Source organism: Mesorhizobium sp. M0292, from assembly GCF_040321695.1.
GTDB lineage: Bacteria > Pseudomonadota > Alphaproteobacteria > Rhizobiales > Rhizobiaceae > Mesorhizobium.
In genome coordinates, this window is the sequence record NZ_JAMYSB010000007.1 from 1 (window position 1) to 53,197 (window position 53,197).

Below are 53,197 nucleotides of genomic sequence, written 5' to 3' on the forward strand. Positions count from 1 at the left end.
GCGGGTTTCTAACACTACACATCGCGGGGGGGGGGGTGGGGGGTTTTTTTGCCGGGTCCTGGCAAAACCCCCTGACTGTTACACCCCCCCGGCGGGGGGGGTTTCCGCGCCCGCCGCCACACGTGAAAGTTCAATTGCCCGGTGCGGTCCACACGGCGTCGGAGATGCGCACCGCGTTCGGGATCAGCTTGAGCTTGTAGAAGCGATCGGCTGTCGCCTGCTGGCCGGCGATGATCTCGTCGGTGATCGGGAAGATGCCGAATTTGGTGCGGTTGGCCGCGATCGTCTGTGCATCGAGCGGCACGCCGGTCACCTCATGCAGCGCCGCGGCGACCTTGTCGCGGTTCGCGTCCGCCCATTTCGCCGCCACGCCGAGCGCCGATATCGTCGTGGCGATCGTCTCCGGATGCGCCTTGGCGAAATCCTTGTTGGCGAGGAAATAGGTGTTCACCTTCAGCACCTCGCTGGAGCGCGCCAGCACGCGCGGCTGGTAGCGTGTCTCGGCGATGGCGTAGAACGGATCCCAGACCGCCCAGGCATCGATCTGGTCGCTGGCGAAAGCCGCCGCGGCATCGGCCGGGCTGAGATAGACCGGGGTGATCTGGTCGAAGGGGATGTTTGCTTTTTCGAGTGCCGCGACCAGCAGATTGTGCGCGCTGGTGCCTTTGCCGACGCCGATGCGCTTTCCCTTGAGGTCGGCGAGCGACTGGATCGGCGATGCCGGCTTGACGAAGATCGCTTCGCCGTCGCCATTGGCCGGCAGTGCCGCCGCATAGACGATGTTGGCGCCGGCCGACTGGCCGAAGATTGGCGGTGCGTCGCCGGTCCAGCCGACATCGATGGCGCCGACATTGAGCGCCTCGACCAGCGGCGGGCCGGCGGTGAATTCGACCCATTTCACCGCGACACCCTTGTCGCTCAGCGCCTTCTCGATCACCTGCTGCTGCCGGGCGATGACCGGCAGGCCGGTCTTCTGATAGCCGATGTTGAGCTGCTTCAACTCCTGCCCCGAGGCACTGAGCGAGGCGGAAATGCCCGCCGCCAACAGGCCGATGCCGAAGATGCGTCTGGTCAGGCTGAACATGATCCCTCTTCCTTCGCTGCGAACCGGCGCCGGGAAGGGCTGCCTGCCGTGGATGAGAGACAAGGCTAGGTAGGTCTATAAATTTAGTAGAGAAACGATTTTGCGAGTTGGCTGCTTGACGTGGAAATATTTTCTTCAGAACCCAGCGCTCGTCATCCTAGGGCGAAGCAAGGAGCGAAGCGACGCGGCGCAGACCTAGGATCCATGCCGTGACGTTTGGCGTAGAGTGAAACGGATCAGAATGTCGCTTGTGCGCGAACCGAGGCTCGATACCCTGAAACCATGACCGGCTACGTCTACATGACTGCAAGCCAAAAACGCGGCACGATCTACATCGGCGTCACCAACGATCTCGCCCGCCGCATGCCTGAACACAAATCCGGCCAGGGCGCAGGCTTCACCAGCCGCTACGGTGTTCAACGGCTGGTCTGGTATGAGGAATTCTTCGACATCACCGATGCCATTCAACGCGAGAAGTCGCTGAAGCGATGGCCGAGACAGTGGAAGATCGAACTGATAGAGAAGGCCAATCCGGAGTGGTTTGAGCTGTTTCGCGGAACCGGGTGGTAGGCGCCCGGTTTGTTGCTCCCCTGGAGCGTAGCATCAGCGTCTCGGCATGGATCCTAGGGTCTGCGCCGCGTCGCTTCGCTCCTTGCTTCGCCCTAGGATGACGAAATCGCGAAGGCTGGCGCTAATCACCATCACCTCACTGCGACCAATACTGCCAGGCCCAGTAAAATCCCTCGTCGCGTGGCGGCAGGCGGTCGCGTTCGGCGTCGAGTTGCACCGGGGCCGGCGATTTCGGTTGCGGCTGTGACGACGAGTTCTCCCGCCAGGCGAGCAGCCAGTTGCCGAGATGGGCGAACAGCACCGCGGTGGACTGGGTCATGACATCACTCCTTCTGTTCCGGGGTCGGCGGTCGCCGTGCTGCGAAGGGAAGCAGCCGGTCAAACCGGCAGAAACTTGTTGTCATTCCTTTCCCGCCCACGGAACCAGCTGACGCTCGATCCGGCGGATGATGAATTCCAGCACGAAGGCTATTGTCGCGATCACCACTATTCCCATCACCACGACATCGGTGACCAGGAACTGGGCGGCCGACTGGATCATGAAGCCGAGGCCGCGCGTTGCCGCCACCAGCTCGGCTGCAACCAGCGTCGACCAGCCGGCGCCGAGCGCGATGCGCAGGCCGGTGAGGATCGACGGCAGCGCGCTGGGCAGGATGACATGGCGCACCACTTGGCGCTGCGTCGCACCAAGCGAACGGGCCGCATCGATGCGCTCCTTTGAGACACCGCGCACGCCCGAGGCCGTCGACAGCGCCACCGGCGCCAGCATGGCAATGGCGATCACCAGGATCTTTGACGGCTCGCCGATGCCGAACCAGATGATGACCAGCGGCAGATAGGCGAGCGGCGGGATGGGCCGCAAAAATTCGAGCAACGGATCGAAGATGCCGCGCCCGACCGTCGAAATGCCGATAGCCAGCCCAACCGGAACGCCGATGACGATGGCCGCGAGCAGCGCCGCGAACACGCGGCCGAGGCTGGCGACGATATGCTGGAGCAAAGTCGCGTCGACGAAGCCGTCCTTGATCACCACGATGAACTTGGTCCACACGGCGGCGGGCGACGGCAGGAACACCGGCGACACCAGTTGCAGGCGCGCAGACAGCGCCCATGCCGCCAGCGCGGCCAGGATGGTGACGGCGCTGATCGCCCGCGAGGAAACCCCGCGCCGCTTCCGCACCGGCCGCGACCACGGCACCGAAATGGCATCGGCCTCGCCGGTCCCGGTGGCCGGCCGCTCGCTGTAGGAGGTGACGCTCATGCCGCCTCTCCTTCGAAGATCGCATCGGTCAGCTCGCCGCGCGCCGCGGCAAAGACTGGATCGGCCTTGATGGCGCGGATCGGCTCGCCTGCGGCATAGCGCCGGCTGAAACCGGTCTCGAATGTCCGCACCACGCGGCCCGGTCCGGGCGCCAAAACGACGATGCTTGTGGCCAGCACCAGCGCCTCCTCGATGCCGTGCGTGACCATCAGCACGCCGACCCGGCTTGCGGTCCACAGGTCGAGCAGTGTCGTCTGCATGCGCTCGCGCGTCAGCGCATCGAGTGCGCCGAGCGGTTCGTCGAGCAGCAGGAATTCCGGCTCGGCCGCGAGCGCTCGGGCGAGGCCGACGCGCTGGCGCATGCCGCCGGACAATTCCCAGATGCGTTTGTCGCCGACGCCGTCAAGCTTGACCAGCGCCAGCAACTGGTCGGCGCGGCGCGCCCGCTCGGCTTGCGGCACGCCGCGCAGCCTGAGCGCAAAGGCGACGTTTTCACGGGCCGTCAGCCAGGGAAACAGCGCATCGTTCTGGAACACGACCGCCCGGTCGGAGCCTGGGCCGGTGATCGGCCGGCCGCCGATCGTGGCGACCCCGCGCGCAGGCTCGACCAGGCCGGCGGCGACATTGAGCAGCGAGGTCTTGCCGCAGCCGGAGCGGCCGACCAGCACGACGAAATCGCCCTTGGCGACATCGATGGAAACTCGGTCGACCGCCGGCGCTGCCTGGCCGTCATAGTGAACCGAGACCTTGTCGAGTACGAGATGCGGGTGGAGTACGAGATGCGGCATGAAAAGGGGCTCCGGAAGAAAATCAGCCTGCCCCGGCCCTCGTTGAGCGGATCCGGGACAGGCAGCACGCGGCGTCAGGGAAGAGGAAACCGCGCGTGTTCAGAGCAATTCCAGGAAAAGTGTGAAGCGGTTTTCCGTCCGGAATTGCGTAAAACTGAAGATCAGTTCGAGGCCAGAGCCTCGGTCACGTATTTCGACGACACGTATTTCGAATAGTCGGGCAGCACGGCGTCGATCTTGCCCTGCTCCTTGAGGAAGGCCGAAGCTGCCTCGATCGCCTTGACCGTGCCGCCGCCGAGGAATTTGTCGGAAGCCTGCTCTTCCAATGTCGGGAAGACGTAACCCTTGAGGAGCTGCGGCACCTCTTCCAGTTTGGCGCCGGTGATCTTGGCGATCTTGGCCGCTTCCGGCGACGAAACCGACCATGCCTCGGGCTTGGCCAGGAACTGGGCATAGGATTCGCCGGTCACCTTGACGAAATCGCGCACGGCGTCCGGGTTCTTTTCGGCGAAGTCGGTGCGCACGATCCAGGCGTCGAAGGTCGGCGCGCCCCAGGCGGCAACCTGCGAGGAATCCAGCACCACCTTGCCTGTCGTCTTGATCTGGCCGAGCGCCGGATCCCAGACATAGGCCGCGTCTATGTCGCCGCGGGCGAAGGCGGCGGCTATTTCCGGTGGCCTGAGATTAAGGATTTCGACCGACTTCGGGTCGACGTTTTCGTGCTTCAGCGCGGCAAGCAGGCTGTAATGCGTGGTCGACACAAACGGCACCGCCACCTTCTTGCCGGCGAGGTCGGCGATCTTCTCGATGCCGGATCCATTGCGGGCGACCAGCGCCTCGGACTGGCCGATCAGGCCGACGACAAAGATGGTCTGGATCGGCAGTTCGCGGCTGGCGGCCGCGGCCAGCGGACTCGAGCCGACATAGCCGATATCGACCGAACCGGATGCGACGGCGGCGATGACATCGGCACCGGAATCGAACTTACGCCAGTCGATCGTTGCCTTGGTCGCCTTTTCATAGGCGCCGTCGGCCTGTGCTACTTTCGAAGGTTCGACCACCGTTTGGTAGCCAATGGTGATGTTGAGGTCCTGCGCCTGGGCCGGGCCGAGGAAGGCCGCACCCGCCAAAGCTGCCGACGACAGGAGGACAATGCGTCGCGAAATGCTGGACATGAAAGGCTCCATGAAAAATGAGAAAAACCGGATGCCTGTTCATAGTCAGCTAATTCTATCATTCTTGTAGAGTTAAATCGTTCCAAGGAAAAAGCACTTGTTAGAAAAAAACCAACGGCTGATGCGGGCGCGGTGACCGGCCCGTGTCGGACCGTGCACAAACGCAAACGGCGCCCCAAAGGTGCTGAAGAGTTGGTGGTCCTGCCAACCCTCGCTACGGAAGAGGCCTGATTTGGTGCTCGGCGCGCCGCTTGCGGCCTGCCGCAGGATCGATGTCGAGCCGTTGAGCCTCACCGACTTCCGCAGCGACGGCCACCGCTGGATGCTGCGGTCAAGCGGCGTGCCGGTGGCCGCCAAGGCCGCCCGGTCTCAGAGCGGCAAGGCGGCGTCCTGATATCGGGCGCAGGGCGGCGCCCGAGTTGTCGGGAGTCATGTTCGCCGATCCGCGGGCTGCGACCCAAAATTCCCGGCAAAGCCCCAAATGGCGCAAATCCATGCTGTAAAAGACGGTTGATTTGAAAACACGTTCCGCGTGTTCGAGGGTAAGTATAGTAATCTTATCGACATTGGGAGCAGGAGCCGCCGTTCATCGCCGCAATCGCTCGCGGCTGGCTGTGACCGTAACGGCACAAAGCCTTGCCAAAGTGGCCCCTGCGGCGTGAAAACGAAGCAAAATCAAGGTTTCTCGGCTTGTATATCATGTCAGTAGAATTTATGTGTCGAAGCAGCTTGCACGCGGCGGGGAGGCACGTCAGGCGTTTCGCAACCGATGGTTTGGGCCATCGCCTGACAGAGAAACATTCGGTCTATGCTCACCAAAAAAGGCAAGTACGGCCTCAAGGCGCTGGTCCATCTGGCGCATCTGCCGGTGGGACAGCTCGCCTTCGTCGGCGACATCGCCAGCGGCAACAACATCCCGAAGAAATTCCTCGACGCCATTCTGGGCGAATTGCGCAATGCCGGTTTCGTCCAGAGCCGCAAGGGCAAGGATGGCGGCTATCGCCTGGCGCGCCCGGCCGACGAGATCAAGGTCGGCCATGTCGTGCGCGTCCTCGACGGACCGCTGGCGCCCATCCCCTGCGCCAGCCGCACCCAGTATCAGCGCTGTGAAGACTGCAATGAGGCGACATGCCAAGTCCGACATCTGATGCTCGAGGTCCGGCAGGCGATCGCCGAGGTGCTCGACCAGCGCACGCTGGCCGAGATGCGCGACATCGTCCTCGACGACCTTCCGGTCGCGAGGGACATCGACGAGCTTGCGCCGGCGCAAAAGGTCCCCGCCTGATCCTGAGCGTGCTCGCATGAGCGTCGCGCGCGCCAATTCGATCATCCGCAGCTCGATCATCATCGTCGGCGGCGGCGCCAGCGGCGTCGTGCTTGCCGCGCATCTGCTGAAGTCGCCCAACCCGGACCTTCGCGTCACGCTGATCGAAAAGCGTCCGCATTTCGGCCAGGGCATCGCCTATTCGACGCTCTTATCGGCGCACGTGCTGAATGTCAGCGCCGCGGGGATGAGCGCCTATGCCGACGATCCCCTGAATTTCTGGCGCTGGTTGCAGGGGCGCGGCCTGATAAGCCAGGAACAGACGCCGCAGACACCCTTCTATGCACCGCGCAGCGTCTATGCCCGCTACCTCAAGGAAGTGCTCGACGAACTCGAAGCGCGCGAAAAGGAAACCGGCCGTCTCAGGCTGATTCGCGAGGAAAGCCTGTCGATCTCGCCGACATCGTCCGGTGTCGAAGTGGTGCTGGCCAACGGCACCAGCGTCGTCGCGCATCTGGCGGTGCTTGCCACCGGCCACGACGAGCAGCCCGGCGCCGGCCAAGGTCATGCCATCCGCATGGGCACCGAGGCCGACACAGCGCTCGATCCTGAAGCCCGCGTGCTGGTGCTGGGCACCGGGCTCAGCATGGTCGATGCCTTCCTGTCGCTCGAGCAGCGCGGCCATCGCGGCGAGATCGTCGCCGTGTCGCGGCGCGGCCTGCTGCCGTCGCCGCACCGCAAGGGCAACCCGATCAAGCTCGACGTCGCCGACATTCCGCTCGGCACGCAGCTCTCCTATTTCGTCGGCTGGTTCCGCGACCTGATCCGAGAAAACCAGAAGGCCGGCATCGACTGGCGCGACGTCGTCGATGGGCTGCGACCCTTCAACCAGAAGATCTGGCAGAACTGGCCGTCCTCGGCCAAGCGCCGCTTCGTCGAGCACACCAAGGCCTGGTGGGACATCCATCGCCATCGGCTGGCGCCCGAGGTGCATGCCCGCGTCACCGAGGCGGTGCGCACCGGCCGCATCCGCCCGGTCGCCGGCCGTGTCGTCGGCATCGAGGCCGGCGATGGATTCACCGTCGGCATCCAGTCCCGCCACACAAAGGCGCTGGAAACGCTGCAGGTCGCCCGCATCTATGATTGCACCGGCATCGCCCGCGATATCTCGACGACGTCGAACAGCGTCGTGCGCTCGCTGGTCGACCGCGGCCTGGCGCGGCCCGACCCGCTGCGGCTTGGTCTCGATGTCACAGCCAAATGCGAAATCATCGCCGGCGACGGCACCGCATCGGCCAAGATCCTCGCCGTCGGGCCGCTGACCCGCGGCACCTTCTTCGAGATCGACGCCATCCCCGATATCCGAGTCCAGTGTGCGCGGCTGAGCAAGCAGCTGCTGGGGTAAAGCTGTTGACGTCGGTGGGATAGCACGCCCCTCAGAGGGGGGTGGGAAGGATCGCTACGGAGGGTGTTGGGCTTGAGTCCAAAGCCGGCCTAAAACTGGAATTCCATTCCCCCTCTCGCCGGTTGATTGGCACGATCTACCTTCTTTCCGACTGCAAACGGCCGGAAAAGAAGCTACGCTGCCGCTCTGCCCCCGAGGCGGTCGCTTGTTCAAGGGAGCACATCGATATGAGCGAGCACGGAAAAGCTGCGCCAGGCAGTTCGGACGGCGCGTTATCCCGCCTGCGTCCGCCCTACGCCTCGGTGCTCGACCTCATCGGCCAGACGCCGGTGGTCGAACTGACCAAATTCGACACCGGCAAGTGCCGGCTGTTCATCAAGCTCGAAAGCCAGAATCCAGGCGGCTCGATCAAGGACCGCATTGCGCTGTCTATGATTTCCGCGGCCGAGAAGGAAGGCAAGCTCAAGCGCGGCGGCACCATCGTCGAGGCGACCGCCGGGAATACCGGCCTCGGCCTCGCCCAGGTCGGCATCCCCAAGGGCTACCGCATCATCCTCGTCGTGCCCGACAAGATGTCGCGCGAAAAGATCCAGCATCTGCGCGCGCTCGGCGCCGAAGTGCGCATGACGCGCTCCGATGTCGGCAAGGGCCATGCCGAATATTACCAGGACATGGCCGAGAAGATCGCATCGGAAACGCCCGGCGCCTTCTACGCCAACCAGTTCGCCAACCCGGCCAACCCCGAGGCGCATGAGACCACCACCGGACCGGAAATCCTTGCCCAGCTCGATGGCGACCTCGACGCCGTGGTCGTCGGCGTCGGCTCCGGCGGTACGCTGACCGGGCTTGGCCGCTACTTCGCCAGAACATCGCCGAAGACCGAAATGGTGCTGGCCGATCCCGTCGGATCGGTGCTGGCGCCGCTGATCAAGACCGGCAAGATGGAAGAGGCCGGCAGCTGGACCGTCGAAGGCATCGGCGAGGATTTTGTGCCGCCCAATGCCGATCTGTCGCTGGTCAGGAAAGCCTATTCCATCCCAGACAAGCAGAGCATGCTGGCCGTGCGGGACCTGCTTTCGAAGGAAGGCATTCTCGCCGGCTCGTCTTCCGGCACGCTGCTGTCGGCCGCGCTTCGCTATTGCCGCGAGCAGACGACAGCAAAACGCGTCGTCACCTTCGTCTGCGACAGCGGCAACAAATACCTGTCCAAGGTGTTCGACGATTTCTGGCTGGCCGAGCAGGGGCTGGCCGAACAGGAACAGCATGGCGATCTGCGCGACCTTGTCGTGCGCTCGCACCGCACCGGCGACACCGTCTATGTCGGCCCCGACGAAAGCCTGCTCAACGCCTATGGCCGCATGCGCCGCTCCGATGTCTCGCAGCTGCCGGTGCTGGACAACGGCAAGCTGGTCGGCATTATCGATGAGGGCGATATATTGGCCAAGGTCGACGGCCCCTATGACGGCCGCTGGGACCGCTTCAACGCTCCGGTGTGCACCGCCATGACCTCCAATCTGCACACGCTGCAGGCCAGCCAGACGCTGGATGCGCTGCTGCCGGTGTTCGACCGCAACGAGGTCGCCATCATCTTCGATGGCGACGAGTTCGTCGGCCTGATAACCCGTATCGACCTGATCAACCATTTAAGGCGCGCACGATGACTGCTGAAACACCCCCATCGGGCAAGAACCGCCTGGCTTTTTCCACGCGCACCATCCATGGCGGCCAGAGCCATGACCCGCTGACCGGCGCGGTGATGGTGCCGATCTACGCGACCTCGACCTATGGCCAGCAGTCGCCCGGCGTGCACAAGGGGTTTGAGTACGCCCGCAGCCAGAACCCGACCCGCTTCGCCTTCGAGCGCGCGGTGGCCGATCTCGAAAGCGGCTCGGCCGCCTTTGCATTCGCGTCCGGCCTGGCGGCGATCTCGACCGTGCTCGAGCTGCTCGACAGCGGCGCCCATATCGTTGCAACCGACGACATCTATGGCGGCTCGTTCCGGCTGATGGAGCGGGTGCGCAAGCGCTCGGCCAATCTGCAGGTCTCCTTCGTCGATTTTACCGACCTCGCCGCTGTCGAAGCCGCTATCCGTCCGGAGACGAAACTGCTCTGGGTCGAAACGCCCACCAATCCGCTGCTGCGCATCGTCGACCTCGAAGGCGTTGCGGCACTCGCCAGGCGCAAAGGGGTTTTGACGGTCGCCGACAACACGTTCTGCAGCCCCTACATCCAGCGGCCGCTTGAACTCGGCATCGACATCGTCGTCCATTCGACGACAAAATATCTCAACGGCCATTCCGACATGGTCGGCGGCGTCGCCATCGTCGGCGACAACAAGGATCTCGCCGCCCAGCTGAAATTCCTGCAGAACGCCATCGGCGCCATCTCCGGTCCCTTCGACAGTTTTCTCGCGCTGCGCGGCATCAAGACACTGGCGCTCAGGATGGAGCGGCATTCCACGAACGGCCTGAAGATTGCGCAGTGGCTGGAGGCGCGAAAAGATGTGCGCCGCGTCGTCTATCCCGGCCTGGCCAGCCATCCGCAGCACGCCATCGCCGTCCAACAGATGCATGCCTTCGGCGGCATGATCTCGGTCGACCTCGACCGCGACCTCGCCGGCACCAAACGCTTCCTCGAACGGACGCAATTGTTCACGCTGGCTGAAAGCCTCGGCGGCGTCGAAAGCCTGATCGAACACCCGGCGCTGATGACGCACGGCTCGATCCCGGCGGAAAAGCGCGCGGAAATCGGCATTTCGGATTCGCTGGTGCGGTTGTCGTCGGGGATAGAGGATGGCGATGATCTGATCGCCGACCTGGACCAGGCGCTGCGGGGGTAGGCGTACCAGATGCGTACCGATGACAATGAGGGGCGGCGCTGACCGTCGAGATTAAATCCCAATCCGCCGCGCGTTAACACATTCAGCAGCCTTTGCTTAACCCTTCGCCGCTATGTCCCGCCTGGGGAGGCATGGCGAGAGTGAGTATGATGGACAACAACCCGGAAAAGCGCAGCGAATGGCGCGCCATTTTTTATGTGCAGGCCCGCGTGGCCATCCTGTTCGTCCCGGTCGTCGCCAGTCTTCTGATCATTGCCGCACTTGCCGGCAACGACCACAATCCCAATGCCATAGACCGCACGGTTACTGGCTCGGTGAAATAGGCGCAGCGGTCGGCCGACAGTCGGCCGCCTCAGAAAAACTTCGGGATCGGGCCGTTCTGAGGCGTCACGTCGCCTTCCAGGTCGATGAACGCCTCGTCGACAAAGCACCATGCCCAGCCTTCCGGCGGGTCGTAGCCTTCGATGATCGGGTGCTTTGTGGCGTGGAAATGCTTGGTGGCGTGGCGGTTGGGCGAGTCGTCGCAGCAGCCGACATGGCCGCAGGTGCGGCACAGCCTGAGATGCACCCACATGGAGCCGCTCTTCAGGCACTCCTCGCAGCCGAGCGCGCTCGGCGTCACCGTCTTGATGTCGCGCGTGTGTTTGCATTCATCCATTATGCTCTCCTGGCCAGTTCGGGCGCTGCTGCGTTGGGTCGCGCGAGATACGCGTGCAAGGCAGCCACCACCTGGGCGCCTTCGCCGACGGCGGCGGCGACCCGCTTGACCGAGCCGGAGCGCACGTCGCCGATGGCGAACACGCCGCTGCGGCTGGTCTCCATCTGGCCCGCCCCTATGTCGGCGCCGGTGCGCACGAAGCCCCTGGCGTCGAGCGCGATATCGCACCCAGCCAGCCAATCGGTGTTGGGGTCGGCGCCGATGAACAGGAAGAGATGCTGGATCGGGCGCGTCTCGACGCCGCCGGGGTTGCGCCAGCGCAACTGGGTGAGATTGCCGCCTTCGCCTTCCAGCGCCTCGATCTCTGTCTCGCCAAGCACCTCGATGTTGGGTTGCGCCTCGATACGCTCGACCAGATAGCGCGACATGGTTTCCCTGAGGCGGCCGCGGCGCGCCAGCATCGTCACCTTGCGGACCTGGCTGGCGAGATAGACGGCCGCCTGCCCCGCCGAATTGCCGGCGCCGACCAGCGCCACTTCTTGCCCTGTGCATAGCCGCGCCTCGATCGGCGAGGCCCAGTAATGCACCGACGTGCCCTCGAACTCGGCCAGCTTGGCGATGTCGAGGCGGCGGTAGCGGGCGCCGCTGGCGATCACCACCGTGCGTGCGCGCAGGCTTTCACCGTCGCCGACGGTAAGCGTGTAGCCCTCGCCTGCTGCACCGAGCAGCTTGGCCTCGTCGGGGATGACTATTTCGACGCCGAATTTCTGCGCCTGGTTGTAGGCGCGCGCCATCAGCGCCATGCCGGAAATGCCGGTGGGGAAACCCAGATAGTTCTCGATGCGCGCGGAGGCGCCGGCCTGGCCGCCGAAGGCGCGGCAATCGAGCACGATGGTCGACAGCCCTTCGGATGCCGCATAGACCGCGGCCGCCAGCCCCGCCGGCCCGGCGCCGACAATGGCGACGTCATAGACCATGTCGGGATCGATCGGCCGCAGCAGGCCGATGCAGCGGGCAAGTTCGGTTTCGCTGGGATTGTGCATCAGCTTGCCGTTGGGGCAGAGCACGATCGGCAGATGGTGCGGGTCAACATGAAAATGCTCAATCAGCGTCTTGGCGCACGGGTCGCTGTCGGAATCGAGCGCGCGGTGCGGCTGGCCGCTGCGGCGCAGAAATCCCTGCAGCCGCAGCGTGTCGCCATTGCCGGCCGGGCCGATGACGACCGGCCCGCTCGAGCCGCTTTCCAGAAGCCCGACGCGGCGCAGGATCAGCGCCCGCATGATCCGCTCGCCAAGGCTTGCCTCCTGCACCATCAGGTCGCGCAGCCGCTGCGAGGGGATGACGAAGGCCTCGACCGGCTCGGCCGCCTCCGCATTGACCAGCGACGGCCGGCTGGAAAGCTGCGCCAGCTCGCCGATGAAATTGCCGGGACCATGAGTGACGATGGTCTCGCGCCGGCCAGGCCTGACATCCTGGGTGATATCGACCGTGCCCGACAGGATGACGATCAGCCCCGGCGCTACGGTGCCGGCGGTGACGATATGCTCGCCGGCGGCATAGGAACTCGCCTCGCCGAACCGGCGCATGCGCTCGATATCGGCGTCGCCCAGGATGGGAAACATCTGGTCGCGGCGGGTGACGGTGATCGGCTGGGTGGGTGGGGCCATAGGTGCGAGCGTAGCGCCGAGACGGCCGGGTTTGAAGTGGTTTGTTAAGCGCCTGGCCGGGAGGGCAGGTTGGTTCCCGCACCAACTCGTGCGGATGCCTCACATGGCCCCGCGCTGCAAGGCAAACAGCGCGCCGACCAGTGCGACCTTTGTAAGGGCGAGCCCGAGCAGTACCGTCGGCAGTCCTCGCTCACCGGTGTGTTGCAGGAGCAGCGCGCCGACGAACGGCGCCGCGGCTATCGCGTTACGCCAAGCGCCTGGGGTGCGGTGGTATCCTCGGGCTCCCCGAAGGCAGATCCCGGCGAAAGCCCATTCGTCACATCTTTGTAGAGCGCTATCGGATGCGGGCGCCCCACCAGATATCCTTGGATTTCGGGACATCCTTCCCTCATCAGGAAGGCACGCTCGTCCTCTGTTTCGACACCCTCCGCGATGACAGGCAAGGCCAGCGCATTCCCCAGGCTGAGTATCGTGCGCACGATGGCGGCCGATTGGACATTCGAACCGACACCCGAAACAAAACTGCGATCGATCTTGATCTTGTCGAATGGAAACGCCTGCAGCGAGGACAGCGAGGCATACCCGGTGCCAAAATCATCCATCGAGACCCTGACGCCCAACGCCTTCAACCTCCGCAAAACCGACAAGGCGGTTGCCCGGTCGCGGATGAGAACCCCTTCCGTGATTTCCAGTTCCAGCCGCCCCGGAGCAAGGCCGGTCTCGTAGAGGATAGAATGAACGAGGCCTACCAGGTCCCCGAAACGGAACTGCACGGGAGAGAGGTTGACGGCGATCTGCAGCGGTGAGGGCCAGGAGGCCGCGTCTCTGCACGCCTGCCTGAGCGTCCATTCACCTATCTCAACGATCGTGCCATCCTGTTCGGCAAGCGAGACAAACGCGTTTGGGGAGATGAGCCCATGTTTTGGATGGTGCCATCGGGCGAGTGCCTCGAAACCGAAGATTTCGCCGTCTATCCTGGCTTGCGGCTGGTAATGAAGCACAAGTTCGCCATGGCCGACCGCAGAGCGCAAATCTCGCTGCAAGGCGTAGCGCTCTCTTAGCCGCTTATCCATCTCAGGATCGAAGAATTGCACCATTCGACGGCCGTCCGCCTTGGCCCGGTAGAGCGCTGCGTCGGCATTTGCCATCAGCGCCGCTGCATTCTCTCCGTCTTTCGGATAGATCGCCGCCCCGATGCTCACCCCGATCGAAATGTGCTGGCCCCGGATTTCGAATTTGCCTGCCGCCGATTCGAACAGACGGTCCGCAACGTCCTTGGCACTCGCGGACCGGTCATCCATGGCCAGGACAACCGTGAATTCGTCGCCACCCATGCGCGCGATAAAGGCCTCAGGCGCCGCGGTTTGGAGACGCCGGGAAATGGTGCAAAGCAGATCGTCGCCGGCGGCGTGCCCGAAAACGTCGTTCGCCTCTTTAAAATGGTCAAGGTCGATGCTGAAGACGGCAAAGCTGGCGTGCGTTGCTTTTGCGCGCTCGAGCGTCGTGGCCAGGTGTGCTGCAAGCGCGGCTCGGTTCGCCAGGCCGGTAAGCGGATCGTGGTGCGCGAGATGCGCGATTTCCTCGTGCCGTGCCATCAGTTCGGTGCGCGCTACGTTCATGTTCTCGCGCGCGTCGTCCAGGCCGTGGGCGGCTTCCCTCACCTTGTCCTGGAGCAGGTTGAAGCTTTCGGCCATCTCTCCAAGTTCGTCACGAGAGTTTACCGTAACCGGCATGATGTTCACGGAGGCATGCGCCGCAGCGAGGTCTCCCCGCCCCAGGGCGACCATGGCGAGAGAGAAATCCTTCAGCGTTCCGGATGTCAGACGCTTTGCCGCGTTGCTCACCTCGGTCGCCGAATGGGTGATCATTCCCGGCAAGATCAGGCCAACGCTGATGGTCAGCAGCGCGACAACGACAAAAATGTCCTCCAGCGCGGCGACCAATGAAGTGTCGCCTTGGGGAACGCTGCCGATCGCCAGGAAATAGCCGGCACCGTCAAGCACGAGCACAAAAAGCATGGCTCCGGTAAGCTTCAGGTGAAGCGTATGTGGCAGCAAGGGTAGACCGAGTGCGTATCGATCCTCCATCGTGCGCCAGGCGTAGAGCGCAGCACCCGAATATGCCAAAGCCAGACCGAACAGGACGGTAGGAAGGCCAAATTGCTGAAATCCCAGTATGGCGGTCAACAGCCATATTGCAGCCGCGCCTACGCCAAGGATGATCGTTCCCCTGGGAGCCCGGAAGGGTCGCTCGGCTTCGGGACTGTCACGGCGCAAGAGCCAGACTGCGATGTTTGGCATGCAGATGCTGATCAGGTACGTAAAATTGGCCGCGGCGATCATCCAGAGCGGATACCCGCACAGCATGAAGCCGATTGCCGCGGCAGCTGTGAGCAGCGTTGCCGCCCAGGGACAATCTGTTGAGGTGCGCCTGGCCAGGAAGCTCGGCAGCAGGCCGTCTTCGCTCAGCTGCGCAAGGGTCCGCGCGGCGCCTGCCAATGGCTGCAACGTTCCATGGAACATGTTCAGCATGATGAGCCAGATGGCGGCCGCCTTGCCGAAACTCCCCAACAAGGGCGCAAAGGTGGGCCCGAGAGCTATGGCGAGGTCGGTGCCGAGCGGCTCCGGCCCGAGCACACCCAGCCAGACAACCGGCAGGACCAGGAAATAGACGCCGGCCATTGCGGCGCTGGCCCACATCGCCAGAGGAATGTTGCGGTTGGGATCGATGGTTTCGCCAACATGGCAGGCTGCAGCCTCAAATGCCGGTGCGGCAAACCCGATCAGGTACAGTCCCGCCATCACCGACGTGATATCGCCGAACAGGCCGGTAAACGGGCTGGTCAGGGCAAAATCCGTCGCCTGCCGCCAGTCGACCGAGCCACTGATGACCGGGACGAGGGATGAGAGAAACGCAAGCGTCGCGGAGGCAGTGGCGATCGGGATCGCCAGTTGGACCACCCACTTGATTCCACACAGGTTGACCGCCGTAAAGAATGCGATGAGCCCGCAGGCGACCGCCTCCACGGGGAGGCCCGGCAGGTACCATTGCTGGATTGCAGACGCTGAAAGAACCGCTGTCAGTCCGCAGGTCGGCACCCAACCCCACCAATAGCAGGTGCCCGTCAGAGCCGAGAGAACGGGACTGTAAGGTCGGAAGGCTTCGGCGCACGCTGCAGAGATACCGCCGACGCGGTTTGGCCACATGAGAACCAATTCGGTCCACGCAGGCGCGGCGGCCCAGCCTAGAAGCAGACCAACAACGAGCAAAGGAACCGCAGCGCTTCCTTGACCGGGAATATTCCCCTGACCGACAAAAAGGGCGGCAATCAGAAACAGGCTTTGATTGCTGCCACCCATGGCGAGCGCTGTCGTGCCCATCCATCCCAAGGTTCTCGGGTGCGGTCGTGAAGGCGTGAGGCCCGGCATTCAGAGACATCCATTCGAGTGCGGAGCGCTGTCTGACTGGCGAATGTAACCTGCGGAGATATGTCTGTCGAACGTCGCGCTCCCGAAGTCAAAGTTGGACCTTAGGTGAGACGTATTAAGACTTCGTACCAAACCAGATCCGCCCGATGATGCTGTCAACTTGCGGTAGCTGCGGTTCAATCATGCTGATGCCGGCCCGAATGGATCGATCTCCTCCGACCTGGGATATCATATCAATTTTATCTAATCGCCCACTATGAGAATAGTCGCGAATACAGCCTAATATCGATTATTATCGACAAATCTCGTGATTGCGGGGCGCCATCATTCGAAACGGCGGCTGAAGTCGACTGTAAATCGCTAAACACATTGACCGCTTTTGACTTCGTACCTCGCCATCGTGGGGGCAAGCACCGAGACTTCACGCCGTGCCTCAAGTTGGAGCTAACTTGTGCGAGCACGCCGCATAGCCCCGCGTTGCAGGGCAAACAGCGCGCCGACCAGGCTGGGCGCGGCGGTCGGCCTTGGCGCGCTGGTGGGTCCTTCCCAGGCCGGCGCCCGTACGGTCGATATGGCGATCGCTCGCTACCATCATCCGATCTGCACCAAACTGGCCTCGGTGACATTTCTGACCATAGGCGTGGCGACGCTCTGGACCGGCCTGCCCGGTTCTGCCGGCCGCGGTGATTTTCTATGGCGCCCGCATCGGCTAGCATGGCCGAGTATCGTCACATGCGGCGACATGGTGTTCTGGACGATGCTTGAGCGCGACGCGACCTCGCCAGCGGGCACGCCTTCGACGCCGGCCCGTAGCAGGAATGTGTTCAGCACCAGAACACTTGGGATCAGCGTTGCGGGAGCCTGCACACGTGAGTACTCCGCCTCACAAGCCTTCCGGCTGGTCCTCGAGGACGAACGACGCTGCAATCAGGTCATCGCCGCTGATGCGGCCACTGCCGCCAACCATGATGGATGCGACTTTCTGAAAGGTCTTCATGTCGGCCTCTGTTATGCGCGCATCGCGCATTCTCGCCCTGAGAGAACCCAAGCGGGTATCAAGGGCTGGCGATGTCTCGACGTCATCGATCATCTTCGATCATCCTGGAGCGCAATGTGAAATCCGCTGCCCGCCGCCATGGCCGGCGGCGGGCGGCAGCTATTCGATCAGTCGTAGACCTTCACAATTTTCCGGGTGCTGGGATCGACCAGGACGGTGCGGTTGTCGACCACGACGTAGCGGTATTTGACGTTGGGAACTTCGTGCAGCTCGACCGTATCAGGCAAGGCACTGCCGACGTTCAGCTCCACGCCCGGGACCTTCACCGAAGCCAGCGGCTGCTTTTTTACGTATTCGCGGACGACCGTATCCTGCTCCGGTGTGATGACGACATCCTGAGCTGCGGCGGCGCCGACCCCAGCCAAAAGCAACAAGCCTGCAGCGGCACTTGCAAAGTGGATTTTCATGGTTTTCTCCTCGCGTAATCCGGCGACGGCACCACGCCTGTTCGCCGAGGGACCGAACTTGAGATCAGCCAGATTGTTCCTGTGACTTCAGTCCGCGGCGAACCAGACCAAAGTCGGATATCAGCTAAGACCCAAGTCCCGAGGCGGAACGTTCAAGCGGGGCAGGCGTTTCCCAAATGCAACTAAATAAAACAGGAGAGGAACACATGGCCGACGGCCCAACTGTTGTTAATTCTGGGGGTGGCGGCGGCACTGCGATTGCTGTTGTTCTTGCACTTATTGCGGTCGTAGTGTTGCTTATTTTTACCGGCGTCATCAATATCCGCGGCGACGGCGGCAAGGATATCGACGTCAAGGTTGAAGCGCCAAAGGTGGAAGCTCCGGCTGCACCCGCAAAGCCTGCGGCACCTGCCCCAGCCCCTGCGAGTGGCGGCTGATCTGCTCGTATCCACGCTTCCGAACTGCCTATGAAAGGAAATTCCCATGACCAGATATTTCGTCAGCGCCGCCGGCGCCCTCGTCCTTATGGCGGGCATCGGCACCTCGTTTGCCGAGGATGTTATTGTTCTCAAGCCCGAACAACAGACGGTCATTCGCGAATATATCCATAAGCAGAAGCTGGCCTCAGTCAGTTTGCTCGGCGTCGAACTCAATGTCGGCACGGCACTTCCAGACACTGTCGAGCTCCACGCAATCGACGTTCCGGATGTCCGCTACAAGTATACGGTTGTCGGAGATCATGCGGTTCTCGTCGATCCCGACACGCGCAAGGTCGTGCAGATCATCGAGTAACGCGCGAGCCCGCCGCTCCGGTCTGGAGCGGCGGGCTGTGGCTGCCCTGTGAAAGTCTACGGGCAGCCTTTTCTCAACGGGAGGATGTCTGATGTTTAGCGACAAGGAAACTTGGGTCCTGGAAGCTGCCTTACTCGCGGCAATTCCAATTTGCGTAGCCGTCACCGCACTCGTGGCATTTTTGACCGCGGCCTGGATATGAATCGCTTCCTGTTTGTGATGGGCGACTTTCTATCCCGGCCACCGGGCTTCTATGTCCTTCTTGTAGCCATGCTGCTCTGTACTGCGTTGGTGCCATTCGGCCTGACCAATGTGGTCACCTACGCATTGTCGGTAGCGGCCATCGTGATCACCGGCGTTGTGCTGATCCAGGGTTACCGCGACACGGCCGCCATTCACGCCAAGCTTGATGAGATTATCGTTTCGCTGAATGAGACCAGAAACGATGTCGTCGGCTTGGAGCATGCCGAGCCGGAGGAGATTCGGGAGAAGCTCCAGACACTCGAAGAAGAAGCAATGAAAGCGGTTCGCCCGCCGCATTGACCCTCCGCCGGACTATCTGTCATCCATCAGCAAAAAAGCCCGGGAAACCGGGCTTTTTTGCTTCGCGTCTAAATCATTTCGGACTTATCCGAAACGGGAATTTGGTGCCCAGAAGAGGACTCGAACCTCCACTCCTTGCGGAACACGGACCTGAACCGTGCGCGTCTACCAATTCCGCCATCTGGGCTGGTGCGGGCTCATGTAAGCGGGCAAACGATATGTGTCAACGCGCTTTTTCGAGGGCCGCTGCCTGCCGGCTTAGTTTCCCGGGGGTCAGCGCCGCCCCTCACCTGCCTGCCGGCATCCTCTCCCCGTACAGTGACGGGGAGAGGGGCGCTCTCATCGATGATTTTCGCCGGTCACCTGCGTCACAAGAAGAGCGCCGAGGCTGCGGCCAGCCCTTTCTCCCCGTCACTATACGGGGAGAAATGCCCGGCAGGGCAATGAGGGGCAGCGCCGACTTGGCGAATGCGTTGGCCGAAAACCTCACCCCTCCAGCACGTCCTTCGACGCCACGGTGGAATCGGCGTTGAGCTTGTAGATCACCGGCACGCCGGTGCCGAGCTCAAGCTTGACGATCTCCTCGCCGCTCTTGCCGTCCAGCGCCATGATCAGTGCGCGCAGCGAATTGCCATGCGCGGCGACCAGCACGGTGCCGCCTTTCAGAACATGCGACTGCATGTCGTGCAGGTAATAGGGCCAGACGCGGGCGCCGGTGTCCTTCAGGCTTTCGCCGCCGGGCGGCGGCACGTCGTAGGAGCGGCGCCAGATATGCACCTGCTCCTCGCCCCACTTCTGGCGCGCGTCGTCCTTGTTGAGGCCGGAGAGGTCGCCATAGTCGCGCTCGTTCAGCGCCTGATCGCGGATCGTCTTCAAATCGCTCTGGCCGACGGCGTCTAGAATGTGCTGGCAGGTCTTCTGCGCCCGGATCAGCGCCGAGGTGAAGGCGATGTCGAACTTCAAGCCGCGCGCCTTGAGCTTCTGGCCGGCTTCCTTGGCCTCCTTGTGGCCCTGCTCGGTAAGGTCGACATCGCGCCAGCCGGTGAACAGGTTCTTCAGGTTCCATTCGCTCTGGCCGTGGCGCACGAGCACGAGAGTTCCCGACATGTTTGCTCCTTCAAAATTATGGATGGTTTAGCTCAAGCCGAGCACGTCCCGCATGGAATAAAGTCCGGGCTTCTTGCCGCGCGCCCAGAGCGCGGCCTTGACCGCGCCGCGGGCAAAGATGGCGCGGTCCTCGGCATGGTGCGACAGCGTGATGCGCTCGCCGGTTCCGGCCAGGATGACGCTGTGGTCGCCGACCACCGAGCCGCCGCGCAAGCTGGCAAAGCCGATCGTTCCTGGCTTGCGCACGCCGGTATGGCCGTCGCGTGACCGCACATCGTTGCCGGCAAGGGAAATGCCGCGTCCCGCCGCCGCCGCTTCGCCGAGCAGCAAGGCGGTGCCCGAGGGCGCGTCGACCTTGTGCTTGTGATGCATTTCGAGGATCTCGATGTCGAAATCCTCTGGACCGAGCGCGCGCGCGGCCTGCCCGACCAGCACCGCCAGAAGATTGACGCCGAGGCTCATATTGCCGGATTTGACGATCGTCGCGTGGCGCGCCGCGGCCTCGATCCTGGCGTCGTCTTCCGCCGAGCAGCCGGTGGTGCCGATGACATGGGCAATGCGTGCCTGCGCGGCATAGCCTGCGAATTCGACGGTGGCTGCCGGCATGGTGAAATCGAGCACGCCGTCGGCCTTGGCGAACACCGGCAGCGGATCGTCGCCGATCGTCACATTGATGATGCCGATGCCGGCAAGCTCGCCCGCATCCCTGCCGAGATAGGGCGATCCGGTTCGTTCGACCGCGCCGACGACGCGGGCGCCGGGGATCGAATGGATGGCGCGGATCAGCGTCTGGCCCATGCGGCCGGCCGCCCCCACCACCACCAGGCCCATTTCGCTGGATTCGCTCATGCTGTTCTCCCCACCGCCTTCTTGGCGCGGCTGCGCCGGACCGGAGTTTGGACGGGCTTCGAGTCGTCGACAAGCCCCAGTCCGTTCTTGCCTTGAATGCGGTGGAAGCGGGCGTAGACACTGTTTGGATCGGCCATCAGTGCGGCATGGGTGCCTTCCTCGACCAGGCGCCCCTCTTCAAGCACGATAATGTGGTCGGCGTTGACGACCGTCGACAGGCGATGCGCTATCACGATGGTGGTGCGCCCTTCCATCACGTGGGTCAGGGCCTCCTGGACGCGCGCCTCGGCCTCGTTGTCGAGCGCCGAGGTCGCTTCGTCGAGCAAAAGGATCGGCGCGTTGCGCACGATCGCCCGCGCAATCGAGACGCGCTGGCGCTGGCCGCCGGAAAGGGTCGAGCCGCCCTCGCCGACGGGCGTGTCGTAGCCCTGCGGCTGCTGACGGATGAACTCGTCGGCCGCCGCCAGCACCGCCGCCCGCTCGATCTCGGCGTCGGTCGCCGAAAGTCGGCCAAAACGGATGTTGTCGCGTATGCTGCCTTCGAACAGATAGGGCGCCTGCGAGACATAGGCGATCGAGCCGCGCAGCGAGTGCTTGGTGACTTTGGAAATGTCCTGGCCATCGATCTCGATCGAACCCTTGTCGACATCGTAGAAGCGCTGCAGCAGCGCCACGAGCGTCGTCTTGCCGGCACCCGAGGCCCCGACCACCGCCGTAACCTTGCCGGCCGCGGCGGTGAAACTCAGGTTCCTGATCACCGGCATGTCGGCGCTGTAGCCGAACGTCACATTGTCGAAGCGAACCTCGCCGGTGGTGATCCTGGCTTCGACCGCGTCGGGCGCATCGCCCTGTTTAGGCTCCAGGTCGAGCAGCTCGTAAATCATCCGGGCGTTGACCAGGGCACGTTCCATACCGACCTGCGTACGAGCCAGGCGCCGTGCCGGATCGTAGGCCATGATCAGCGCGGTGATGAAGGAAAACACAGCGCCTGGTGGTTGTCCGAGCACCAGCGCCCGGTAGCCGGAATAGGCAAGGACGGAGGTAATGGCGAGACCGCCCAAAATCTCGGAAATCGGCGACAGCCGCTCCGCGACCCGGGCGATCTTGTTGTTACGCTGCTCGGCCGTATCGGCCATGATGCCGATCCGGCGCGCCAGCTCGGCTTCCAGGGTGAAGGCCTTGACGATGGCGATGCCTTGCGTGGCCTCCTGTACGGACCCGTTCAGCCGCGAGTTGATCAGCACCGATTCACGGTTGATGCGCCGCAATCGGCGGGTGATGTAGACGACGGCCCAGATCAGCGGCGGCCCGATCAGCAGCGAGCTGAGCGACAACACCGGATCCTGGTAGATCATGACGCCAACGAGGGCGATCAGCGAGACCGCGTCGCGGCTGATGGAGGTCAGCGTCAGCGACAGCAGATCGCGAACGCCGCCGACATTCTCGTTGACCTGTGCCGCCAGCCGACCGGAACGCGTATCGTTGAAGAAGTCGACGCCGAGCTTCATCAGATGGTCGAAGCTGCGCTTCTGGTAGCGGGCGACCAGATTGTTGCCGATCTTGGCCAACGCGACCGCCTGGCCGTAACCGGCGAAGCCGCGCAGCACGGAGGCGGCCATGAACCCGGCGCAGATCCAGACGATCATGTCGCCGCGTCGTTCGTAGAAGATCTCGTTGATCATCGGGGCCATGATCCACGCCGTGAAGGCGGTGGTGGCGGAAACAATCAGCAGGCAGCCGACGGCAACGACATAGGTCCAGCGATATTCACTACCGTTTTCGGCCAGGATGCGGCGCAGCACCGCAGTGACCTCAGCTGGCTGGACTTTCAGTTTGAGTGGACTTTGAGCGGTCAAATCGCGGGCGCTTCGTGGTTTGCTAGAGCATGATGCCGAAAAGTGTGAAGCGGTTTTCGGACGACATCATGCTCTATCTCTTTGATTTAGAGCCGGATGATTTCAGGTCGATTCGATCTGAAATCAACCGGCATCTAGGGATGCCAGGCTGGAATTCGGCCCCCTCTTAGCGCCCCGGCTACGGCTTGCCTATGGCGAAACTTCGTCGCGGCTCGAGGTCAGGGTCACGAAAGCTGCAGCCATTTCCAGGAACAGACCCATGTTCGGGACGAAATGGATTACGTGCGCCAGCGCCGCCCCGCGGTCTGGACGCCGAACAGCGACGGGTTGCGGGCATAGGCGGCAAGGCCCAGAAGCGCTGCCAGCGGGTGGGTGATGACATAGACCGGCATCGAGGCCATCAGCGCGCTGTGCGGCGCCTTGTCCTCGAAGGCGGCGCGGAAATTGCCTTCCTTCAGCGCGGGCACGATCTTTTGCGCGATGCCGCCGGTCAAGAACACGCCGCCGCGGCTCATGAACACCAGCGCGAGGTCGCCGGCGGTGCGGCCGAGGCAGGTGACGAACAGCGCCAGCGCTTCCTCGGCGACCGCATCGGTCTTGGCCAGGGCCGCCCCGGTGATTTCGGCCGGCGTGGTGAACGGCGCCGGCTTGCCGTCGGCCTTGGCGACCGCCCGGTAGACATTGACCAGACCGCGCCCGCACAGGATCTGCTCGCCCGAAATGCGGCCGTCCAGCTTTTCGATATGCGGGAACACCTCGAAATCGCGCGGCGTCCGCGGACCGATATCCATATGGCCGCCTTCGCCAGGCACCGGGATCCAGTGGTGGAGGGCATGAACCAACCCGGCGACGCCGAGGCCGGTGCCGGGGCCGAGCACGACACGCCCGGCATTCTCCTCCGGCGCGCCGCCGCCGATCTTTTCCATATGCTCTTCGCCGAGCGCCACGACGGCCAGCGCCTGCGCCTCGAAATCGTTGAGCACGACGATGTCGCCCAGGCCCAGATTGGCAAACATCTGCTTCGGCTTCACCACCCAGGGACAGTTGGTAAGCGGGATCTCGTCGCCATCGACTGGTCCGGCGATCGCCAGCACTGCCGAATTCGGCCGGATGGACGACCGGTCGAGCACCGCCGCCTGGATCGCCTCGTCTATGGTGGCGAAATTGGCGGTTTGCACGATATGCGGCTCACCGGCTTCCGAATTTGCGTCGAGCACGATCGAAAAGCGCGCATTGGTGCCGCCGATGTCGCCGATCAGCACTGGAAACCGCAACGCGGTGTCGTCGTCGCCTGACATGCTCTTGCTCGTCCCCTTTGCGGCGCCGTTGCGACCGTTTCAATCGCCCGGTTTTTCAATCGCCCGGTGTTCAATCGCCCGGTGTTCAATCGATTGACTAGCGCATGGCCCCGGAAAGGGAAAGCGTCAGTTCGCCATCACTGTCCGACGTTTGCCGGCGGCCGTCGCCTTGGCAGGGGAATGCCGATCTCCGGCGTGGCGGTGAAGGCGTTGGCTGCGTTTGGCAACCCGCCCGCATTGCCCGCAATAGGCGGAGGCGCGTCGGGTTCCGGCGCCCTGGCGGCGATCGGCACGCCGCCGCCGCGATAGGTGACGGCTTCGGCCGAGTCGGCATCGGGCTGGTCGAGCACGAACTGGCATTGTTTCGGCAGGTTCGCCATCGTCATCAGGTCGCGCGCCTTGGGCGCGTCCGGGTTCTTGTTGGGCCGCCACGGCTCCTCGGTAAACCACCAGGCCAGCGGCTTGCCGCAGCCGTCATCGTCGGGCGTCGCTTCCTGTCCCTTGCAGTTGGGCGAACCCGGCTGGCAGCCGATGCGGATGTGGAAATGATAGTCATGGCCCCAGAACGGCCGGATTTTTCTCAGCCAGGTACGGTCGCCGGTGACGGTGTCGCACAGCTTCTTCTTGATGCCTGGATTGACCAGGATGCGCTCGACTTCCGGATAGCTCGCCGCGCGCTTCAACAGCTTGGTATGTATCGGCTTCCACAGCCTGTCCTTCACCAGATGCGTCTTGTCGTCGACCATCAGCGTGGCGCTGATGTTTTCGCGCTCCTGGGTCGTAAGCTTGCGGTCGGGCATCGGCGTCAGCCAGATGTCGGCGTCGAGGCCGATCTGGTGCGAGGCGTGCCCGGTCAGCATCGGGCCGCCGCGCGGCTGCGAAATGTCGCCGATCAGAAGCCCCGGCCAGCCGTCGGCGGCGGCATCGCGCGACAGCTTCTCGATCAGCGCAATCATCGTTGGATGACCCCAGCGCCGGTTGCGCGAGGGACGCATCACCTCCCAGTTCTGGCCGTCCATCGGAATGGCGACGCCGCCGGTGAAGCAGCCCTTTGAATAGAAGCCGAAGGATTGCGCCGCAGCCACCGCCGGTAGCTTCTTGGCGCCGAACAGGTCTTTTGCCCGTGGCTCGGCCGTGATTGCGCCCGCCACCAGCCCGGCCAGCGCCACGATCGCCAGCGCCGCCGTCAGGAACGGCCGTCTGCCGGTCAAGGATCGCATCGAAATCGTCATGAACCCCACTGCAAAAGTCCGCAACACAATCGAATCATATCACCCTCGGGCTCGCGTTTCGATTATCTACCTTCATCGGGCTGCGCGGCTCGCCGTCGCGCCAGCTGCCGTCGGCCCACATCCGATCGAACGCCTGGCGGTAGTCCGGATAGCGGAACCGGTAGCCCGCTGCCTTGATCGCGGCGTTGGCGACGCGCTTGTTCTCGCCATAGAAGGACCGCGCCATGGGCGAAAGTTGGGCGGTCTCGAAAGGAATCTCCGGCGGCGGCTCGACGCCCATCAGCGAAGCGGCATAGGTGACGACATCCTGCGGCGGCGCCGGCTCGTCATCGGTGATGTTGAAAATGCCGCCTCTATTGCCACCGATGAGGTGCCAGAGCGCGCCGGCGATGTCGTCGCAATGGATGCGGTTGAACACCTGGTCGGGCTTGACCAGCCGCCTGGCCGTGCCGTTTTCCAGATTGACCAGCGCGTTGCGACCCGGCCCGTAAATGCCGGAAAGCCGCAGGATGGCCACCGGCTTGCCGGTCTCGAGTCCAAGCTGCAGCCAGCCCCGCTCGGCCGCCACTCGCATCGACGAGCGTTTCGACACCGGCCGGCATTCGGCCGTTTCATCGACCCAGGCACCGTCATAATTGCCATAGACGCCGACGGTCGAGAGATAGCCGATCCAGCGAAGCGCCGGCATCGCCTCGATCGCCTTGCGCGCGGCGAGAAGCACAGGGTCGCCGGCCTCCTCCGGTGCCACCGAGACGACGAGATGGGTGGTCTTTTCCAGCGCATCGCCGATTTCAGGGGTCAGGGCGCCGTCGAACAGCAGCGGCGCGATGCCGACCTGCCGCAGCGCGTCGAATTTTTCCAATGAGCGCGTGGTGCCAAAAATGAGATTCTTGTGAAGAGGGGCGCCCACACTACCCCTCCCCACAAGGGGGAGGGAACGCTGCCGCGCGCTCTTACCGATCCCAGTCGCTGGGTCTGCGAAGGTAGGCGCTTCCGCGAGTTCCCCTCCCCCTTGTGGGGAGGGGTTAGGGGTGGGGGTATTCGTAGTGCGCAAACCGTGCCAGCCCGCATTGGCCCGTGCAAAGGCTTTGCCCGAATAGCCGGCGCCGAAGATAAAAACCTGTTTTTCGCTCATGCGTGCGCCTCAATTGGCAATACGGACAGCCATTCGCCCCGCACTGTCGTGTCGGTTTCAGTGTTCGAGTAGATCGCCGCCTGCCTGTTGAATTCGGCGGCCGGCACCAGCCGCGCCAGCGCCCAGATCGCCGCGCCGCGCACCAGCGGCGAGGCATCGCCAAGCAGATCGCGCACCGGGCCGGCCAGCGAAACATCGCCGGAATTGCCGGCGGCAACCAGCACATTGCGGACAAAGCGGTCGCGGCCGATGCGCTTGATCGGCGAGCCGGAGAAAAAGGTCCGGAACGCCGTGTCGTCCAGCTGCAACAGCTCGCCCAGCGGCGGCTCGCGCAGTTCGTCGCGGGCAGCAAGCTTGGCTTCCGAAGCGGCGCGGGCAAACTTGTTCCACGGGCAGGCGGCAAGGCAATCGTCGCAGCCATAGATGCGGTTGCCGATCTTTTCGCGGAATTCTTGCGGGATCGGCCCCTTGTTCTCGATGGTCAGGTAGGAGATGCAGCGCCTGGCATCGAGCCGGTAGGGCGCCGGAAAGGCATCGGTCGGGCAGGCGTCGAGGCAGGCGCGGCAGGAACCGCAATGGTCTACCTCGGTCGCATCTGGCGTGAGCTCCGCCGTGGTGAAGATGGTGCCGAGAAACAGCCAGGAGCCGTGCTCGCGGCTGACCAGATTGGTGTGCTTGCCTTGCCAGCCGAGCCCGGCGGCCTCAGCCAGCGGCTTTTCCATAACCGGGGCCGTATCGACGAAAACCTTCACGTCGCCGCCGGCCCGCGCGACGATCTTGCCGGCGATCTCCTTCAGCCGGCCCTTCATCACTTCGTGATAGTCGCGGTTTTGCGCATAGACCGAGATCGCGCCGCGATCGCGCCTTGCCTGCAGCGCACGCGGATCGTGGTCGGGGCCGTAATTCATTGCCAGCACGATGATCGAGCGCACCTCGGGCCACAGCGTCGAAGGCTCGCTGCGGCGTTGGAGCGTCTCCGCAATCCAAGCCATCGAACCGTGAAAACCATCGGCGACGAATTCTGCCAATCTGGCCGGCGCCAGCGGGATCGCGTCAGGCGTGGTGACGGCAACCGCATCGAAGCCGGCGCGCCGCGCCTCGGCGTCGATCAGCGCGCGCAGGGTTTGGCTTCTAGAAGTCGAGGTCCGCATAATGCGAAACCGGCGACAGGCCGCGAACCCGGTCGGAGAGCAGCGGCCGGAACGACGGCCGCGATTTCACCCGCGTGTACCATTCGCGCGCCGCGGCATGCTCGCGCCAATCGATCTCGCCGAGATAATCCAGCACCGACAGCGTCGCCGCTGCCGCCAGGTCGGCATAGGTGACCTTGCTGCCGGCCAGCCAATGACGGGTGCCGGCCAGCCAGTTGGTGTACTTCATGTGCTGGCGAATGTTGGCGCGCGCCGCGCGGATCGCCGCCGAATCGGGGGAACCGCCGCCCGCCGTTTCCGGCATCACCGGCTTCAGCACGCGCTCGCGCACCAGATGCCGGGTCACTTCGCTCTCGGCCTTGTTGAGATACCAGTCGGTCAGGCGGCGGATTTCGGCGCGCTGCATCGGGTCTTCCGCAAACAGGCGCTTGTCGCGCTTCAGGACACCACGTGTTTCGTCGAGATATTCAGCGATCACCATGGCGCCGACGATCGGCACGTCGCCTTCGGCCAGCAGGATAGGCAAGGTGCCGGCGGGGTTCAGCGCCAAAAACTCCTTGCGCCGCGTCCACGGTTTTTCCTCGATCAGCGCCAGCTCCTCGCCATATTCGCCGAAGGCGAGGCGCACGAAGCGGCAGGTGGCGAACATCGGGTGATGGAAAAGCGTCAGCATGATTCCGCGATATTAAGGCGCACTGGCGAATCGCCGTCCGCACCGGTAAGTCTTGGCGGCCCGTCATGCGGCCGTCACGGTGCTGCGACCTATAGGGGGACTTCCGCGCCGTGACAAGCAAGCCCTTTTGCCAGCCGTTTCCTTCCGTCCCTTGAATGCCGAGGTTGCCATGGATAGCCACACCATCGTCGAAGCCCTGCTGCTCGGCCTGCTGGAGGGGCTGACCGAGTTCATCCCGGTCTCCTCGACCGGCCATATCCTGCTCGCCGGCCATTTCCTCGGCTTCCATTCCACCGGCAAGGCGTTCGAGATCCTGATCCAGCTCGGCGCCATCCTGGCGATCCTCAGCGTCTATTTCCGCCGTCTGTGGCAGATGCTGCTCGACCTGCCGCATGATCGGCTGACGCGGCATTTCGTCATCGGCATCCTGATTGCCTTCCTGCCGGCCGCCATCATCGGCGCGCTGGCGCATGATTTCATCAAGACGGTGCTGTTCGAATCGCCAAGGCTGATCTGCATCATGCTGATCATCGGCGGCGTCGTGCTGCTGGTCGTCGACCGCATGAAGCTGCAGCCGGTCTACCGCGACGTCGAGCGCTTCCCGACAAGGCTTTATTTGCAAATCGGCCTGTTCCAGTGCCTGTCGCTGATCCCCGGGACGTCGCGCTCCGGTTCGACCATCGTCGGCGCGCTGCTGCTGGGCGTCGACAAGCGCGCGGCGGCGGAATTCTCCTTCTTCCTCGCCATACCGACCATGGTCGGCGCCTTCGCCTTCGATCTGTTCAAGAACCGCAACGTGCTGAGCAGCGCCGATCTGCCGATCATCGCCATCGGCTTCGTCGCCGCCTTCGTTACCGCGCTGATCGTCGTGCGCTTCCTGCTCGATTACGTCTCGCGCAACGGCTACTCGCTCTTCGGCTGGTGGCGCCTGGTGGTGGGCACTGTGGGGTTGGTGGCGCTGATGATCTGGGGGTGAGCTTTACCCTCCCCCTTGTGGGGGTCCGAAGGACGGGCGAGACAGGCGGCTCGCCCCGGTCAGTCGATCCGCAAAGCGGATCGGGGTGGGGGTCGGCGCCACACCCCCGCCCCGTTTCGCCAACGACGCGTCGCTTGCTCACCGACCCTCCCCACAAGGGGGAGGGTAAAGGCCGCTAACTCCTCCCATAAAACGCGTTCTCGACATGCACAGGCCAGCGCCAGGGCAGCACCGCGATCATGTCGAAGCGCATCGACAATCTGCCATAATCCGGTTGGCGCGACAGCCAGATGTCGGCCGCGCCCTCGATGCGGCGCTCCGATTCGTGGCCAATCGCCTCCATCGCTTCCATCAGCGTGCGCCGCGCCTTGACCTCGACGAACAGCACCAGGTCGCCGCGCCTGGCGATCAGGTCGATCTCGCCGAAGCGGGTGCGATGCCGGCGGGCGAGGATGCGATAACCTTTCAGCATCAGCGCCGCCGCCGCCAGCCACTCGCCGCGATGGCCGCGCCGATAGGCTTTTTGGCGGCTGGCGGCCGGGCGCTCAGCCACCTTCGCCTTCTCCAACCGCATCCCTGAGTTCCAGCAGCCGGCGGTAGAGCGACTGCTTCTGCCCGCCTGTCATCTTCGCCGCTTCCGCCGCCGCCTTGGACGCCGGCATTTCGGCGGCCAGCGACAGCAGCAGCCTGTCGATGTCGGCGGGTTGGTCGGCCTTGATCTCGGCGGGCCCGACGCAGATGACGATCTCGCCCTTCGGCGTGTCAGCCGCCGCATAGTGGTCGGCCAGCGCCTGCAGCGTTCCCGTCCGCATCTCTTCAAAAGTCTTGGTCAGCTCGCGGCCGATGGCGGCCTTGCGCCCACCACCCAGCGCCTCGACCATCGCAAGCAGCGTATCGGCCAGCCGGCGTGGCGACTCGAAGAAGATCAGCGTTGCCGGCACCGTCTTGAAGGTCTCCAGCCTGGTCAGCCGCTGCCCAGATTTCACCGGCAAAAACCCCGCAAACAGGAAGGCGTCGGACGGCAGGCCCGACGCAGTCAGCGCCGCCAGCGGCGCCGATGGGCCGGGGATCGGCACCACGCGCAGGCCGTGCTCCAGCGCTTCGCCGACCAGCCGGTAGCCTGGGTCGGAGATCAGCGGCGTGCCGGCATCCGAAATCAGCGCCACGCTCTGCCCGGCCTCGAGTGCTGCGATCAGCTTCGGTCCCGCCTCGCCGGCATTGTGTTCGTGATAGGCGGTTGTGCGCCTGCGGATGCCGTAGCGGTCGAGCAGCACGCGTGAGACGCGGGTGTCCTCGCAGGCGACTATGTCGGCGGCAGCCAGCGTTTCCAAGGCGCGCAGCGTGATGTCGGAGAGGTTGCCGATCGGCGTCGCCACCAGATACAGCGCCGGCGCCAGCGGCCGGACTGCGACCTCGGTCTGCCCGATCACATAGCTGCGTTTCTCGCCGGTCACCGGGTCTCTCCATTTCGCCCTGTTTGGCATGGCGCGCGCCGGGTTGCAAAACTCCCGAACGTCGGGCCAAACCTGACGCCGATGTAACCCGGCGGCCATGTCTTTGCCACAGTGGGGAACGAAAGCGTGGCTGGCGGATTGAATACCTGAGTCTCTTGAGGAGGAGGACAGGATGGACAGCCTGGAATTGCAGGACGTTTTCGAGCCCTATTATGCCGAGCGCAAGCGCTTCACTGCGCGAAAGGGCAAGCGTGCGCTCGCCGAAAGCGACACCGGCCTGGCCAGTCGGACGGCCACCGCCTTGCCGACGAATGTCAGGCTTTCGGACAACAAACCGGACAGCACGACGGAGCACTGACCGTACGATGCCCAATCGTTTCGATATCTTCATCACCCGTCTTGAAACGAAGAGCGCCCGCGAAGGCGCGCCGCCGCATCCGATGAACGACCAGAACAGCGTCCGCCGGGACAAGAGCGACGCCAAGCCCGCCCGGACCGGAGAGGCGCATGCCGAGAAACACCGCGGCAAGCGCCGCTTCAAGCACGACGCTTGACCTTCGCGATTGGCGAGGACCACCCTCACTTCGTCATCACGGGCGAGCAAGGAGCGAAGCGACGCGGCGCAGACTCGAGGATGACGAACGCGTGGTTACGAAGCCCCCATAGTTCAATCGAGATATCGCGAAGCCCGTGCCTTCAGAAGGTCGATCAACTCCGGATCCATGGATCCGTAGTCATCCGGGATGTCGAGGCAGATGACGCGGGCCTTCTTCAGGCTCTCCTTGAATTCTTCTGCAGCTTGGTGCGGTGCGCTTTTTCCATCACGAAGACGATGTCGGCCCAGGCGACCAGTTCATGCGTCAGCGGCGTGTCTGCATCGTGATTGGTGCCGGCCGACTCGACCTCGATATCCCTACGTTTGGAGAACACCTGCTCGGCGGTCGGGCTGCGCAAGCGGTTCTGGCTGCAGACGAACAGGACGTTCTTCACCGACTACTCATCCCAGATCTTACGCAGATTTTTGCTGAGAGGGATGTACTGATCAAATGTGAGTCCATTCAGATCAAACTCGAGCAACTCATCCTTGGCGATTCCGCGAAGCTTATTTCCAATATATGTTATGAAACTGAGGACAACGCTGAATTCGCTCAAGTGGGTCAATTTTAGTTTCGATGTGACCGTTGCGTTCCTGATGAAAATCGCCTGAGCCTCAAAGAGGTCGTCTTGCTCTGGAGATCTCAAGATTTCGGTCAATCCAAACTCGAACACATCATCCGTGTTCAATGTCATCAAGGTCTCGTGGATCAGGAACGTCATCGCAGGAGTCACCTCGGATGCGGCGCTGGCACGCCAGCGGTTCAACAAGTCGACTTTCTAACATCCTTGCTCAAGCCGATAAATCGTCCAACAGCCCGGCCATTTGCCCTGTGGGCTCACCGCGCCAAATCCGCCACCACGGCATCGAGCACGATCATGCCGGCTGGCGTGGCGCGTAGCCTGGCATTGCCGATCGGCGCCACCAGCCCCTCATCCTGCAGCACGGTCAGCCGGGCGCTCGACAGGCCGCGCCCGGAAAACGCCTCGTAGCGGGAAAGGTCGATGCCTTCGGCCAACCTCAGCCCCATCAGCAGGAACTCGTCGGCCTCTTCGGAGCGCGTCAGGATCTCGCCGCCGGTGACGCCATGGCCCCTGGCCTCCACCAGATTGGCCCAGGTCTCCGGCATCCGCTCGGCGATCGTCACGGTGCGGTGGCCGTTCTCGATAAAGCGGCCATGCGCGCCCGGTCCGACGCCGACATATTCGCCATAGCGCCAATAGGTCAGATTGTGCCGGCTCTCGGCGCCCGGCCTGGCGTGGTTGGAAATCTCATAGGCCGGCAGGCCATGCGCTGCGGTGATCTCCTGCGTCAGCGCATAGAGATCGGCGGCCCGGTCATTATCGGGGATGATGAATTTGTTCGCCGCATGAAGGGCATGGAACGGCGTGCCTTCCTCGATGGTCAGCTGGTAGAGCGACAGATGGTCGGCGGCATGGCCGATCGCCTGTTCGAGCTCCGCCTGCCAGTCATCCAGCGTCTGGCCGGGGCGGGCGTAGATCAGGTCGAAGGAAAGTCTTGGGAATATGTCCCGTGCCAGGCCAATTGCATGCAGCGCCTCGTCGACATTGTGCAGCCGGCCGAGGAAGCGCAGATCCTTGTCGTTCAGCGCCTGCACGCCGAGCGACACACGGTTGACGCCGGCGGCGCGGTAGCCGCGAAATCGCTCGGCCTCGACCGAGGACGGATTGGCTTCCAGCGTCACCTCGATGCCGTCGGGCACCGTCCAGTTCTTCGCCACGGCGTCCAGCACCGCCGCCACCGTCTGCGGCTGCATCAGCGACGGTGTGCCGCCGCCGAGAAAGATACTGGTCACTTCGCGCGGCCCGGTCCGCTCGCTCATGGTCTTCAGCTCGTTCTCGAAGGCGCGGGCAAAGCGCTCCTGGTCGACCGGCTGGTGACGGACATGGCTGTTGAAGTCGCAATACGGGCATTTGGCGGCGCAGAACGGCCAATGGATGTAGACCCCGAAGCCCGGGCTGCGGTCCAGCGACATTAAGCTGAGCCTAACCTGGCGCGGGCGAATTTCTGGAAGGCGCGGGCGCGGTGCGACAGCGCCGTCGGCTGACCGGGCTTCCAGCCGTGTTTTTCCTCAGCGCTCATCTCGCCGAACGTCTTGTCGAAACCGTCGGGCAAAAACACCGGGTCGTAGCCGAAGCCCAGTTCGCCGCGCGGCGGCCACACCAGCGTTCCCTCAGCTTCGCCGCGATAATATTCAGCCTCGCCATTGGGGAAGGCCAGGCAGATGACGGCGACGAACCGCCCCTTGCGCTGCGCTGGCTTGGCGGCGCCGACCTCCTGCAAGGCCACTTCGGTGCGCTGCATGGCCATCCCGAAGTCGCGGCTGCCATCGGGAGCTTCGGCCCAATTGGCGGTGTAGACGCCGGGGGCGCCGTCGAGCGCGTCGACGCACAGGCCCGAATCGTCCGACAGCGCCGGCAGGCCGGTCGCCTTAGCCGCGGCGAAGGCCTTGATGTAGGCGTTTTCCTCGAAGGTGGTGCCGGTCTCCTCCGGTTCCGGCAGGCCGTAGTCCTTGGCCGACTTCGCCTCGAAGCCGAACGGACCCATCAAATCGGCGAATTCGCGCAGCTTGCCTTCATTGTGGCTGGCAACGACGATCTTCTTTCCATCGAGAGAATGCATCAAAGGCCCCAGATCCTTGGCTCGGCGAATTCGATCGAATTGCCCGAGGGGTCGCGTATGTAGATCGAGCGCCCGCCCTGCGGCCATTCGAATTCGCTTTCGATGGCGATGTTTTTCGCCTCAAGTTGCGCCTTCCACTGTGCGAGTTCATCCTCACTTGCGGCAAAGCAGAGATGGCCCTCGCCGACCGTGCCATGCGGCGGCACTTTCAGCCGCGCATCGGGCGCCGGCGGGATTTTGGTGGCTTCGGCGTTGAAGATGAGCAGCACGCCCGGGCCGCAGCGGAAGAAGAGATGGCGGCCGTCGACCTTGCCGAGGAGAGGGAGGCCGAGGACGTTGGAGTAGAAGGCTTCGGCAGCGGCGAGATCCGTGACGTAAAGCGCTGACTCAAGAATAGCGGAGGGTTGCATCAGGCACCCCCCTCTGCCCTGCCGGGCATCCCCCCCGCAAGGGGGGAGATTGGCAGTTCCGCTGGCGGCGTCTCAACGTTGATGGTTGGCGAAAACGGTAGCGACCTCTGATCTCCCCCCTTGCGGGGGAGATGGCCGGCAGGCCAGAGGGGGGTGTGAAGGATCGCCGACGTCATCACGTTAAATTCAATCAAGCCACAGCCATCTGCTGCAAGCTCACCAGCCGCTGAATGCCCTTCTTGGCAAGGCCCATCAGCTCCGCGAACTGCCCTTCCGAGAAAGGCTCGCCCTCGGCGGTGCCCTGGATCTCGACGATGCCGCCCTTGCCGGTCATGACGAAATTGGCGTCGGTGCCGGCAGATGAATCCTCGATGTAGTCGAGGTCGATGACCGGCTGGCCGTCATGGATGCCGCAGGAAATTGCCGCGACATGGTCCTTCAGCACCTTGGCAACACTGGCCATCTGCCGCGCTTCCATCCAGCGCAGGCAATCGTAGAGCGCCACCCAGCCGCCGGTGATCGAGGCCGTGCGGGTGCCGCCATCGGCCTGGATGACGTCGCAGTCGACGGTGATCTGCTGTTCGCCCAGTGCCTGCAGGTCGACAACGGCGCGCAAGGAGCGGCCGATCAGCCGCTGGATTTCCAGCGTGCGGCCGCCTTGCTTGCCGGCCGAGGCTTCACGGCGCATGCGCTCGCCGGTCGAACGCGGCAGCATGCCGTATTCCGCCGTCACCCAGCCCTTGCCGGAATTGCGCATCCAGCCCGGCACCTTTTCCTCCAGGCTCGCCGTGCACAACACATGCGTGTCGCCGAATTTCACCAGGCACGAGCCCTCGGCGTGTTTGGAGACGCCGCGCTCGAAGGAGATGGCGCGCATTTCGTCGGCTTGGCGTTTGGAAGGGCGCATCGAGGCCTCTTTCTGTTCTTTTTACGGTTGCGTCGGCGGCTTGTAGACGCATGCAGCCCATGGCGCAAAGGAAAAGGCCCCATATAGACGCCGGGTTGCGCGGGAGCGATGGAAGTCTATATCCTTGGGCCGGAGGTTTTTGGCTCGAATGACCAAGGCAGTCACCGAACCCAGTCTGCTGGCGCCCGCGCTGCAATCGCTCGACATGCGTTCGCGCGACATTTTTAGGCGCATCGTCGAATCCTATTTGAAGGACGGTGAGCCTGTGGGATCGCGCAGCCTGTCGCGCATCCTGCCGTCGTCGCTGTCGCCGGCCACCATCCGCAACGTGATGAGCGACCTCGAGCATCTCGGCCTGATCTATGCCCCGCACATCTCGGCCGGGCGCCTGCCGACCCAGACCGGCCTGCGCTTCTTCGTCGATGCCTTCATGGAGCTTGGCGATCTCTCCGACGAGGAACGCCGGGTCATCGAGGCGCAGGTGCGCGCCTCCGGCTCGGGCGCGACGCTGGAACACATGCTGACCGAGGCCAGCCAGATGCTGTCGGGCATGTCGCGCGGCGCCGGCCTGGTGCTCGCCACCAAGAACGAGGTGGCGCTGAAGCACATCGAGTTCATCCAGCTCGAGCCGACCAAGGCGCTGGCGGTGATGGTGTCGCAGAATGGCGATGTCGAGAACCGCGTCGTCGACCTGCCGGCCGGCATCACCGTCTCGCAGCTGCACGAGGCCTCCAACTTCCTCAACGCCCATATCAGGGGCCGCACGCTCGCCGAGGCGCGCATCGAGATCGCCCGCATCAAGGACGAGACCAGGGCAGCGCTGGACACGTTGTCGCAGGACCTGGTCGAGAAAGGCCTGGCGGTGTGGGCCGGCGCCGACAGCGGCCTGCCGGCGCGCCTTATCGTGCGCGGCCGCGCCAATTTACTCGAAAACGTCACCGCCCAGGCCGATATCGAATTGCTGCGCCACCTGTTCGAGGATCTGGAGACGCAGGACGGGCTGATCCAGCTGCTCGACCTCGCCGAGGACGGCCCCGGCGTGCGGATCTTCATCGGCTCGGAAAACAAGCTGTTCTCGCTCTCCGGCTCGTCGCTGGTCGTGGCACCTTACCGCGACAAGGACGCCCGCGTCGTCGGCGCGCTCGGCGTCATCGGCCCGACCAGGCTGAATTATGCCCGCATCGTGCCGATGGTCGACTACACGGCCCAATTGATTACCCGGATGTTAAGATAATTCCGAAGCCGTGATCACCGTAAAGGAGGGCGCAGAATGGCGCTTGAATCGTTCAAGGCCCAGATCAGCATGCTGCTCGAAGAAATGGTCAACCAGCCGGAGGACGAGCACGAAATCCAGGAGCAGCTGCGCGAAAAACTGCGCGAAATGCGCGCCATGGGATTGCCGCTGCCGGAAGATCTTGTCGAATTGGAAAAGCGTCTCGACGACGATCTGGACGTCGAAGAGGAAAGTTGAGCGGTTCTCTCGTCGAATCTGCGCGCGCACGCTTCTCTTTTGCGGCGGCCGCACAATATCTCCCTTGTCGTGACGCGCCGACGGCGCGAGTTCGAGGAGAACAGCATGATCCGGATTGCCGGCTTCGCAGGCCTTGCCCTGCTTCTGGCCACCAGCGCCTTCGCCCAGCAGGCTGATCAACTGCTGCTGACCGGCAAGGACGCTTTCGGCGACTGGAAGGCCGACAAGCCAGGTGTGCGCCGGCTGATTAGGCCGGATGATCTGAAAAGACCCAACATCACCGGATCCGCCTCCAACAGCGCCGGCCTCGGCGATCGGCCCGAGGGCGCGAAGCCCGTCCTGCCGCCTGGGTTTTCGGCCGAACTGGTTGCTTCCGGCATTTCCAATCCGCGGGTCGTGCGCGTGGCGCCGAACGGCGACCTGTTCGTCGCCGACAGTGACGCCAACCAGATCCGCGTCTATCGGCTGGCCAAGGGTAGCGCGAAGCCGGCCGAAGAGGGCATTTTTGCCGACAATCTCAACCAGCCCTATGGCATCGCCTTCTACCCGCCTGGCGACAAGCCGCAATGGGTCTACGTCGCCAACAACGACAGCGTGGTCCGCTACGCCTACCGCGACGGCGACCTTAAAGCCTCCGGCGAACCGGAGACGATTGTCTCCGACATCCCTACCGGCGGCCACTGGACCCGCGATATCGCCTTCTCGCCGGACGGGAAGACGCTGTATCTCTCGGTCGGCTCCGGATCGAACGTCGCGGAGGGCATGCAGAAGGCACCGAAGGGCGGCCTTGACGCCTGGGCAAAATCACAGCCACTCGGCGCCACCTGGGGTTCCGAGGATGGCCGTGCCGACGTGCTGGCCTTCGGCCCCGACGGCAAGAATGGCCGCATCCTCGCTACCGGCCTGCGCAATTGCTCGGGCATGACCGTGCAGCCGGCCACCGGCGCGCTGTGGTGTGTCGTCAACGAGCGCGACGGTCTCGGCGACGATGTGCCGTTCGAATATGCCACCTCAGTCAAGGACGGCGCCTTCTATGGCTGGCCCTGGTATTATATCGGCGCCAACGAGGACCCGCGTCACGAGGGCGCGCGCCCAGACCTCGCCGGCTCGGTCACCGTGCCCGACGTGCTGATGCAGGCGCATTCGGCGCCGCTCAACATCGCCTTCTATGACGGCGGCAATTTCCCGGCAGAGTACAAGGGTGACGCCTTCGTCGCCCTGCACGGCTCCTGGAACCGTGGTATGAGGACCGGCTACAAGGTGGTGCGGCTGAGATTCAGCGACGGCAAGCCGACCGGCGAGTACCAGGATTTCATCACCGGCTTCGTCCTCTCCGACGACGCCGTCTGGGGCCGGCCGGTCGGCGTCGCGGTGGCCAAGGACGGCGCGCTTATCGTAACCGAGGATGGCAACGGCACCATCTGGCGCATCACCCATGTCGATGGCCCATCCTGAGCCGGCGAACAGCGCAATCCGGCCCTAATGCACGTCCCGATGGATCACCTTGGGATAGGTATGGATCACCTCGGCCGATGAGACGCGGTCATCAAAACCGGTATCCCTGAGATTGAAGAGGCCGACCGAGCCGAAGGACTTCTTCGCCCCTTGCGCGAAGCGGCCGTCGCTGAAATCGTGTTCGTAAAGCGTCACCGTGACGTGGCCGGCATTGAGCTTCGGCACGTAAACACTGCTGATGGTGTCGTTGGCGACGCCAAGCTGGTTGACGTTGAAGCGATAGAGGTCCTGCACCATGCGCCGGGCCGCATTGCCATTGATCATCCAGTATTCGCGGCGCGATGCGCGGTTCGGGTCGATGAGTTTGAGCGGCGCCTTGCGGCCAAGCCCGAGCCAGTGCTCGAACACCATCACATTGGCGCCCCACGGATAGGGATAGTTGGACTTGTCGATGATGCGTGGCGGGCCATCCTCGGCAATCTCGGCGGTATCGACATAGTCCAGCCATTGCAGCTGGAACGACGCTTCCACGTTGAGGTCGGTACTGCGCGGATCGGCAGGGATGATGCGCCAGTCGGAGACCGGCGGATATTTGGTGTCGAGGTCGATGTAGAATTCGCCTTTGGCGGTGTCGTCGGGGTCTATCTTTTGCGGTCCGTCACGCTCCATCGCCACCAGTCGCACCTTGAACCGGTTGTTGACTACCAGCGGATAGATCATCGGACGAATGGGGTGAGCGCCAGGGTCCCGGCTGTCGGTAAAATATCCAGTCTGCGGAACGACATCGCTATCGCCCTTGTCGAACAGGCTGAAAGCCTGACGCCCCTCGAACCACAGATACCATTCCAGCTCGTGGACGTGACCGCGTGCTTCGGAATAGTTGTTGGGCATCCACTTCATAAGCTGGATGTGAAGTCTTTTGGCTAACATGGGTGCTCCTGCCGTTCGGAGCCATGCGAGATAGCCGACCGCCTTCGAGGCGTAAGTGAACCATCTCTCGCTTTCAGGCGATGATGACCGGCTTTCATGTCCTGCTTGGCGCAATCGAATCCGTTTTGCCGTTGCAGGCTTTTCATGGCATCAGAGTCGTTTCACGAGGTGCGACCGTCATGACCCTCACCGGCTTCCTTGCCTATAGTGCTGCGCTGGGCATCGCCGCCGCCATTCCCGGCCCCGGCGTCACCGCGCTTGTGGCGCGGGCGCTCGGATCCGGCTTCCGCTCGTCGCTGGCGATGTCGTTCGGCCTGATGCTCGGCGACCTCATTTATCTCACCGCGGTGGTGCTCGGCCTTGCCTTTGTCGCGCAAAGCTTCGGCATGGTGTTTCTCGTCATCAAATGGCTGGGCGTCGCCTATCTCGCCTTCCTCGGCTGGCGTTTCTGGACGGCCGGGATCACGCCCGAGACTGTCGAGGCCAGGAAAGGCAAGGGCGGCCTGGTATCGAGCTTCCTTGCCGGCCTCACCGTCACGCTGGGCAACCCGAAGACGATGATCTTCTACCTCGCCATCACGCCGACCATCGTCGACCTGAAGACCATCACGCTCGCCGACTACGGCATCCTGGTCGCGCTCACCGTTATCGTGCTCTTCGTGGTGCTTGTGCCCTATCTGGCGCTGGCCGCCAAGGCGCGCTGGTTCCTGAAATCGCCGCGCGCGCTGAAGGCGCTGAACCGCACCGCCGCTGGCTTCATGGTGGGCGCGGCCGCAGCCATTGCCGCACGTCAGTAGATCGGTTCAGGCAATTCATTCCGCCGATCGGTCCATCCGGAAATGCGGCTTCGGAAGGCAAGCGTTTTCAGCAAGCGGCCCACTCGATATTTTCGGCCGGCAGCCTATCTTGCGCGGGCGAAAGCCTTATTCTGTCCGCCGACGCCAATTGCCTGATCTGATTTGGGAGCGAAACCAATGAACAAGCCTTCCGCGCGCGTGCCCGGCCGCGGCCGTGTCTACAACTCGATCACCGAGACGATCGGCGACACGCCGCTGGTGCGGCTCGACAAGTTCGCCAAGGAGAAGGGCGTCGTTGCCAACCTTCTTGCCAAGCTCGAATTCTTCAATCCGATCGCCTCGGTCAAGGACCGCATCGGCGTTTCGATGATCGAGGCGCTGGAAGCGTCGGGCCGGATCAAACCCGGCAAGACGACGCTGATCGAGCCGACCTCCGGGAATACCGGTATCGCGCTCGCCTTCGCCGCTGCCGCCAAGGGCTACAAGCTGATCCTGACCATGCCCGAAACCATGTCGGTGGAGCGCCGCAAGATGCTGGCGCTGCTCGGCGCCGAACTGGTGCTGACGGAAGGGCCGAAAGGCATGAAGGGCGCCATCGCCAAGGCGGACGAGCTGGCCGCCACCTTGCCCGACGCCGTCATCCCGCAGCAGTTCGAAAACCCGGCCAACCCGGAGATCCACCGCCGCACCACCGCTGAGGAGATCTGGAACGACACCGATGGCGGGGTCGACATCTTCGTCGCCGGCATCGGTACCGGCGGCACGATCACCGGCGTCGGCCAGGTGCTGAAGCAACGCAAGCCCTCGGTGCATGTCGTCGCCGTCGAGCCGGAGGCCTCGCCGGTGCTGTCGGGCGGCCAGCCCGGCCCGCACAAGATCCAGGGCATCGGCGCCGGCTTTGCGCCCAAGATCCTCGACACCTCGATCTATGACGAGATCGTCAAGGTCTCCAACGAGGATTCGGTCGCCAACGCCCGCCTCGTCGCCCGCCTTGAAGGCGTGCCGGTCGGCATCTCGTCGGGCGCTGCCCTGCAGGCCGCCATCGCCGTCGGGTCGCGGCCGGAGAACAAGGGCAAGAACCTAGTGGTGATCATCCCGTCCTTCGCCGAGCGCTATCTGTCGACGATCCTGTTCGACGGGCTGGGGGCTTAACGTCTTAACTGGATAGGCGGCGATCCTTCGCACCCCCCTCTGCCCTGCCGGGCATCGGGGGGTGCTGTCCCTCCGACATCGGAAGTCTCATGGCTGGACCGCAGAAAACCCGGCCGTGGCGTCCGCCACCGGCTTGAGCGGGAGGCGGCTTCAGGGTCAAATCGCCCCGGCCTGCTTCGCGCGGGCAGGGGGAGAATCACATGTACAAGCTTTACACGCGCCCAGGCAGCGGCGGTTTTGTCGTCGAGGCCGCATTGGCGCTGGCAAACGCGCAATTCGACCAGATCGACGTGCCGAAGAAGGATCCGCCGGACCCGGCTTTCCTCGACATCAGCCCGTTGAACCAGGTTCCGGTGCTGACCTTGCCCAACGGTCAATCGATAACCGAATCGGCGGCGATCTGCATCCTGCTTGCCGAGCGCCATCCGGAGGCGGGTCTGGCGCCGGCCGCCGGATCGCCGGATCGCGCCGGTTTCCTGCGCTGGATGGCGTTCATGTCATCGGTGCTCTACCCCGCCATCCTGCGCCTCTACTATGCCCATCGCTACACCACCGATGCCGACGGCAAGAAAGCCGTCAAGCAGGCAGCCATTGCCGAGATGGACCGCGGCTTCGCCATTGTCGATGCAGCCCTCGAGGGGCGCGGCTGGCTGGTCGGCGACGCGATGTCGCTGGCCGACGTCTACCTCGTCATGCTGGTGGCCTGGCACCCCGATATGGACAAGGCGCGAGCCGACTGGCCGAACATCGAACGCTTATGGTCGGCGCTGCGCGCGCATCCGCTGATGAAACGGCTCAACACCACGCATGAGATGTGGCCGGCCTGAACGGACGCTTCAATTTCGCAGGATCGCCCGTTTCGCCTGCAGGAAGCGGCGCACGGCGGGGTCGCGTTCAAGGCCGATCGCCCGGTCATAGGCTTCGACCGCTTGCGCCGCATTGCCGAGCCTGGCCAGCAGGCCGGCGCGAGCGGCCCAATAGGGCTGATAGTCGTTGAGCCGCTTGTCGTCGCCCAGCACGTAGAGCGCCGCCAGTCCTGCCGCCGCCCCTTCGGCCTCGGCAATCGCCACGGCGCGGTTGATCGAAATCACCGGCGAGCCTGATATCGCCGACAGCGCATCGTAGAAGTTACGGATCGCCGCCCAATCGGTTTGGCCGGTCCGTCGCCGCGTCGCATGCACCGATTGTACCGCCGCTTCGAGCTGGTAGCGGCCGATGACGCCCATGGTGGCGGCGTGGCCCAGCAGCGCCTCGGCTTCGTCGATCAGCGCGTGATCCCAAAGACGGCAATCCTGTTCGGCGAGCGGCACATAATCTCCAGCCGCATCGCGCCGCGCCGGGCGGCGCGCCTCGGCAAACAGCATCAGCGCCAGCAGGCCGAGCGCTTCCGGTTCGTCCGGCATCAGCGATGCCACCAGCCGCCCGAGCCAGATGCCTTCGGTCGCCAGATTGCGCGCTCTCGTCTCGGTCCCTGCCGGGTCGGTCCAGCCTTCGGCGAAAGCCGCGTAGATCGCTTCCAGCACCGTTCCCAGCCGCTCGCCGAGTTCGGCGCGATCCGGCACGCGGAACGGAATGCCGATCTCGCGGATGCGGCTCTTGGCGCGCACCAGACGCTGGCCCATCGTCGCCGGCGAAACCAGGAAGGCCGAGGCGATCGTCGCCGCGTCGAAACCCAGAACCGTTTGCAGGATCAGCGGCGCCCGCACGCTGGCTTCGATTGCCGGATGCGCACAGGCAAACATCAGCCTGAGACGTTCGTCGGGCAGGTCTTCGTCTTCCATGCTCGCCTCCATCTCCTCGGCCATCAGCTTGAGATGGTCGCGGCTCGCCTCGCTGGTCAGCCGACGGCGCACCGCATCGACACCACGGCGGCGCGCGACGGCCAGCAGCCATGCCTCAGGCTTCTCAGGCACGCCGGTCTGTGGCCAGCGCTCCAGCGCCGCGGCAAAGGCCTCGGCCAGCGCGTCCTCGGCGCCGGCCACGTCGCGGGTGCGCGCCGCTAGCCAGGCGACCAGCTTGCCGTAACTCTGCCGGGCGGCCGCTTCGGCCGCCGCCCGCGCGATCTCCGGGCGATTGTCCATCACGGTTTCATTTCTTGGGCATGTAGTCGGCCATTTCCCAGATCGGCCGCAACTCGACCGTGCCGGCGCTCGCCGCCGGACAGCGCGCCGCCCAGTCGATGGCGGTATCGATATCGGCCGCCTCGATCATGTAGAAGCCGGCAAGCTGCTCCTTGGTGTCGGCATAGGGGCCGTCGATCACGTTGGTCTTGCCGTCTGTGATCCGCACCGAGGTGGTCGCCTGGGTCGGGCGCAACCGTTCGCCGGCGAGCCATGCGCCGGATTTCTTCAACGCTTCGGTATAGGCGGCATATGCTGCGCTCATCTGCTGAGCCTTCTCGATTGGCGTGTTCGCCTGCGCGGCTTCGTCGCTGTTGATCAAAAGCATGTATCGCATGGGTCTTCTCCCGTGGTTTCGAAGGCCGCGTCCTAGCGGGGCCAGACGTATGTCGCGCGGCGGCGGCCGATTTCGACAGGCTTCAGAAAAAACTTTCGCCTCCGCCAGGAGATTTCGCAAGGACCAGATGTTCCTTCGTCTGCTGGCGGATGACCGGCAGCGGACTGGCCGTGGCTCCGCACAGCACTATCCTCTGTCGTTGGCGGGCACGTCACACGAGGCGTGGGAGAAGAGAATGGAACTCGTGACCCACAAGAAATTCAAGAACAGCCGGTTGATGCCATGGGGCAAAGGCACGGTCGTCAGCGGTGCGAAAGGCACCGTCTATCTCTGCGGCAACACCGCGACATCGGCTGACTACGATCCGGCCGGCAAGAAGGGTGGCGGCTTCGCCGGCGATGCCGCGGCGCAGTGGCGGGAAGTTCTCGGCAACATCAAATCGGATCTGGAAGAACTTGGCAGCGGGCTCGACCATCTCATCAGGCTGACCTTTTTCGTCAAAGGGCCATTTCCCGACGGCGGCGTCCTCAGCTCGCCTAATTTTCGTCTCGACGTGCTGGACGCGTTTTTCGCCGAGCATTGTCCGAAGCATTGCAGCGACAACAATCCGCCGCCTTCGGAGGTAATCGGCGTCGCAGCGCTTGCCCAGGCAGACATCGTCATCGAGATCGTCGCCGTCGCGGCGCTGCCGGACTGAGGCGCGAACGAACAGGCCGGCCTTGCGCGACGTCGCCGTTGCGATCGAAGCGCGTCGGCACGAGCGGCGGCGCCGCGCCGGTGCGGGTTTTGCACCAGGCCTCGGCTTTGGCCAGTGAGCGCCCGGCGACGAGCAGGATTAGGCGTGGCTCGCTCTCCAGCAATTGCATGATGCGGCCGCCGAAAATGCCATAGCCGCCAACGACCAGAAGCCTCATGGCGCCGCTCTTTTTGCGTATGTCGTTTTCCCGGAACCGAGGTCACTTTTGGGTGACAGGCGATTAGCCGATCACGCGCGCACGTATCGCGGCGGACAGGATCTCGCAACTGTCCTTGCGGCCGAACATGGCGTAGCGGTTTTTGGCGATGCGTTCGTAGAGCCAGTCACGCAAGGGGCGCGGGATGAGCAGCAGGGCCTTCGCCGCCCGCCACGGCCAGCCGAGTTCGGCCATCACCGCGATGAAACTGTCCAGCCGCATGAAGGGAGCGCCGCCGACAAGGACCAGATTGGTCTCGTAGCTGTCGGTGCGCAGCCCGTATCTCTGGAACAGCGCCTCGCCGAAGGGCGACTGCGCCGTGGCGAAGCGGAAGCGGTTTTTGCGGTCGAGCCCGACCACCGTGCGTACGAAGCCCGAGCACAGCACGCAGACGCCGTCGAAAACGATCAATGGCTGGCTGGCATCGAAGGGTTCAGGAGAAGAAGTCACGGGACGTCCGGCAGCTTGTGTCTTCAGACACTAAGCCCGCCGGCAGCGGGATCAAAGCCGCGGCGTTGTCGCACGGCTTCTCGCGGCCAGCGCGGGGCGCTCGGCGCGATAGGTGGTTGCGCGGGGATCGGCCTCCGGTCTGCAGATCCGGCTGTCGTGACGCGTTTCGAATGTCATGATCAATGCGCGCCGAGCGAGCTGCCGCGACGGGCGCAGGCCGGACCCGGGCCGCGCATGTAGTAGCGCTCCGGCCGATAGGTCGGCGCGATGAACTCACGGATGGCGGCGGCATAGCCGGCGATGTGGCCCCAGAATTTCATTTTACTCAAGTCCCTGTCCCGATTTTCGGATGTCCCGTCCGATTGCGGGGATCATAGCGTCGAGGCGTGAATAGTCGGTGAACACGATGTTAATCTTTGGTCGAAAACCCCATGCTTCGTGGCCGGAATGCGGCTGTTTGGGGGTCTTTCGGTGTGGTTCGTCGCCATTTCCGGCATTGTGACTTTTGCATCACATATGTTTCGTATGGATGTCGCTTGAGCGCGGTTCTGTTTCAGATTTGGCGAGCCTCTCGAAATTTCCATGCTCGCTGCCGAAATGCCCCTGGCTGCGCGCCCGGAACCGGAACGGGCCTTGCCCGTTCTCGCTTGAACCGCATCGCGCAGGAGTTCGCCATGGCACCTCGCCCCGCCTGGAAGGGCTATCTGAAACTGTCGCTGGTCACCTGCGCTGTCGAACTGACCAACGTCGTCACCCACGCCGAAAAAGTTTCGTTCCGGGTGCTCAACCGCGAGACCGGCAACACGGTCAAGCGCATCTATGTCGATTCTGAAACCGGCAAGCCGCTGGGCGATGGCGACGAGATCAGGGGCTATGAGGTGAGCCCCGGTGAGTTCGTCCATATCGAGGACGAAGAGATCGAAGCGGTGCAGATCGAGTCCTCGCACACGATGGCGCTGGATGGCTTCGTCGACAAAGCCTCGATAGAGCAGATCTATCTCGACACGCCCTATTATGTCACGCCCGCCGACAAGGTGTCGGAGGAGGCCTTTGCCGTCATTCGCGATGCCATGGCGGACAAGAAGATGGCCGGGCTGGCGCGCGTCGTGCTCTATAGCCGCGAGCGGCCCGTGGTCATCGAGCCGCGCGGCAAAGGCATGGTGCTGACCACCTTGCGCTACGGCAACACGGTGCGGGAGCCGGAGAGCATCTTCGGCGACATCAAGGCGGTGAAGACCGACCAGGAGATGACCGATATGGCCGAACGCATCATCGACAAGAAGAAGGGGAAGTTCGATCCGTCGACATTCGAGGACAAGTATGAGGACGCGCTGCTCGAACTGATCCGCGCCAAGAAGGCCGGCAAGAAGGCTCCGAAAGCGCAGGCCGCGCCCAAGCCGTCCAATGTCGTCAATCTGTTCGACGCGCTGAAGAAGAGCCTGTCCGATGGCGGCCAGGCGGAAGGCCCGGCGAAGAAGGCCAAGCCGGCGGCAAAAAGCGGCAAGGCGAAAGCTTCTGCGCCCAAGCGCAAGTCGGCTTGAGGGTCGGCGCCGTGGCCAGCCTCGAACAATATCAGTCCAAGCGCGATTTCAAGAAGACGGCCGAGCCGGCGGGCAAGGTCGCGCGCGGCAAGCAGCCCGGCGGCATCTTCGTCGTCCAGAAGCACGACGCGACCAGGCTGCATTATGATTTCCGCCTTGAGCATGATGGCGTGTTGTGGAGCTGGGCGGTGACGCGAGGCCCGAGCCTCGACCCGCACGAAAAGCGGCTGGCCGTGCATGTCGAGGACCACCCGATCGACTATGCCGGCTTCGAGGGCACCATTCCCAAGGGCGAGTATGGCGGCGGCACCGTCATCGTCTGGGACGAAGGCACATGGACGCCAGAGATCGACCCCGCCAAGGCGATGAAGAAGGGCCATATCGACTTCGAACTCAACGGCCAGAAGCTGAATGGGCGGTGGCATCTGGTCAGGTTAAGACCCCGCCCGGGCGAAAAGCGCGACAACTGGCTGCTGATCAAATCCGACGATGCCGCCGCCCGCCCCGGCGAGGATATCCTGAAGGGCGCACCGAAATCGGTGAAGTCCGGCCTGACCATCGAAGAGGTCGCGGAAGGCAAGACCGCCGACGGCAAGAAGCCGAAGGTCTGGCACTCCAACAAGCCTGCGGCATCCAGCAAGGCGAAAGCCGGCAAGCGCCTCGACTTCGTCGAGCCGCAACTGGCGACGCTGGAGCGCGAGGCGCCGCCCGGCGAGGACTGGCTGCATGAGGTCAAATTCGACGGTTACCGCATGCAGGCGCAGATCGCCGGCACGGAGGTACGGCTGCTGACCCGCACCGGCCTCGACTGGACGGAGAAATTCGGCCCCGAGATCGTCGCGGAACTGGCCCAGCTGAAATGCAGCGACGCCATCATCGACGGCGAGATCGTCGTGCTCGCCGACAGCGGCGTTTCGTCTTTCTCGCTGCTGCAGCAGGATCTCTCCGCCAATCGAACCGACCGCTTCACCTACTATGTGTTCGACCTGATGCGGCTTGACGGCAAGGATTTGCGCCGCGAGCCGCTGGTCGAGCGCAAGCAGGCGCTGCAGGAGCTGCTCGGCGAGACGGCCGAAAATGCCGCTGTTCGCTTCAGCGACCATTTCGCCGAGCCCGGCAAGATCATGCTGCAGCACGCCTGCCGCATGGGCCTCGAAGGCATCGTCTCCAAGCGCGCCGGTGCGCCCTACCGCAGCGGCCGTGGCCCAAGCTGGGTGAAGTCGAAATGCACGGCCCGCCAGGAATTCGTCATCGGCGGGTATCTGCCCTCGGACAAGACCGGCCGCGGCCTGCGTTCGCTGCTGGTCGGCTACCACGAGGGCGGCAAGCTCCACTATGCCGGCCGCGTCGGCACGGGCTTCACAGCCAGGAGCGCCACCGATTTGAAGAAAAAACTCGATGCGCTGAAGGCAGACGCCTCGCCGTTTGCCGCCGCGGTGCCAAAGGGCAAGGGTTTGGTCTGGGTCAGGCCCGAACTTGTCGGCGAAGTGGAGTTCCGCAGCTGGACCTCGGACCGTATAATACGCCACGCGTCGTTCCAGGGACTGCGCGAGGACAAGCCGGCGGAGGAAGTCGTGCAGGAAAAGCCATCGAAGGCGGCAAACAAGGCAAAGCCGGCGGCAGGCGGCGCCGGCAAGGCCGCCGGGGCTAAGGCGCCCGCGACGATCACGACCAGCGTAAAACTATCCCATCCCGACAAGCTGCTGTGGCCCGAGGAAAAAATATCCAAGCAGGACTTGCTCGAACACTACGCGCTGGTCTGGCCGCGCATGGAGCAGTTCATCGTCAACCGGCCGCTCAGCCTGGTCAGGGCGCCGGATGGCATCGGCGGTCCGCGCTTCTTCCAGAAACATGCTTCGGCAGGCATGAGCGACAAGATTGCCCGCATGAAGGACCCGACCGATGGCGAGGAAATCCTGTTCATCCGCGATTTCGACGGCCTTGCCGCTCTGGTCCAGTACGGCGTGGTCGAGGTCCACATCTGGGGCTGCAAGATCGATGAGCTGGAAAAGCCGGATCAGATCATCTTCGATCTCGATCCCGACGAAGGCGTCGACGTCAAGGCGGTGCGCGAGGCCGCGCTCGACATCAGAGGCAAGCTCGACGATCTGTCGCTGCCGAATTTCGTCAAGCCGTCAGGCGGCAAGGGCTATCACGTGCTGGTGCCGCTGAAGCCGTCGGCGGAATGGGAGGCGGTCAAAACCTTCTCGCATGATTTCGCCAAGGCGCTGGAGCAGGCCGCGCCCGACCGCTACACGGCGACGCTGTCGAAAAAGGCGCGCACCGGAAAAATCTTCGTCGACTATCTGCGCAATGGCAGGGGCTCGACCACCGTCGCGCCCTACTCTTCCCGCGCCAAGAAGGGCGCGACGGTCTCGGTACCGGTGACGTGGGCGGAGGTTGAGAAGGGGCTAGCGCCGAATTCCTTCCCGATCGGCGACAAGACGACGCTGAAGGAATTGGAGAAGGCCGATCCGTGGGCGGATTTCTTCGAGCAGGCGAAGGTGCTGAAGCGGGGGTGAGCGTCGCGCGCCTCACCTGCTACGCAAGCGTTCCGTCACACCCCCCTCTGTCCTCAAGGGGGGAGATTGGCAGCTTCGAGGCGCAGCTCACCTTTACGATGTTCGAGATTGGCGAAAGCTGTTGAGCGCGTAATCTCCCCCCTTGAGGGGGAGATGGCCGGCAGGCCAGAGGGGGGGTGCTGTCCCGCCAGCGTCGCCCAATTAGCGCTGCCGAACCTCTACGCCAAAAACACCCGCTCGAACGCCTGCTTCCCCGGCGGTGAAAACACCACCGCGCGGCTGTCCTTCTCCCGCCTTGCCCATTTCTCCGCCAGGATCTTGTCCAGAATAGCCGCGCCCAGCGTTCCCGCAAGGTGCGAGCGGCGCACGCTCCAGTCGAGGCAGGCGCGGCAGACCGGCCGGCGCGGCTTGGCGCCGACGCCGATGCCGATGGCCGAAAAATGCGAGGCTGCTGCTGGCCCCAGCCTCATCTCATTGTCGTCGCGCAACAGGATGCCGCGCGCGACGAACCGGTCCAGCATCGCCACCGCATGTTCGCCGGCGAGGTGGTCGTAGCAGACACGGGCGACGCGCATGGCGCCGTCGCGCGGGCCGGGCCGCACCCGCTTGGGGCCGACCGCTTCGGCCACCCCGGTGATCGCCTCGATCATGCCGGCCACCTGCGGCCCTGCGAGGCCGTAATAGCGATGCCGTCCCTGGCTGGCCAAAGTTAAAAGCCCGCCCTCCATCAGTTTCGACAGATGCGAGGACGCGGTGGGCAGCGACACGCCGGCCTCCAGCGCCAGTTCGCTGGCCGTCAAAGCCGTGCCGCCCATCAGCGCATTCAGCATGTTTGCCCGCGCCGGATCGCCGACCAGGCTGGCGATGCGGGCAATGTCGGGTCCTTCACGCATAGTTAGGTCTCCATCGAAGCATTCTCGTCAGATAAGCATTATTGTCGGGCGGGATCAAGGAGAACGCCGATGCCAACCGCTTCCGCCCCACTCGCCAGCCGCCGGCCTTTTCCATTCGTCACCTGGCTGCAACGGCGGCTGCTCGCCCGCTGGTACGACCGCCACCTGCAGCGGCTCGGCCTCGCGGAGATCGACGACCATCTGCTGCGCGATCTCGGCCTGACCCGTGAGGATGTGCGCCGCGAATGCGCAAAATCCTTCTGGCAGGCCTGACAGCCAGCGCTTTTGCTTAGCAGACCCTGCGGCACAACGTTTCGACGCCGCTCGAACTATCCACGCGAAACCCAAGGAGATCACGATGACCATCACTTGCTTCATCCGCTATGAGATCGACCCGTTCGGCAAGCCGGCCTTCGAGCAATATGCCAAGGCCTGGGGCCAGGCGATCCCGCGCTGCGGCGCCGATCTGATCGGCTACTACGCCCCGCATGAGGGCTCGGCCACCACCGCCTACGCCGCCTACAACATCGACAGCCTCGCCGCCTACGAAGCATATCGCGCCCGTCTCGCCGCAGATCCGGCGGGCAAGGCCAATTACGAATTCGCCCGCCGCGAAAAGTTCATCTTGAAAGAGGACCGCATCTTCCTGAAGCTGGTGTCGGGGCCGCATGGACCGCGGCAGCTGTTCCAGACCGCGGTCAAGGAGGAGATATGATCGCTGTCATCTTCGAGGTGCAACCGGCTGAGGGAAAGCGCGATGCCTATCTCGGTATCGCCGCGGAACTCAGGCCGCTGCTCGACGGCATAGACGGTTTCATCTCGATCGAGCGGTTTCAGAGCTTGGTCGACCCGAACCGCGTGCTGTCGCTGTCCTTCTGGCGCGACGAGGAAGCGGTGAAAGCCTGGCGCAACACGGAAGAGCACCGGCAGGCGCAAAAGGCCGGCCGTGGCGGAATCTTTGCCGGCTACCGGCTGCGCATTGCGCATGTGCTGCGGGACTATGGGCTGACGGAGAGGGATGAAGCGCCGGCCGACAGCCGGGCGGTGAATGGGTGACTAGGTATCGGCGTCGCGCCAGGCCCCCTCATCCGGCCGCTTCGCGGCCACCTTCTCGCCGCTGGGGAGAAGAGACTGGCGCAGGCGTCGAAAACCTCCTCTCCCCTCGGGGAGAGGTCAGCCGAGCGAAGCGGAGGCTGGGTGAGGGGGCGCTTGGCGCTCATGCATTCCCGATCAGCACCCCGGCCGCAAACACCAGCGCCCCGCCCAGCACCACCTGAAACGCCGCGCGCAGGAACGGGGTTTGCATGTAGCGGTTCTGCACGAAGGCGATCGCCCACAATTCGAAGAACACCACGACGGCCGCCACCGCCGTCGCCGTCCAGAAATGCGGGATGATGTAAGGCAGCGCGTGACCGAGACCACCCAGCGTCGTCATGATGCCGACGGTGAGGCCGCGCTTGATCGGCGAGCCACGCCCCGACAGCTTGCCATCGTCGGAAGCGACCTCCGTAAAGCCCATCGAGATGCCGGCGCCGATCGAGGCGGCGAGGCCGACCAGCAGTGTCTGCCAGGTGTCGTGCGTGGCAAACGCTGCGGCAAAGATCGGCGCCAGCGTCGACACCGAGCCGTCCATCAGCCCGGCAAGCCCGGGCTGCACATAGGTCAGGATGAACTGGCGTTGCTCGGCGCTGGCTTCCTCGTCCTTCACCTCGCCCGGCACAAGTTTCTGCTCCAGCCGATGCGCCGAATTCTCATGGCTTTGCTCGGCCGCGGCCAGGTCGCCGAGCAGTTTCCGGGTCGAGGCATCGCCGGTGCGCTTGGCCGCCTCGACATAGAAGCGATAGGCCTGCCGCTCCATCTCTTCGGCTTGGCGCCGCACATGCTCGATGCCGAGCGGCCGCACCAGCCAGTCGGGCTTGCGCTCGTAATAGCCTTTCACGTGCTCGCGGCGCAGCAACGGAATGCGCTCGCCGAAACGCTTGCGGTAGAGCTCGATCAGGGAATCGCGATGGCCGTCCTCCTCCTCCGCCATCGCCTCGAACACTTTCGCCGATTGCGGAAAACTGTCCGCCAGCCCGTCGGCATAGGCGCGGTAGATGCGCCCGTCATCCTCTTCGGATGAAATTGCCAGGGCCAGGATCTCCTGTTCCGACAGCGTTTCGAAAGGACGGCGGCCGAAACCGAAGACACGGGAAAGCATGAGAAATTCACCCCAGTTTAGAACAATTCTAAACTAGGCGCTGCAGTCTCCGCGGTCAATCACCAGTCAAGAAATGTTGAAGCGCCGGATTGCAACGCGCCCTTCATTATCAGCAAATGTTCGCCTATATCGGTCGCGATACGCAAGCGAAAGGCATGAGCAAGATGACGGCAAAGCCGCACGACCACTTCGATCCGAAACCCGTCCTCGATCTGATCGCCAGCATCGAGGCCGATTTGCAACGGCTGAAAGGCCTGGTCGAACAGCAGGTCGAAAAATTCGACCCCGCCAATCCGCACAACAAGGCGCCCGACGGCAAACTGACCGAGGAGGGCGTCGAATGCTGCTACCGCCTGTTCGACGAAGGCAAGTCGCGCTATTCGGTCGCCCAGCAGATGAAGATCTCGTTTGCCGCCGCGACGCACCGGTTCAATTCCTGGCGCAAGGCGGGCGGGCCGAAGCGGCAGAGGGCGTTGCTGGGATAATTGGCGAAAGCCGCGGGGAAACCCGATCTCCCCCCTCGTGGGGGAGATGGCCGGCAGACCAGAGGGGGGCGCTGTCCCGCCGACCTTTCCCTGCCCAAAGCCCAGCACCGGCACGGTTCAGGATGCGCCTCCAAGCCCAGCCGCAATCACAATATGCTGGCAGACATTGTCGACGTCGCGGATGACGTCGTCATTCCAGAACCGAAGGACGGTCCAGCCATCTTGTCCGAGGTGCGATGTCCGCGTTTCATCCCCGGCAGCCGCGCCGGCGTCCGTATGCTGGGAGCCATCGACTTCGATGACCAGCTTCTTCTCCGGGCAAGCGAAATCGACGATGTAGCCGGCAATCGGAAATTGTCGCCGGAAGCCAAGCCCCATCAGCCGGTGGGCACGAAGTTCGTTCCAGAGCTTGAGTTCGGCTGGCGTCAGGACTTTGCGCATCGATCTGGCGTTTGCGCGATGTCGAGGCGATAGAGGCGTGTGCGGCATTACGATGCTGGGTGGTTGCCGAGGCTTGCGCTCTATGGCGCCCCCCTCTGTCCTGCCGGACATCTCCCCCACTTGGGGGGAGATTGGCTGTACTTCCTACGGCGTCAGTTCAATTTCCTCCGTCTCGCCGCCATTGCAGGTGTAGCAGCAATCCTCGCATCTTTCCTTGTTGTTGGGG

At 63.8% G+C, this 53,197-nt stretch carries 61 protein-coding genes, 1 tRNA gene and 1 pseudogene (1 of these 63 cut by a window edge); 26 read left to right on the plus strand and 37 right to left on the minus strand.

Translation table 11 applies throughout. From position 1 onward, the window contains the following. Window positions 1–130: 130 nt before the first annotated feature. A complete protein-coding gene (locus NKI96_RS12990; protein ID WP_352462799.1) occupies window positions 131–1,084 on the minus strand; it encodes a sulfonate ABC transporter substrate-binding protein in 954 nt (317 codons plus the stop codon). Between the two features lie 282 nt (window positions 1,085–1,366). Between NKI96_RS12990 and NKI96_RS12995 the strand changes: the two genes are divergently transcribed. After that, window positions 1,367–1,654, plus strand: a complete 288-nt coding sequence (locus tag NKI96_RS12995) for a GIY-YIG nuclease family protein (protein WP_023710330.1) — start codon at window positions 1,367–1,369, stop codon at window positions 1,652–1,654. 136 nt (window positions 1,655–1,790) lie between these two features. On the opposite strand, the gene NKI96_RS13000 is transcribed toward NKI96_RS12995, so the two are convergent. From NKI96_RS13000 to tauA, 4 genes are all read right to left on the minus strand, one after another. After that, window positions 1,791–1,973, minus strand: a complete 183-nt coding sequence (locus NKI96_RS13000; RefSeq protein ID WP_023672089.1) for a hypothetical protein — start codon at window positions 1,971–1,973, stop codon at window positions 1,791–1,793. Between the two features lie 81 nt (window positions 1,974–2,054). Next, a complete protein-coding gene (locus NKI96_RS13005; protein ID WP_023742004.1) occupies window positions 2,055–2,915 on the minus strand; it encodes an ABC transporter permease subunit in 861 nt (286 codons plus the stop codon). Further along, a complete protein-coding gene (locus NKI96_RS13010) occupies window positions 2,912–3,703 on the minus strand; it encodes a taurine ABC transporter ATP-binding protein (protein ID WP_023686044.1) in 792 nt (263 codons plus the stop codon). Before NKI96_RS13010 ends, NKI96_RS13005 begins: the two co-directional genes overlap by 4 nt. Before the next feature lie 161 nt (window positions 3,704–3,864). Continuing rightward, window positions 3,865–4,878: a taurine ABC transporter substrate-binding protein gene (gene tauA, locus NKI96_RS13015; RefSeq protein WP_023710332.1), complete on the minus strand. Its 1,014-nt coding sequence runs from the start codon at window positions 4,876–4,878 to the stop codon at window positions 3,865–3,867. A 232-nt stretch (window positions 4,879–5,110) separates the two neighbouring features. Here tauA and NKI96_RS13020 point away from each other — a divergent pair, with 232 nt between their 5' ends. The 6 genes from NKI96_RS13020 (at window position 5,111) to NKI96_RS13045 (ending at window position 10,709) form a co-directional block, all read left to right on the plus strand. Further along, window positions 5,111–5,272 (plus strand): hypothetical protein, encoded by a 162-nt coding sequence (locus NKI96_RS13020; protein WP_023706948.1) that lies wholly within the window; start codon window positions 5,111–5,113, stop codon window positions 5,270–5,272. A gap of 414 nt (window positions 5,273–5,686) precedes the next feature. Continuing rightward, the gene (locus NKI96_RS13025; RefSeq protein ID WP_023672084.1) at window positions 5,687–6,163 is read left to right on the plus strand and encodes an RrF2 family transcriptional regulator; all 477 of its coding nucleotides are present in this window, start codon (window positions 5,687–5,689) and stop codon (window positions 6,161–6,163) included. A 16-nt stretch (window positions 6,164–6,179) separates the two neighbouring features. Then, complete coding sequence (locus NKI96_RS13030) at window positions 6,180–7,547, plus strand: FAD/NAD(P)-binding protein (RefSeq protein WP_023672083.1); 1,368 nt, start codon at window positions 6,180–6,182, stop codon at window positions 7,545–7,547. A gap of 227 nt (window positions 7,548–7,774) precedes the next feature. Continuing rightward, a complete protein-coding gene (locus NKI96_RS13035) occupies window positions 7,775–9,208 on the plus strand; it encodes a pyridoxal-phosphate dependent enzyme (RefSeq protein WP_023672082.1) in 1,434 nt (477 codons plus the stop codon). Next, window positions 9,205–10,386 (plus strand): trans-sulfuration enzyme family protein, encoded by a 1,182-nt coding sequence (locus tag NKI96_RS13040; protein WP_023702430.1) that lies wholly within the window; start codon window positions 9,205–9,207, stop codon window positions 10,384–10,386. Before NKI96_RS13035 ends, NKI96_RS13040 begins: the two co-directional genes overlap by 4 nt. 146 nt (window positions 10,387–10,532) lie before the next feature. Then, window positions 10,533–10,709: a hypothetical protein gene (locus tag NKI96_RS13045; protein WP_081725472.1), complete on the plus strand. Its 177-nt coding sequence runs from the start codon at window positions 10,533–10,535 to the stop codon at window positions 10,707–10,709. Window positions 10,710–10,738: 29 nt separating this feature from the next. Here NKI96_RS13045 and NKI96_RS13050 read toward each other — a convergent pair whose 3' ends face one another. The 5 genes from NKI96_RS13050 to NKI96_RS13070 all read right to left on the minus strand — a co-directional run bounded on the left by NKI96_RS13050 (window position 10,739) and on the right by NKI96_RS13070 (window position 17,603). Further along, a complete protein-coding gene (locus tag NKI96_RS13050; RefSeq protein ID WP_023672079.1) occupies window positions 10,739–11,044 on the minus strand; it encodes a UBP-type zinc finger domain-containing protein in 306 nt (101 codons plus the stop codon). Continuing rightward, a complete protein-coding gene (locus NKI96_RS13055; RefSeq protein ID WP_352804714.1) occupies window positions 11,044–12,711 on the minus strand; it encodes an FAD-dependent oxidoreductase in 1,668 nt (555 codons plus the stop codon). The genes NKI96_RS13050 and NKI96_RS13055 overlap by 1 nt, the downstream gene beginning before the upstream one ends. Before the next feature lie 236 nt (window positions 12,712–12,947). Further along, window positions 12,948–16,139 carry an amino acid permease gene (locus NKI96_RS13060; protein WP_352804717.1) on the minus strand — a complete coding sequence of 1,064 codons (3,192 nt, stop codon included), beginning with the start codon at window positions 16,137–16,139 and terminating at the stop codon, window positions 12,948–12,950. Between the two features lie 883 nt (window positions 16,140–17,022). Continuing rightward, complete coding sequence (locus tag NKI96_RS13065; RefSeq protein WP_023681214.1) at window positions 17,023–17,229, minus strand: hypothetical protein; 207 nt, start codon at window positions 17,227–17,229, stop codon at window positions 17,023–17,025. A 74-nt stretch (window positions 17,230–17,303) separates the two neighbouring features. After that, a complete protein-coding gene (locus tag NKI96_RS13070; protein WP_352804719.1) occupies window positions 17,304–17,603 on the minus strand; it encodes a DUF1236 domain-containing protein in 300 nt (99 codons plus the stop codon). Between the two features lie 206 nt (window positions 17,604–17,809). On the opposite strand from NKI96_RS13070, the gene NKI96_RS13075 reads away from it, so the two are divergent. From NKI96_RS13075 to NKI96_RS13085, 3 genes are all read left to right on the plus strand, one after another. Then, window positions 17,810–18,040 (plus strand): hypothetical protein, encoded by a 231-nt coding sequence (locus NKI96_RS13075; protein WP_081731077.1) that lies wholly within the window; start codon window positions 17,810–17,812, stop codon window positions 18,038–18,040. Between the two features lie 46 nt (window positions 18,041–18,086). Then, window positions 18,087–18,395 (plus strand): DUF1236 domain-containing protein, encoded by a 309-nt coding sequence (locus tag NKI96_RS13080; RefSeq protein WP_023681217.1) that lies wholly within the window; start codon window positions 18,087–18,089, stop codon window positions 18,393–18,395. Between the two features lie 198 nt (window positions 18,396–18,593). Next, window positions 18,594–18,938, plus strand: coding sequence for a low affinity iron permease family protein (locus tag NKI96_RS13085; protein WP_023672069.1), 345 nt, complete (start codon window positions 18,594–18,596; stop codon window positions 18,936–18,938). 102 nt (window positions 18,939–19,040) lie between these two features. Here NKI96_RS13085 and NKI96_RS13090 read toward each other — a convergent pair. The 9 genes from NKI96_RS13090 to NKI96_RS13130 form a co-directional block, all read right to left on the minus strand. Next, window positions 19,041–19,125 (minus strand) — tRNA-Leu (locus NKI96_RS13090). 299 nt (window positions 19,126–19,424) lie between these two features. Continuing rightward, the gene (locus NKI96_RS13095) at window positions 19,425–20,045 is read right to left on the minus strand and encodes a 2,3-bisphosphoglycerate-dependent phosphoglycerate mutase (RefSeq protein ID WP_023672068.1); all 621 of its coding nucleotides are present in this window, start codon (window positions 20,043–20,045) and stop codon (window positions 19,425–19,427) included. 27 nt (window positions 20,046–20,072) lie between these two features. Then, a complete protein-coding gene (dapB, locus tag NKI96_RS13100) occupies window positions 20,073–20,894 on the minus strand; it encodes a 4-hydroxy-tetrahydrodipicolinate reductase (RefSeq protein WP_023747442.1) in 822 nt (273 codons plus the stop codon). Next, window positions 20,891–22,750 carry an ABC transporter ATP-binding protein gene (locus NKI96_RS13105; RefSeq protein ID WP_023681221.1) on the minus strand — a complete coding sequence of 620 codons (1,860 nt, stop codon included), beginning with the start codon at window positions 22,748–22,750 and terminating at the stop codon, window positions 20,891–20,893. The genes dapB and NKI96_RS13105 overlap by 4 nt, the downstream gene beginning before the upstream one ends. A 278-nt stretch (window positions 22,751–23,028) precedes the next feature. Then, window positions 23,029–24,048 (minus strand): glucokinase, encoded by a 1,020-nt coding sequence (locus NKI96_RS13110; RefSeq protein ID WP_352804723.1) that lies wholly within the window; start codon window positions 24,046–24,048, stop codon window positions 23,029–23,031. 137 nt (window positions 24,049–24,185) lie between these two features. After that, on the minus strand, window positions 24,186–25,268 hold the full coding sequence (gene mepA / locus NKI96_RS13115) for a penicillin-insensitive murein endopeptidase (RefSeq protein WP_373420153.1): 1,083 nt from the start codon (window positions 25,266–25,268) through the stop codon (window positions 24,186–24,188). 46 nt (window positions 25,269–25,314) lie between these two features. After that, entirely contained in the window at window positions 25,315–26,415 is a 1,101-nt protein-coding gene (locus NKI96_RS13120; protein WP_023672065.1) for an SDR family oxidoreductase, read from the minus strand. Next, entirely contained in the window at window positions 26,412–27,566 is a 1,155-nt protein-coding gene (gene queG, locus NKI96_RS13125) for a tRNA epoxyqueuosine(34) reductase QueG (RefSeq protein WP_352804726.1), read from the minus strand. Before queG ends, NKI96_RS13120 begins: the two co-directional genes overlap by 4 nt. Then, window positions 27,547–28,239: a glutathione S-transferase family protein gene (locus NKI96_RS13130; RefSeq protein WP_023672063.1), complete on the minus strand. Its 693-nt coding sequence runs from the start codon at window positions 28,237–28,239 to the stop codon at window positions 27,547–27,549. The genes queG and NKI96_RS13130 overlap by 20 nt, the downstream gene beginning before the upstream one ends. 169 nt (window positions 28,240–28,408) lie before the next feature. On the opposite strand from NKI96_RS13130, the gene NKI96_RS13135 reads away from it, so the two are divergent. Further along, a complete protein-coding gene (locus tag NKI96_RS13135; RefSeq protein ID WP_023745885.1) occupies window positions 28,409–29,215 on the plus strand; it encodes an undecaprenyl-diphosphate phosphatase in 807 nt (268 codons plus the stop codon). Window positions 29,216–29,390: 175 nt separating this feature from the next. Here NKI96_RS13135 and NKI96_RS13140 read toward each other — a convergent pair whose 3' ends face one another. Together NKI96_RS13140 and rsmI are read right to left on the minus strand one after the other, a co-directional pair. Next, window positions 29,391–29,768, minus strand: a complete 378-nt coding sequence (locus NKI96_RS13140) for a YraN family protein (protein WP_023745884.1) — start codon at window positions 29,766–29,768, stop codon at window positions 29,391–29,393. Beyond that, on the minus strand, window positions 29,761–30,669 hold the full coding sequence (gene rsmI / locus NKI96_RS13145) for a 16S rRNA (cytidine(1402)-2'-O)-methyltransferase (RefSeq protein ID WP_023745883.1): 909 nt from the start codon (window positions 30,667–30,669) through the stop codon (window positions 29,761–29,763). Before rsmI ends, NKI96_RS13140 begins: the two co-directional genes overlap by 8 nt. A 172-nt stretch (window positions 30,670–30,841) precedes the next feature. On the opposite strand from rsmI, the gene NKI96_RS13150 reads away from it, so the two are divergent. Together NKI96_RS13150 and NKI96_RS13155 are read left to right on the plus strand one after the other, a co-directional pair. Continuing rightward, the gene (locus NKI96_RS13150) at window positions 30,842–31,027 is read left to right on the plus strand and encodes a hypothetical protein (RefSeq protein ID WP_023672059.1); all 186 of its coding nucleotides are present in this window, start codon (window positions 30,842–30,844) and stop codon (window positions 31,025–31,027) included. Between the two features lie 7 nt (window positions 31,028–31,034). Next, complete coding sequence (locus NKI96_RS13155; protein WP_023672058.1) at window positions 31,035–31,223, plus strand: hypothetical protein; 189 nt, start codon at window positions 31,035–31,037, stop codon at window positions 31,221–31,223. Between the two features lie 113 nt (window positions 31,224–31,336). Here the strand turns inward: NKI96_RS13155 and NKI96_RS13160 are convergent. The 6 genes and pseudogenes from NKI96_RS13160 to rph all read right to left on the minus strand — a co-directional run bounded on the left by NKI96_RS13160 (window position 31,337) and on the right by rph (window position 35,224). Further along, a pseudogene (locus NKI96_RS13160) lies at window positions 31,337–31,659 on the minus strand (low molecular weight protein tyrosine phosphatase family protein). A 3-nt stretch (window positions 31,660–31,662) separates the two neighbouring features. Beyond that, window positions 31,663–32,034, minus strand: a complete 372-nt coding sequence (locus NKI96_RS13165) for a hypothetical protein (protein WP_023672057.1) — start codon at window positions 32,032–32,034, stop codon at window positions 31,663–31,665. Between the two features lie 68 nt (window positions 32,035–32,102). After that, window positions 32,103–33,260: a radical SAM family heme chaperone HemW gene (gene hemW, locus NKI96_RS13170; protein ID WP_023681230.1), complete on the minus strand. Its 1,158-nt coding sequence runs from the start codon at window positions 33,258–33,260 to the stop codon at window positions 32,103–32,105. Further along, window positions 33,260–33,907 (minus strand): RdgB/HAM1 family non-canonical purine NTP pyrophosphatase, encoded by a 648-nt coding sequence (rdgB, locus tag NKI96_RS13175; protein WP_023692946.1) that lies wholly within the window; start codon window positions 33,905–33,907, stop codon window positions 33,260–33,262. The genes hemW and rdgB overlap by 1 nt, the downstream gene beginning before the upstream one ends. Next, window positions 33,907–34,317, minus strand: coding sequence for a VOC family protein (locus NKI96_RS13180; protein ID WP_023692947.1), 411 nt, complete (start codon window positions 34,315–34,317; stop codon window positions 33,907–33,909). The genes rdgB and NKI96_RS13180 overlap by 1 nt, the downstream gene beginning before the upstream one ends. 190 nt (window positions 34,318–34,507) lie before the next feature. Next, window positions 34,508–35,224 (minus strand): ribonuclease PH, encoded by a 717-nt coding sequence (gene rph, locus NKI96_RS13185; RefSeq protein ID WP_023672052.1) that lies wholly within the window; start codon window positions 35,222–35,224, stop codon window positions 34,508–34,510. 148 nt (window positions 35,225–35,372) lie between these two features. Here rph and hrcA point away from each other — a divergent pair, with 148 nt between their 5' ends. From hrcA to NKI96_RS13200, 3 genes are all read left to right on the plus strand, one after another. Then, window positions 35,373–36,458 (plus strand): heat-inducible transcriptional repressor HrcA, encoded by a 1,086-nt coding sequence (gene hrcA, locus NKI96_RS13190; protein WP_023681233.1) that lies wholly within the window; start codon window positions 35,373–35,375, stop codon window positions 36,456–36,458. 36 nt (window positions 36,459–36,494) lie between these two features. Then, the gene (locus NKI96_RS13195; protein WP_023692948.1) at window positions 36,495–36,695 is read left to right on the plus strand and encodes a hypothetical protein; all 201 of its coding nucleotides are present in this window, start codon (window positions 36,495–36,497) and stop codon (window positions 36,693–36,695) included. A 105-nt stretch (window positions 36,696–36,800) separates the two neighbouring features. Next, on the plus strand, window positions 36,801–38,150 hold the full coding sequence (locus NKI96_RS13200) for a PQQ-dependent sugar dehydrogenase (RefSeq protein WP_023692949.1): 1,350 nt from the start codon (window positions 36,801–36,803) through the stop codon (window positions 38,148–38,150). Between the two features lie 24 nt (window positions 38,151–38,174). On the opposite strand, the gene NKI96_RS13205 is transcribed toward NKI96_RS13200, so the two are convergent. Continuing rightward, complete coding sequence (locus NKI96_RS13205) at window positions 38,175–39,080, minus strand: hypothetical protein (RefSeq protein WP_155927230.1); 906 nt, start codon at window positions 39,078–39,080, stop codon at window positions 38,175–38,177. 179 nt (window positions 39,081–39,259) lie between these two features. Here NKI96_RS13205 and NKI96_RS13210 point away from each other — a divergent pair, with 179 nt between their 5' ends. From NKI96_RS13210 to NKI96_RS13220, 3 genes are all read left to right on the plus strand, one after another. Then, a complete protein-coding gene (locus tag NKI96_RS13210) occupies window positions 39,260–39,877 on the plus strand; it encodes a LysE family translocator (RefSeq protein WP_023692951.1) in 618 nt (205 codons plus the stop codon). Window positions 39,878–40,054: 177 nt separating this feature from the next. After that, window positions 40,055–41,029: a cysteine synthase A gene (gene cysK / locus NKI96_RS13215; RefSeq protein ID WP_023672045.1), complete on the plus strand. Its 975-nt coding sequence runs from the start codon at window positions 40,055–40,057 to the stop codon at window positions 41,027–41,029. Window positions 41,030–41,229: 200 nt separating this feature from the next. Then, a complete protein-coding gene (locus NKI96_RS13220; RefSeq protein WP_023755939.1) occupies window positions 41,230–41,856 on the plus strand; it encodes a glutathione S-transferase family protein in 627 nt (208 codons plus the stop codon). 9 nt (window positions 41,857–41,865) lie between these two features. Here NKI96_RS13220 and NKI96_RS13225 read toward each other — a convergent pair whose 3' ends face one another. Then, window positions 41,866–43,110, minus strand: a complete 1,245-nt coding sequence (locus NKI96_RS13225; protein ID WP_352804730.1) for an RNA polymerase sigma factor — start codon at window positions 43,108–43,110, stop codon at window positions 41,866–41,868. 7 nt (window positions 43,111–43,117) lie between these two features. Next, on the minus strand, window positions 43,118–43,486 hold the full coding sequence (locus NKI96_RS13230; RefSeq protein ID WP_023681239.1) for a YciI family protein: 369 nt from the start codon (window positions 43,484–43,486) through the stop codon (window positions 43,118–43,120). Window positions 43,487–43,721: 235 nt separating this feature from the next. Between NKI96_RS13230 and NKI96_RS13235 the strand changes: the two genes are divergently transcribed. Next, window positions 43,722–44,183, plus strand: a complete 462-nt coding sequence (locus NKI96_RS13235; RefSeq protein ID WP_352804733.1) for a RidA family protein — start codon at window positions 43,722–43,724, stop codon at window positions 44,181–44,183. On the opposite strand, the gene NKI96_RS13240 is transcribed toward NKI96_RS13235, so the two are convergent. From NKI96_RS13240 to NKI96_RS13250, 3 genes are all read right to left on the minus strand, one after another. Then, on the minus strand, window positions 44,146–44,400 hold the full coding sequence (locus NKI96_RS13240; RefSeq protein ID WP_023701911.1) for a hypothetical protein: 255 nt from the start codon (window positions 44,398–44,400) through the stop codon (window positions 44,146–44,148). The two genes, NKI96_RS13235 and NKI96_RS13240, sit on opposite strands and share 38 nt — an antisense overlap. Window positions 44,401–44,463: 63 nt before the next feature. Next, a complete protein-coding gene (locus NKI96_RS13245) occupies window positions 44,464–44,889 on the minus strand; it encodes a thiol-disulfide oxidoreductase DCC family protein (protein ID WP_031199395.1) in 426 nt (141 codons plus the stop codon). Window positions 44,890–45,068: 179 nt separating this feature from the next. Next, the gene (locus NKI96_RS13250; protein ID WP_196813601.1) at window positions 45,069–45,218 is read right to left on the minus strand and encodes a hypothetical protein; all 150 of its coding nucleotides are present in this window, start codon (window positions 45,216–45,218) and stop codon (window positions 45,069–45,071) included. 345 nt (window positions 45,219–45,563) lie between these two features. Here NKI96_RS13250 and ku point away from each other — a divergent pair, with 345 nt between their 5' ends. Then, a complete protein-coding gene (ku, locus tag NKI96_RS13255) occupies window positions 45,564–46,430 on the plus strand; it encodes a non-homologous end joining protein Ku (RefSeq protein WP_352595245.1) in 867 nt (288 codons plus the stop codon). An 11-nt stretch (window positions 46,431–46,441) separates the two neighbouring features. Beyond that, window positions 46,442–48,952 (plus strand): DNA ligase D, encoded by a 2,511-nt coding sequence (gene ligD, locus NKI96_RS13260; RefSeq protein ID WP_352595243.1) that lies wholly within the window; start codon window positions 46,442–46,444, stop codon window positions 48,950–48,952. Window positions 48,953–49,170: 218 nt separating this feature from the next. Here the strand turns inward: ligD and NKI96_RS13265 are convergent, their stop codons facing one another. Next, window positions 49,171–49,845: an ArsR/SmtB family transcription factor gene (locus NKI96_RS13265; protein WP_352595241.1), complete on the minus strand. Its 675-nt coding sequence runs from the start codon at window positions 49,843–49,845 to the stop codon at window positions 49,171–49,173. Between the two features lie 69 nt (window positions 49,846–49,914). Between NKI96_RS13265 and NKI96_RS13270 the strand changes: the two genes are divergently transcribed. The 3 genes from NKI96_RS13270 (at window position 49,915) to NKI96_RS13280 (ending at window position 50,901) form a co-directional block, all read left to right on the plus strand. Next, the gene (locus NKI96_RS13270) at window positions 49,915–50,118 is read left to right on the plus strand and encodes a DUF1127 domain-containing protein (RefSeq protein WP_023687540.1); all 204 of its coding nucleotides are present in this window, start codon (window positions 49,915–49,917) and stop codon (window positions 50,116–50,118) included. An 85-nt stretch (window positions 50,119–50,203) separates the two neighbouring features. Then, entirely contained in the window at window positions 50,204–50,560 is a 357-nt protein-coding gene (locus NKI96_RS13275) for an NIPSNAP family protein (RefSeq protein ID WP_023673248.1), read from the plus strand. Beyond that, window positions 50,557–50,901, plus strand: coding sequence for an antibiotic biosynthesis monooxygenase family protein (locus NKI96_RS13280; protein ID WP_023673249.1), 345 nt, complete (start codon window positions 50,557–50,559; stop codon window positions 50,899–50,901). The genes NKI96_RS13275 and NKI96_RS13280 overlap by 4 nt, the downstream gene beginning before the upstream one ends. A 160-nt stretch (window positions 50,902–51,061) precedes the next feature. Here the strand turns inward: NKI96_RS13280 and mbfA are convergent, their stop codons facing one another. Further along, window positions 51,062–52,045 (minus strand): iron exporter MbfA, encoded by a 984-nt coding sequence (gene mbfA / locus NKI96_RS13285; protein WP_023681248.1) that lies wholly within the window; start codon window positions 52,043–52,045, stop codon window positions 51,062–51,064. Between the two features lie 164 nt (window positions 52,046–52,209). On the opposite strand from mbfA, the gene NKI96_RS13290 reads away from it, so the two are divergent. After that, the gene (locus tag NKI96_RS13290) at window positions 52,210–52,530 is read left to right on the plus strand and encodes a hypothetical protein (RefSeq protein WP_023681249.1); all 321 of its coding nucleotides are present in this window, start codon (window positions 52,210–52,212) and stop codon (window positions 52,528–52,530) included. 117 nt (window positions 52,531–52,647) lie between these two features. On the opposite strand, the gene NKI96_RS13295 is transcribed toward NKI96_RS13290, so the two are convergent. Together NKI96_RS13295 and NKI96_RS13300 are read right to left on the minus strand one after the other, a co-directional pair. Continuing rightward, complete coding sequence (locus tag NKI96_RS13295; protein ID WP_023681250.1) at window positions 52,648–53,019, minus strand: endonuclease domain-containing protein; 372 nt, start codon at window positions 53,017–53,019, stop codon at window positions 52,648–52,650. Window positions 53,020–53,115: 96 nt separating this feature from the next. After that, window positions 53,116–53,197, minus strand: the final stretch of a protein-coding gene (locus NKI96_RS13300) for a hypothetical protein (protein ID WP_023701920.1). It continues 290 nt past the right edge of the window; only the last 82 of its 372 coding nucleotides appear in the window; its start codon lies off the right edge, out of view — the gene reads right to left on this strand; the stop codon is at window positions 53,116–53,118.

What these genes read in the sequence shown, in the direction of transcription:
- tauA (WP_023710332.1), bottom strand. Translation starts at nt 4,878, where the DNA reads ATGTCCAGCATTTCGCGACGCATTGTCCTCCTGTCGTCGGCAGCTTTG.
- NKI96_RS13110 (WP_352804723.1), bottom strand. Translation starts at nt 24,048, where the DNA reads ATGTCAGGCGACGACGACACCGCGTTGCGGTTTCCAGTGCTGATCGGC.
- NKI96_RS13065 (WP_023681214.1), bottom strand. Translation starts at nt 17,229, where the DNA reads ATGATCGATGACGTCGAGACATCGCCAGCCCTTGATACCCGCTTGGGT.
- NKI96_RS13030 (WP_023672083.1), top strand. Translation starts at nt 6,180, where the DNA reads ATGAGCGTCGCGCGCGCCAATTCGATCATCCGCAGCTCGATCATCATC.
- NKI96_RS13060 (WP_352804717.1), bottom strand. Translation starts at nt 16,139, where the DNA reads ATGCCGGGCCTCACGCCTTCACGACCGCACCCGAGAACCTTGGGATGG.
- NKI96_RS13155 (WP_023672058.1), top strand. Translation starts at nt 31,035, where the DNA reads ATGCCCAATCGTTTCGATATCTTCATCACCCGTCTTGAAACGAAGAGC.
- NKI96_RS13075 (WP_081731077.1), top strand. Translation starts at nt 17,810, where the DNA reads ATGGCCGACGGCCCAACTGTTGTTAATTCTGGGGGTGGCGGCGGCACT.
- NKI96_RS13135 (WP_023745885.1), top strand. Translation starts at nt 28,409, where the DNA reads ATGGATAGCCACACCATCGTCGAAGCCCTGCTGCTCGGCCTGCTGGAG.
- NKI96_RS13240 (WP_023701911.1), bottom strand. Translation starts at nt 44,400, where the DNA reads ATGAGGCTTCTGGTCGTTGGCGGCTATGGCATTTTCGGCGGCCGCATC.
- NKI96_RS13295 (WP_023681250.1), bottom strand. Translation starts at nt 53,019, where the DNA reads ATGCCGCACACGCCTCTATCGCCTCGACATCGCGCAAACGCCAGATCG.
- NKI96_RS13080 (WP_023681217.1), top strand. Translation starts at nt 18,087, where the DNA reads ATGACCAGATATTTCGTCAGCGCCGCCGGCGCCCTCGTCCTTATGGCG.
- queG (WP_352804726.1), bottom strand. Translation starts at nt 27,566, where the DNA reads ATGCGGACCTCGACTTCTAGAAGCCAAACCCTGCGCGCGCTGATCGAC.
- NKI96_RS13070 (WP_352804719.1), bottom strand. Translation starts at nt 17,603, where the DNA reads ATGAAAATCCACTTTGCAAGTGCCGCTGCAGGCTTGTTGCTTTTGGCT.
- NKI96_RS13035 (WP_023672082.1), top strand. Translation starts at nt 7,775, where the DNA reads ATGAGCGAGCACGGAAAAGCTGCGCCAGGCAGTTCGGACGGCGCGTTA.
- NKI96_RS13220 (WP_023755939.1), top strand. Translation starts at nt 41,230, where the DNA reads ATGTACAAGCTTTACACGCGCCCAGGCAGCGGCGGTTTTGTCGTCGAG.
- ku (WP_352595245.1), top strand. Translation starts at nt 45,564, where the DNA reads ATGGCACCTCGCCCCGCCTGGAAGGGCTATCTGAAACTGTCGCTGGTC.
- rph (WP_023672052.1), bottom strand. Translation starts at nt 35,224, where the DNA reads ATGCGCCCTTCCAAACGCCAAGCCGACGAAATGCGCGCCATCTCCTTC.
- NKI96_RS13235 (WP_352804733.1), top strand. Translation starts at nt 43,722, where the DNA reads ATGGAACTCGTGACCCACAAGAAATTCAAGAACAGCCGGTTGATGCCA.
- NKI96_RS13210 (WP_023692951.1), top strand. Translation starts at nt 39,260, where the DNA reads ATGACCCTCACCGGCTTCCTTGCCTATAGTGCTGCGCTGGGCATCGCC.
- hrcA (WP_023681233.1), top strand. Translation starts at nt 35,373, where the DNA reads ATGACCAAGGCAGTCACCGAACCCAGTCTGCTGGCGCCCGCGCTGCAA.
- NKI96_RS13270 (WP_023687540.1), top strand. Translation starts at nt 49,915, where the DNA reads ATGCCAACCGCTTCCGCCCCACTCGCCAGCCGCCGGCCTTTTCCATTC.
- NKI96_RS13275 (WP_023673248.1), top strand. Translation starts at nt 50,204, where the DNA reads ATGACCATCACTTGCTTCATCCGCTATGAGATCGACCCGTTCGGCAAG.
- NKI96_RS13005 (WP_023742004.1), bottom strand. Translation starts at nt 2,915, where the DNA reads ATGAGCGTCACCTCCTACAGCGAGCGGCCGGCCACCGGGACCGGCGAG.
- NKI96_RS13195 (WP_023692948.1), top strand. Translation starts at nt 36,495, where the DNA reads ATGGCGCTTGAATCGTTCAAGGCCCAGATCAGCATGCTGCTCGAAGAA.
- NKI96_RS13265 (WP_352595241.1), bottom strand. Translation starts at nt 49,845, where the DNA reads ATGCGTGAAGGACCCGACATTGCCCGCATCGCCAGCCTGGTCGGCGAT.
- NKI96_RS13180 (WP_023692947.1), bottom strand. Translation starts at nt 34,317, where the DNA reads ATGCAACCCTCCGCTATTCTTGAGTCAGCGCTTTACGTCACGGATCTC.
- NKI96_RS13290 (WP_023681249.1), top strand. Translation starts at nt 52,210, where the DNA reads ATGACGGCAAAGCCGCACGACCACTTCGATCCGAAACCCGTCCTCGAT.
- NKI96_RS13025 (WP_023672084.1), top strand. Translation starts at nt 5,687, where the DNA reads ATGCTCACCAAAAAAGGCAAGTACGGCCTCAAGGCGCTGGTCCATCTG.
- NKI96_RS13225 (WP_352804730.1), bottom strand. Translation starts at nt 43,110, where the DNA reads ATGGACAATCGCCCGGAGATCGCGCGGGCGGCGGCCGAAGCGGCCGCC.
- mbfA (WP_023681248.1), bottom strand. Translation starts at nt 52,045, where the DNA reads ATGCTTTCCCGTGTCTTCGGTTTCGGCCGCCGTCCTTTCGAAACGCTG.
- NKI96_RS13280 (WP_023673249.1), top strand. Translation starts at nt 50,557, where the DNA reads ATGATCGCTGTCATCTTCGAGGTGCAACCGGCTGAGGGAAAGCGCGAT.
- NKI96_RS12990 (WP_352462799.1), bottom strand. Translation starts at nt 1,084, where the DNA reads ATGTTCAGCCTGACCAGACGCATCTTCGGCATCGGCCTGTTGGCGGCG.
- dapB (WP_023747442.1), bottom strand. Translation starts at nt 20,894, where the DNA reads ATGAGCGAATCCAGCGAAATGGGCCTGGTGGTGGTGGGGGCGGCCGGC.
- NKI96_RS12995 (WP_023710330.1), top strand. Translation starts at nt 1,367, where the DNA reads ATGACCGGCTACGTCTACATGACTGCAAGCCAAAAACGCGGCACGATC.
- rdgB (WP_023692946.1), bottom strand. Translation starts at nt 33,907, where the DNA reads ATGCATTCTCTCGATGGAAAGAAGATCGTCGTTGCCAGCCACAATGAA.
- NKI96_RS13150 (WP_023672059.1), top strand. Translation starts at nt 30,842, where the DNA reads ATGGACAGCCTGGAATTGCAGGACGTTTTCGAGCCCTATTATGCCGAG.
- NKI96_RS13095 (WP_023672068.1), bottom strand. Translation starts at nt 20,045, where the DNA reads ATGTCGGGAACTCTCGTGCTCGTGCGCCACGGCCAGAGCGAATGGAAC.
- NKI96_RS13045 (WP_081725472.1), top strand. Translation starts at nt 10,533, where the DNA reads ATGATGGACAACAACCCGGAAAAGCGCAGCGAATGGCGCGCCATTTTT.
- NKI96_RS13010 (WP_023686044.1), bottom strand. Translation starts at nt 3,703, where the DNA reads ATGCCGCATCTCGTACTCCACCCGCATCTCGTACTCGACAAGGTCTCG.
- NKI96_RS13085 (WP_023672069.1), top strand. Translation starts at nt 18,594, where the DNA reads ATGAATCGCTTCCTGTTTGTGATGGGCGACTTTCTATCCCGGCCACCG.
- NKI96_RS13055 (WP_352804714.1), bottom strand. Translation starts at nt 12,711, where the DNA reads ATGGCCCCACCCACCCAGCCGATCACCGTCACCCGCCGCGACCAGATG.
- NKI96_RS13230 (WP_023681239.1), bottom strand. Translation starts at nt 43,486, where the DNA reads ATGCGATACATGCTTTTGATCAACAGCGACGAAGCCGCGCAGGCGAAC.
- NKI96_RS13050 (WP_023672079.1), bottom strand. Translation starts at nt 11,044, where the DNA reads ATGGATGAATGCAAACACACGCGCGACATCAAGACGGTGACGCCGAGC.
- mepA (WP_373420153.1), bottom strand. Translation starts at nt 25,268, where the DNA reads ATGCGATCCTTGACCGGCAGACGGCCGTTCCTGACGGCGGCGCTGGCG.
- NKI96_RS13000 (WP_023672089.1), bottom strand. Translation starts at nt 1,973, where the DNA reads ATGACCCAGTCCACCGCGGTGCTGTTCGCCCATCTCGGCAACTGGCTG.
- hemW (WP_023681230.1), bottom strand. Translation starts at nt 33,260, where the DNA reads ATGTCGCTGGACCGCAGCCCGGGCTTCGGGGTCTACATCCATTGGCCG.
- cysK (WP_023672045.1), top strand. Translation starts at nt 40,055, where the DNA reads ATGAACAAGCCTTCCGCGCGCGTGCCCGGCCGCGGCCGTGTCTACAAC.
- NKI96_RS13130 (WP_023672063.1), bottom strand. Translation starts at nt 28,239, where the DNA reads ATGCTGACGCTTTTCCATCACCCGATGTTCGCCACCTGCCGCTTCGTG.
- NKI96_RS13205 (WP_155927230.1), bottom strand. Translation starts at nt 39,080, where the DNA reads ATGTTAGCCAAAAGACTTCACATCCAGCTTATGAAGTGGATGCCCAAC.
- NKI96_RS13120 (WP_023672065.1), bottom strand. Translation starts at nt 26,415, where the DNA reads ATGAGCGAAAAACAGGTTTTTATCTTCGGCGCCGGCTATTCGGGCAAA.
- NKI96_RS13200 (WP_023692949.1), top strand. Translation starts at nt 36,801, where the DNA reads ATGATCCGGATTGCCGGCTTCGCAGGCCTTGCCCTGCTTCTGGCCACC.
- NKI96_RS13040 (WP_023702430.1), top strand. Translation starts at nt 9,205, where the DNA reads ATGACTGCTGAAACACCCCCATCGGGCAAGAACCGCCTGGCTTTTTCC.